Source organism: Fluviicola sp. (genome assembly GCF_039596355.1).
GTDB lineage: Bacteria > Bacteroidota > Bacteroidia > Flavobacteriales_D > Crocinitomicaceae > Fluviicola.
This window is the reverse complement of record NZ_JBCNJW010000003.1, coordinates 57,672-115,342: the sequence shown is the minus strand read 5'-3', so window position 1 is coordinate 115,342 and position 57,671 is coordinate 57,672. Positions and strand designations below refer to the sequence as shown.

At 45.3% G+C, this 57,671-nt stretch carries 53 protein-coding genes, 1 tRNA gene and 1 riboswitch (2 of these 55 cut by a window edge); of the genes, 24 read left to right on the top strand and 30 right to left on the bottom strand.

The features are described 5' to 3' along the window. The 18 genes from ABDV94_RS08455 to ABDV94_RS08370 form a co-directional block, all read right to left on the bottom strand. Positions 1-473, bottom strand: the 5' end (the start) of a protein-coding gene (locus ABDV94_RS08455; RefSeq protein ID WP_343606468.1) for an AMP-binding protein. The gene continues 874 nt to the left of window position 1, outside the view; 473 of the gene's 1,347 nt are visible here — the first part of the coding sequence; it begins with the start codon at positions 471-473; its stop codon lies off the left edge, out of view. A 92-nt stretch (positions 474-565) separates the two neighbouring features. After that, positions 566-2,074, bottom strand: coding sequence for a GMC family oxidoreductase N-terminal domain-containing protein (locus ABDV94_RS08450; RefSeq protein WP_343606466.1), 1,509 nt, complete (start codon positions 2,072-2,074; stop codon positions 566-568). A gap of 119 nt (positions 2,075-2,193) precedes the next feature. After that, entirely contained in the window at positions 2,194-3,606 is a 1,413-nt protein-coding gene (locus tag ABDV94_RS08445) for an aldehyde dehydrogenase family protein (RefSeq protein ID WP_343606464.1), read from the bottom strand. A gap of 77 nt (positions 3,607-3,683) precedes the next feature. Next, complete coding sequence (locus ABDV94_RS08440) at positions 3,684-3,899, bottom strand: hypothetical protein (protein WP_343606462.1); 216 nt, start codon at positions 3,897-3,899, stop codon at positions 3,684-3,686. 239 nt (positions 3,900-4,138) lie between these two features. After that, positions 4,139-4,903, bottom strand: coding sequence for a glucose 1-dehydrogenase (locus tag ABDV94_RS08435; protein ID WP_343606460.1), 765 nt, complete (start codon positions 4,901-4,903; stop codon positions 4,139-4,141). A 25-nt stretch (positions 4,904-4,928) separates the two neighbouring features. Beyond that, positions 4,929-5,483 carry a VOC family protein gene (locus ABDV94_RS08430; protein ID WP_343606458.1) on the bottom strand — a complete coding sequence of 185 codons (555 nt, stop codon included), beginning with the start codon at positions 5,481-5,483 and terminating at the stop codon, positions 4,929-4,931. Between the two features lie 90 nt (positions 5,484-5,573). Next, positions 5,574-6,089, bottom strand: a complete 516-nt coding sequence (locus ABDV94_RS08425; protein ID WP_343606456.1) for a 2,4'-dihydroxyacetophenone dioxygenase family protein — start codon at positions 6,087-6,089, stop codon at positions 5,574-5,576. Positions 6,090-6,419: 330 nt separating this feature from the next. Then, a complete protein-coding gene (locus ABDV94_RS08420) occupies positions 6,420-7,010 on the bottom strand; it encodes a Crp/Fnr family transcriptional regulator (protein ID WP_343606454.1) in 591 nt (196 codons plus the stop codon). 13 nt (positions 7,011-7,023) lie between these two features. Further along, complete coding sequence (locus tag ABDV94_RS08415; protein WP_343606452.1) at positions 7,024-8,718, bottom strand: AMP-binding protein; 1,695 nt, start codon at positions 8,716-8,718, stop codon at positions 7,024-7,026. A gap of 147 nt (positions 8,719-8,865) precedes the next feature. Further along, positions 8,866-9,765, bottom strand: coding sequence for an AraC family transcriptional regulator (locus tag ABDV94_RS08410; RefSeq protein ID WP_343606450.1), 900 nt, complete (start codon positions 9,763-9,765; stop codon positions 8,866-8,868). 297 nt (positions 9,766-10,062) lie between these two features. Further along, on the bottom strand, positions 10,063-11,268 hold the full coding sequence (gene pcaF, locus ABDV94_RS08405; RefSeq protein WP_343606448.1) for a 3-oxoadipyl-CoA thiolase: 1,206 nt from the start codon (positions 11,266-11,268) through the stop codon (positions 10,063-10,065). 5 nt (positions 11,269-11,273) lie between these two features. Continuing rightward, positions 11,274-11,771, bottom strand: coding sequence for a 1,2-phenylacetyl-CoA epoxidase subunit PaaD (paaD, locus tag ABDV94_RS08400; RefSeq protein WP_343606986.1), 498 nt, complete (start codon positions 11,769-11,771; stop codon positions 11,274-11,276). Positions 11,772-11,778: 7 nt separating this feature from the next. Continuing rightward, positions 11,779-12,555, bottom strand: a complete 777-nt coding sequence (paaC, locus tag ABDV94_RS08395; RefSeq protein ID WP_343606446.1) for a 1,2-phenylacetyl-CoA epoxidase subunit PaaC — start codon at positions 12,553-12,555, stop codon at positions 11,779-11,781. 5 nt (positions 12,556-12,560) lie between these two features. Next, on the bottom strand, positions 12,561-12,854 hold the full coding sequence (gene paaB, locus ABDV94_RS08390) for a 1,2-phenylacetyl-CoA epoxidase subunit PaaB (protein WP_343606444.1): 294 nt from the start codon (positions 12,852-12,854) through the stop codon (positions 12,561-12,563). An 80-nt stretch (positions 12,855-12,934) separates the two neighbouring features. Next, positions 12,935-13,894, bottom strand: coding sequence for a 1,2-phenylacetyl-CoA epoxidase subunit PaaA (gene paaA / locus ABDV94_RS08385; protein WP_343606442.1), 960 nt, complete (start codon positions 13,892-13,894; stop codon positions 12,935-12,937). A 161-nt stretch (positions 13,895-14,055) separates the two neighbouring features. Beyond that, positions 14,056-15,135 (bottom strand): 1,2-phenylacetyl-CoA epoxidase subunit PaaE, encoded by a 1,080-nt coding sequence (paaE, locus tag ABDV94_RS08380; RefSeq protein WP_343606440.1) that lies wholly within the window; start codon positions 15,133-15,135, stop codon positions 14,056-14,058. A 2-nt stretch (positions 15,136-15,137) separates the two neighbouring features. Continuing rightward, the gene (locus ABDV94_RS08375) at positions 15,138-15,725 is read right to left on the bottom strand and encodes a TetR/AcrR family transcriptional regulator (protein WP_343606438.1); all 588 of its coding nucleotides are present in this window, start codon (positions 15,723-15,725) and stop codon (positions 15,138-15,140) included. A 592-nt stretch (positions 15,726-16,317) separates the two neighbouring features. Beyond that, positions 16,318-18,726, bottom strand: a complete 2,409-nt coding sequence (locus ABDV94_RS08370) for a CAP domain-containing protein (RefSeq protein WP_343606436.1) — start codon at positions 18,724-18,726, stop codon at positions 16,318-16,320. A 121-nt stretch (positions 18,727-18,847) separates the two neighbouring features. Here ABDV94_RS08370 and ABDV94_RS08365 point away from each other — a divergent pair, with 121 nt between their 5' ends. Further along, complete coding sequence (locus ABDV94_RS08365; protein ID WP_343606434.1) at positions 18,848-19,216, top strand: BlaI/MecI/CopY family transcriptional regulator; 369 nt, start codon at positions 18,848-18,850, stop codon at positions 19,214-19,216. Further along, entirely contained in the window at positions 19,209-20,399 is a 1,191-nt protein-coding gene (locus ABDV94_RS08360; RefSeq protein ID WP_343606432.1) for a M56 family metallopeptidase, read from the top strand. The genes ABDV94_RS08365 and ABDV94_RS08360 overlap by 8 nt, the downstream gene beginning before the upstream one ends. A 262-nt stretch (positions 20,400-20,661) precedes the next feature. Here ABDV94_RS08360 and ABDV94_RS08355 read toward each other — a convergent pair whose 3' ends face one another. Next, the gene (locus ABDV94_RS08355; protein WP_343606430.1) at positions 20,662-21,861 is read right to left on the bottom strand and encodes a retropepsin-like aspartic protease; all 1,200 of its coding nucleotides are present in this window, start codon (positions 21,859-21,861) and stop codon (positions 20,662-20,664) included. Between the two features lie 124 nt (positions 21,862-21,985). Here ABDV94_RS08355 and ABDV94_RS08350 point away from each other — a divergent pair, with 124 nt between their 5' ends. Next, positions 21,986-22,363, top strand: a complete 378-nt coding sequence (locus tag ABDV94_RS08350) for a hypothetical protein (protein ID WP_343606428.1) — start codon at positions 21,986-21,988, stop codon at positions 22,361-22,363. Between the two features lie 29 nt (positions 22,364-22,392). Here ABDV94_RS08350 and ABDV94_RS08345 read toward each other — a convergent pair whose 3' ends face one another. The 4 genes from ABDV94_RS08345 to ABDV94_RS08330 form a co-directional block, all read right to left on the bottom strand. Beyond that, the gene (locus ABDV94_RS08345; RefSeq protein WP_343606426.1) at positions 22,393-22,878 is read right to left on the bottom strand and encodes a hypothetical protein; all 486 of its coding nucleotides are present in this window, start codon (positions 22,876-22,878) and stop codon (positions 22,393-22,395) included. Next, on the bottom strand, positions 22,878-23,510 hold the full coding sequence (locus ABDV94_RS08340; protein ID WP_343606424.1) for a hypothetical protein: 633 nt from the start codon (positions 23,508-23,510) through the stop codon (positions 22,878-22,880). The genes ABDV94_RS08345 and ABDV94_RS08340 overlap by 1 nt, the downstream gene beginning before the upstream one ends. 48 nt (positions 23,511-23,558) lie before the next feature. Then, positions 23,559-24,041, bottom strand: coding sequence for a hypothetical protein (locus ABDV94_RS08335; protein WP_343606422.1), 483 nt, complete (start codon positions 24,039-24,041; stop codon positions 23,559-23,561). A 166-nt stretch (positions 24,042-24,207) separates the two neighbouring features. Next, positions 24,208-24,855 (bottom strand): hypothetical protein, encoded by a 648-nt coding sequence (locus tag ABDV94_RS08330; RefSeq protein WP_343606420.1) that lies wholly within the window; start codon positions 24,853-24,855, stop codon positions 24,208-24,210. Between the two features lie 199 nt (positions 24,856-25,054). Between ABDV94_RS08330 and ABDV94_RS08325 the strand changes: the two genes are divergently transcribed. Further along, positions 25,055-25,417 carry a hypothetical protein gene (locus tag ABDV94_RS08325; RefSeq protein WP_343606418.1) on the top strand — a complete coding sequence of 121 codons (363 nt, stop codon included), beginning with the start codon at positions 25,055-25,057 and terminating at the stop codon, positions 25,415-25,417. Between the two features lie 222 nt (positions 25,418-25,639). Here ABDV94_RS08325 and ABDV94_RS08320 read toward each other — a convergent pair whose 3' ends face one another. Both ABDV94_RS08320 and ABDV94_RS08315 read right to left on the bottom strand, forming a co-directional pair. Further along, positions 25,640-26,350, bottom strand: coding sequence for a hypothetical protein (locus ABDV94_RS08320; protein ID WP_343606416.1), 711 nt, complete (start codon positions 26,348-26,350; stop codon positions 25,640-25,642). Positions 26,351-26,647: 297 nt separating this feature from the next. Beyond that, positions 26,648-26,720 (bottom strand) — tRNA-Phe (locus ABDV94_RS08315). Between the two features lie 92 nt (positions 26,721-26,812). On the opposite strand from ABDV94_RS08315, the gene ABDV94_RS08310 reads away from it, so the two are divergent. From ABDV94_RS08310 to ABDV94_RS08290, 5 genes are all read left to right on the top strand, one after another. Beyond that, positions 26,813-27,562, top strand: a complete 750-nt coding sequence (locus ABDV94_RS08310) for a type III pantothenate kinase (protein WP_343606414.1) — start codon at positions 26,813-26,815, stop codon at positions 27,560-27,562. 7 nt (positions 27,563-27,569) lie between these two features. Beyond that, the gene (locus ABDV94_RS08305) at positions 27,570-28,892 is read left to right on the top strand and encodes a hypothetical protein (protein WP_343606412.1); all 1,323 of its coding nucleotides are present in this window, start codon (positions 27,570-27,572) and stop codon (positions 28,890-28,892) included. Next, positions 28,892-29,440 carry an LPS export ABC transporter periplasmic protein LptC gene (gene lptC, locus ABDV94_RS08300; RefSeq protein WP_343606410.1) on the top strand — a complete coding sequence of 183 codons (549 nt, stop codon included), beginning with the start codon at positions 28,892-28,894 and terminating at the stop codon, positions 29,438-29,440. The genes ABDV94_RS08305 and lptC overlap by 1 nt, the downstream gene beginning before the upstream one ends. Positions 29,441-29,629: 189 nt before the next feature. Beyond that, a complete protein-coding gene (locus ABDV94_RS08295; protein ID WP_343606409.1) occupies positions 29,630-29,848 on the top strand; it encodes a hypothetical protein in 219 nt (72 codons plus the stop codon). 97 nt (positions 29,849-29,945) lie between these two features. Then, positions 29,946-32,420 (top strand): DUF5686 family protein, encoded by a 2,475-nt coding sequence (locus ABDV94_RS08290; protein ID WP_343606408.1) that lies wholly within the window; start codon positions 29,946-29,948, stop codon positions 32,418-32,420. Here ABDV94_RS08290 and ABDV94_RS08285 read toward each other — a convergent pair. Next, positions 32,417-32,779 (bottom strand): helix-turn-helix domain-containing protein, encoded by a 363-nt coding sequence (locus ABDV94_RS08285; RefSeq protein WP_343606407.1) that lies wholly within the window; start codon positions 32,777-32,779, stop codon positions 32,417-32,419. The genes ABDV94_RS08290 and ABDV94_RS08285 overlap by 4 nt on opposite strands. A gap of 97 nt (positions 32,780-32,876) precedes the next feature. Between ABDV94_RS08285 and ABDV94_RS08280 the strand changes: the two genes are divergently transcribed. The 6 genes from ABDV94_RS08280 (at position 32,877) to rnhA (ending at position 43,929) form a co-directional block, all read left to right on the top strand. Continuing rightward, complete coding sequence (locus tag ABDV94_RS08280; protein ID WP_343606406.1) at positions 32,877-33,797, top strand: alpha/beta hydrolase; 921 nt, start codon at positions 32,877-32,879, stop codon at positions 33,795-33,797. Continuing rightward, on the top strand, positions 33,794-34,939 hold the full coding sequence (locus ABDV94_RS08275; protein WP_343606404.1) for an MFS transporter: 1,146 nt from the start codon (positions 33,794-33,796) through the stop codon (positions 34,937-34,939). The genes ABDV94_RS08280 and ABDV94_RS08275 overlap by 4 nt, the downstream gene beginning before the upstream one ends. 317 nt (positions 34,940-35,256) lie before the next feature. Further along, positions 35,257-35,371, top strand: a riboswitch (SAM riboswitch). Positions 35,372-35,430: 59 nt separating this feature from the next. Beyond that, the gene (locus ABDV94_RS08270) at positions 35,431-36,438 is read left to right on the top strand and encodes a homocysteine S-methyltransferase family protein (RefSeq protein WP_343606402.1); all 1,008 of its coding nucleotides are present in this window, start codon (positions 35,431-35,433) and stop codon (positions 36,436-36,438) included. After that, a complete protein-coding gene (gene metH, locus ABDV94_RS08265; protein WP_343606401.1) occupies positions 36,435-39,101 on the top strand; it encodes a methionine synthase in 2,667 nt (888 codons plus the stop codon). The genes ABDV94_RS08270 and metH overlap by 4 nt, the downstream gene beginning before the upstream one ends. Positions 39,102-39,210: 109 nt before the next feature. Next, positions 39,211-42,927 (top strand): PKD domain-containing protein, encoded by a 3,717-nt coding sequence (locus ABDV94_RS08260; protein ID WP_343606399.1) that lies wholly within the window; start codon positions 39,211-39,213, stop codon positions 42,925-42,927. Between the two features lie 528 nt (positions 42,928-43,455). After that, the gene (gene rnhA, locus ABDV94_RS08255; protein ID WP_343606397.1) at positions 43,456-43,929 is read left to right on the top strand and encodes a ribonuclease HI; all 474 of its coding nucleotides are present in this window, start codon (positions 43,456-43,458) and stop codon (positions 43,927-43,929) included. Here the strand turns inward: rnhA and ABDV94_RS08250 are convergent. The 3 genes from ABDV94_RS08250 to ABDV94_RS08240 all read right to left on the bottom strand — a co-directional run bounded on the left by ABDV94_RS08250 (position 43,926) and on the right by ABDV94_RS08240 (position 45,709). Continuing rightward, positions 43,926-44,597, bottom strand: coding sequence for a hypothetical protein (locus ABDV94_RS08250; protein ID WP_343606395.1), 672 nt, complete (start codon positions 44,595-44,597; stop codon positions 43,926-43,928). The genes rnhA and ABDV94_RS08250 overlap by 4 nt on opposite strands. Before the next feature lie 47 nt (positions 44,598-44,644). Then, positions 44,645-45,289, bottom strand: a complete 645-nt coding sequence (locus ABDV94_RS08245) for a hypothetical protein (protein WP_343606393.1) — start codon at positions 45,287-45,289, stop codon at positions 44,645-44,647. A 99-nt stretch (positions 45,290-45,388) separates the two neighbouring features. Further along, positions 45,389-45,709 (bottom strand): hypothetical protein, encoded by a 321-nt coding sequence (locus tag ABDV94_RS08240; RefSeq protein ID WP_343606391.1) that lies wholly within the window; start codon positions 45,707-45,709, stop codon positions 45,389-45,391. A 190-nt stretch (positions 45,710-45,899) separates the two neighbouring features. Here ABDV94_RS08240 and ABDV94_RS08235 point away from each other — a divergent pair, with 190 nt between their 5' ends. The 5 genes from ABDV94_RS08235 (at position 45,900) to ABDV94_RS08215 (ending at position 52,391) form a co-directional block, all read left to right on the top strand. Continuing rightward, positions 45,900-47,195 carry an aminopeptidase P N-terminal domain-containing protein gene (locus ABDV94_RS08235; RefSeq protein WP_343606389.1) on the top strand — a complete coding sequence of 432 codons (1,296 nt, stop codon included), beginning with the start codon at positions 45,900-45,902 and terminating at the stop codon, positions 47,193-47,195. Positions 47,196-47,366: 171 nt separating this feature from the next. Then, entirely contained in the window at positions 47,367-48,116 is a 750-nt protein-coding gene (locus ABDV94_RS08230) for an alpha/beta hydrolase (RefSeq protein WP_343606387.1), read from the top strand. A gap of 254 nt (positions 48,117-48,370) precedes the next feature. Continuing rightward, the gene (locus ABDV94_RS08225; RefSeq protein ID WP_343606385.1) at positions 48,371-49,156 is read left to right on the top strand and encodes a LytTR family DNA-binding domain-containing protein; all 786 of its coding nucleotides are present in this window, start codon (positions 48,371-48,373) and stop codon (positions 49,154-49,156) included. Continuing rightward, complete coding sequence (locus tag ABDV94_RS08220) at positions 49,153-52,071, top strand: two-component regulator propeller domain-containing protein (RefSeq protein WP_343606383.1); 2,919 nt, start codon at positions 49,153-49,155, stop codon at positions 52,069-52,071. The genes ABDV94_RS08225 and ABDV94_RS08220 overlap by 4 nt, the downstream gene beginning before the upstream one ends. Before the next feature lie 35 nt (positions 52,072-52,106). After that, positions 52,107-52,391, top strand: coding sequence for a hypothetical protein (locus tag ABDV94_RS08215; RefSeq protein ID WP_343606381.1), 285 nt, complete (start codon positions 52,107-52,109; stop codon positions 52,389-52,391). A gap of 177 nt (positions 52,392-52,568) precedes the next feature. On the opposite strand, the gene thiL is transcribed toward ABDV94_RS08215, so the two are convergent. Then, complete coding sequence (gene thiL / locus ABDV94_RS08210; protein WP_343606379.1) at positions 52,569-53,618, bottom strand: thiamine-phosphate kinase; 1,050 nt, start codon at positions 53,616-53,618, stop codon at positions 52,569-52,571. A 118-nt stretch (positions 53,619-53,736) separates the two neighbouring features. Between thiL and ABDV94_RS08205 the strand changes: the two genes are divergently transcribed. The 4 genes from ABDV94_RS08205 to ABDV94_RS08190 all read left to right on the top strand — a co-directional run. Further along, positions 53,737-54,135 (top strand): DUF3592 domain-containing protein, encoded by a 399-nt coding sequence (locus tag ABDV94_RS08205; protein WP_343606377.1) that lies wholly within the window; start codon positions 53,737-53,739, stop codon positions 54,133-54,135. A 9-nt stretch (positions 54,136-54,144) separates the two neighbouring features. Continuing rightward, positions 54,145-55,710: a PQQ-dependent sugar dehydrogenase gene (locus ABDV94_RS08200; RefSeq protein ID WP_343606375.1), complete on the top strand. Its 1,566-nt coding sequence runs from the start codon at positions 54,145-54,147 to the stop codon at positions 55,708-55,710. Between the two features lie 75 nt (positions 55,711-55,785). Continuing rightward, positions 55,786-56,889 carry an FUSC family protein gene (locus tag ABDV94_RS08195; RefSeq protein ID WP_343606373.1) on the top strand — a complete coding sequence of 368 codons (1,104 nt, stop codon included), beginning with the start codon at positions 55,786-55,788 and terminating at the stop codon, positions 56,887-56,889. A gap of 261 nt (positions 56,890-57,150) precedes the next feature. Continuing rightward, positions 57,151-57,671, top strand: the 5' portion of a protein-coding gene (locus ABDV94_RS08190) for a matrixin family metalloprotease (RefSeq protein ID WP_343606371.1). Its footprint extends 253 nt past the window's final position; 521 of the gene's 774 nt are visible here — the first part of the coding sequence; the start codon lies at positions 57,151-57,153; its stop codon lies off the right edge, out of view.

Here is a 57,671-nt window from a genome sequence, read left to right as displayed (position 1 = left end):
GGGATCACGGTCATTCCCAGTTTTTCTGCACCGTAATGCAAGCCCAGACCTCCGGTAAACAACCCGTAACCGTATGCATTCTGCAACTTCATACCTTTCTCACAACCTGCAGCCGTGAGCGAACGCGCAATCACTTCGGAGAAAATGTCGAGGTCGTTTTTGGTATACCCCACCACGATCGGCTTCCCGGTTGTTCCACTGGAGCAATGCAGTCGGGCAGTTTCCTCAACAGGAACCGTGAACAATCCGAACGGGTAATTGTCCCTCAGGGCACTTTTTTTCGTAAACGGAAGCTTGTACAAATCCTGCACACCTTTGATGTCTGCGGGTGTTAATCCCTGCTCGTCAAAGAGTTGTTTGTAGAATGGAACTTTCGCATATACGTTTTTCAGCTGGTGCTGCAGGCGCTCGTTTTGGAGCTTTCGTAGTTTATCGAGAGGGATGGTTTCAATGTCTTTGTTAAAGTAACTCATGATAACTAATTTCTGTATTGCAAGTAATGAATAATTACGCAAAAAAACTGCCCAAATCAATGGACAGTTCTTACGATTCCTGTTATTTTTTCTTAATAAGCCGCTTTGATCATGTCTGCTGCTTTTTCTCCGATCATAATTGCCGGAGCATTGGTATTTCCGGAAGTAACCGCCGGCATGATGGAAGCATCGGCAACACGCAGTCCCTGTACTCCGCGAACTCTAAGTTGCGGGTCAACTACTGCCATGTCATCGATTCCCATTTTACAGGTTCCGACCATGTGATGGTATGTTCCACACGACTGGCGGATGTAGTCGATCACTTCTTCTTTCGATTTGCCTTTCCCCGGATAAACTTCTTCTTTCATCCAGTCTTTCATCGCGTCGGTATAGCCTAATTTACGACACAACTCCACTGCTTCATACAAAGCATCGAGGTCTGCATCGTCTCCAAGGTAATTCGGATCGAGGTATGGCGCATCTGCCGCATCGGTTGTTTTGAGCTTCATTTCTCCGCGGCTTACCGGACGGATTAATCCCGCACACAAGGTAAACGCATTTTCAGGTCCGGAGAAACCAGGTGAATAATATGGCAAGCCCATGAACAACGGCTGCAAATCCGGAACGATCATTTCCGGACGGCTTTTCCAGAACAATTGAGCTTCCAGTAAATTGGCCTGAGGCGCAGGAATTTGTTGTTTTGCTTCAAAAATGACACTCACCAGCAAATGGTCGTGCAGATTTTTTCCTACTCCCGGCAGATGAGCGACTGTTTTTATACCAAGCTCTGTCAAATCTGCTTCATCCCCGATTCCGGAAAGCAATAACAATTGTGCGGAACCGATTGTCCCGGCGGAAAGGATCACTTCTTTCGAAGCGTTTACCGTTACTTCCTGACCGTCTTTTTTGTAAATAATACCTGTGCAGCGCGTTCCGTCAAAGATCAGTCTCTGAGCCGGCGCACCGGTAATTACTGTCAGGTTCTTGCGTGATAATGCCGGCACCAGGAAAGCTTTTGCAGTTGAACAACGCTCTCCTTCCGGTGTGACGGTTAATTCGCACAGACCTGCGCCCCAAATATCCGTGTTGCAGTCTACGGAAAGTGGTAATCCTACTTCCTCGCATGCTGCCAGTGCCACTGTTGAGATCGGATTGGGGTGCTTGATTGTTGTGACGTGCAGAGGACCTCCCACGCCGTGTGTTTCGCTTTCGCCTTTCTCATAATTTTCAGACTTTTTGAAGTACGGAAGGACACTTTTGTAGTCCCAGCCGTCGCAGCCTAAATAAGCCCAATGATCGTAGTCCGTATGATGTCCGCGAACATAGATCATTCCATTGATGGAGCTACTTCCTCCCAGGGTTTTCCCGCGCGGCCAGTAGCGCGGTGTATTTCCTGCTTTCGTCTGAGGTTCGGTCATATAGACCCAGTCGCGCTCGCTTTGCCAGATAGCAGGCCAGCCTGCCGGAGCGTGAATATTCGGATCGTTGTCCGGGCTTCCTGCTTCCAGGAGTAATACCTGGATATCCGGATTTTCCGTTAATCTGCCTGCGATTACGCTTCCCGCGGAACCGGAGCCAACAATAATATAATCGTAATTCATAATGCCAGTTTTTACTTTTTTCAGTTCAAAGAGTCAAAAGAGTTCAAAAGGTTCAATGTTTTAATGCCAGTTTTTGAACTTTTGATTCCGATAACTATCGGTTTTTGAACTTTTTCAACTTATTTCTTAATGCTGATGATTTGAGGTTGTGTGACTGCTTTCAATCCTTCCACGCCGAATTCTACTCCGTAGCCGGAATCTTTTGCTCCGCCAAACGGAACCATCGGGTGGATTGCTCCGTGCTGGTTAATCCAAACTGTTCCTGAAACAATTTGTTTTGCTACCCGCGCAGCTTCATTGAGATCAGTTCCCCAAACCGAAGCTCCCAAACCGGATTCACTGTCATTTGCTTTTTCAATCGCTTCTTCGATTGTTTTGTATTTGATAATTGGTAATACCGGACCGAATTGTTCTTCGTCAACCAAACGGGTACCGTTATCGATATCTGCCACCAGGGTGATCGGGTAGAAATATCCATCTCCGCCCAAAGGTTCACCACCGCGTACAATTCTTGCTCCGTTTGCTTTTGCGTCATCTACCAGGCCTTTTACAATGTCGAACTGCATTTTATTCTGAACAGGGCCAAGTACAATTCCTTCGCTCAATCCGTTCCCCATCGGCATTTGTGCTGCAACGGCATCCAACGCTCCGATCACGGCTTCGTAATCGTTCTCATGCACGTACAAGCGCTTTGCACAGGCACACGTTTGTCCCATGTTGATGAATGCTCCCCAGAACAAATCTCCTGCGATTTTAGCCGCATCCGTTCCCGGAAGTACGATTGCCGGATCGTTTCCACCACATTCCAATGTCAGGCGCGCCATGTTTCCTTTCGATGCATCGATGATTTTACGTCCGGTTTTTGTAGATCCGGTAAACATGATTTTGTTCACGTCTTTGTTTTCGATCAGCAACGCCCCAATGCTTCCGTCTCCGGAAACCACATTCAAGACTCCCGCAGGAAGAACCGTGTTCATCAAACGCACCATTTCCAGCGTTCCGATGGTGGTGTACTCGGAAGGTTTCAAAACCACGGTATTTCCGGCTCTTAATGAAGGTGCAATCTGCCAGATCGCGATCATCAACGGCCAGTTCCACGGTGAGATTGCTCCGACTACGCCAAGCGGTTTACGGTGCAATTCGTCTCTGCGCGTATCGTCTTCAAACACCACTTCTACCGGTAAATCCAGTGAAGCGGGAACTTGAGTCCAGCCTACACATGCCTGCATTTCGAACAGCGATCCCGGGCCAGCCAATGGTTTTCCCTGTTCTTTGGTAATCCATTCTGCCAGGTAAGCTGCATTGTCATTCAATACCTGTGCTACATCCAGGAGGATTTTTTTGCGGTCTTCATCGCTTTTTGCCGCCCAAGATTTCTGAGCTGCTTTTGCCGATTGAACTGCCCTTTCTACATCTGCCGGTGTGGAAACAGCTGCCGATCCGATCACCTCACCGGTAGCGGGATTCCGAACTTCAAAGGACTGCTCCGAATCCATCAGTTTCCCGTCAATCATAAACTTGTAGGTTGCCATATTTTTTCTTTTTATAGTTAGCATAAAAGCAAATGTAGGCGAGAACATTTCCGGGATTGTAACACGATTGTAGTAGATTATATCAGGATAATATCTAAAAGACAGACCTTTACGATTTGATGGTATTCCAGCTCAAAAAAAACAGCAGGTGCAAGGCCATTCAAATACCCCGCTTTGAATTGCCCCGACCCCACACCTGCCTGGTTTTTCGTCAGAATGTTTTTAATGACAAAATCTCCTACTTTTTCCAGGGCAAAAAAAGTAGGCAAAAATGCCCCTGTACCAATTCCCATCAAACAGTCTCCTGTTCCTGACCGATTCCCGGAAAGACGGGATCAGGATCCCAAATGACAAGCATTTTCCCGAATCGGGAGCAGAAACAGAAGACTTCCGCTTCTCATTCACATCTTGAGTAGCACAAATGATTTCGGATCAGAATCTGGAAATCTGAAAAAGCAATTGGAACTTTATGCGGATCTAAAGACTTATGAAGAAGACAGACAGCTCATACTTTTTATCGGATTATACTGAATTACGAAACGGTAAATCCGCCGTCGAGTGCGATGGATTGTCCGTGGAGCAGGGATGCTCTGTCTGACAAAGCCCAGGCAACGTATTCCCCGATTTCTTCCGGTGTTCCCATCCGACCGATCGGCTGTAATCCGTTCCAGTCTGCCTCAGTTCCCATGTTTCCGCTATTGATCATGTAATCGACCATGGCGGTGCGAATCACTCCCGGACAAACTGCATTGATGCGGATTCCCTGCGAACCGTATTCCAACGCGGCGGTTTTTGTGAGTCCGACCACTCCATGCTTTGCAGCGATGTAGGCACTGATTCCCGGTTTCCCGACAATTCCACCCACGCTGGCAGTATTAACGATCGCTCCGCCACCTGCCTGCTTCAGCATCACGTTGATTTGTGCTTTCATACACAACCACACTGATTTCAGGTTCGTGGCGATCACTTTGTCGAAGTCTTCATCTGCATATTCTCCCATCGGAGTTGTAGGCCCGGGAATTCCGGCATTGTTGAATGCTCCGTCCAGTCGGCCGTATTTATCAATGGCAAGCTGAATCAACGCTTCGACTTCTGTTTTGTCTGAGACGTCTGTTTTCACTGCAATGGCAGTTCCGCCTTTTGCGGTAATTCGTTGTACGGTTTCTTCTGCACTTGCCAGGTTGATGTCACTCACGATCACTGTTGCACCTTCTCTTGCGAGCACTTCGGCGCTTCCCTGACCGATCCCTGCTCCGGCACCTGTCACGATGATAATTTTGTTTTCTAATAAAGCCATGTTTCTTTGTTTTTAGTTGTTTCGTCTACAATTTCCGGATCGGATCTTTGCCGTTCCAGTTCACAGACGCTTCTTTCATCATGTGGAAGAAGTTTTCCACGGCTTCGTTGGTTTCAATCAATTCGATCATCCCGAAGTTCGCAGAGGTAGTATCCACATAAGCTGCCGCTGTTCCGAAACTGACTTCCGAATAAAGAACTGTTTCAAATCCAGCTTTGTTGTAGCGCTCCAATTCAGCTTCGAAGTCGAGGCACGCAATGGCTTTGTGATGAAATCCCCAACCGCGCTGCTCTTTGGTTTCAAGCCACGGTGAAGGTGAGGTATTGTTTTGCTGAATTAACTCGTAGCTCATATTTCCGGAAAACCCGATTGCCAGGGTCACGTCAGCATCACAGGGATTCCCACGGTACTTGGCATTGATTAACGGAAAGTGTTCTACGACGAAGAACGGCCCGATGTTTAGGGTTCGGTGAAAGTCGTGAATGGCTTTTTCGATATCCGGAACAATGTATGCTTCCTGGATAATACTTCCGTATGGCTGCCCGATTTTCAGCATGGGTGTTTGATTTATTTCGCTCATTGTTTTTCGTTTTTAAGGTGTTCAAAATTGCCTTGCCCTTTTAAACGCAAAGAAGCAGAGGGCGCAAGGAGACATGCTCCCTGCTTGGTTTTACCATTCCGGTTCATGGACATACCCAACAACCGTAGTCAATTTTACAGCATCGTTTTGTTTCGCCATTTCGTAGTGCAGTTTTGCATCTGCAATCACGACCATGTTTCCTTCGTGGTAACCTGCAATCGGCCCGTGCATGATTCCCAACATAATGCATCCCTGCGGAGAAAACGGCTGGTGAATACTTCCTCCCGTTTCACAGGTAAAGCAATTGTTCGTATCACCTTTATCGTCTTCGTGATAATGGAAACCTCCTTCCAGGATATATGCCATCGCCGTTCCCAAATGCCAGTGCATGGATGCTTCTGTTCCCGGGTCGACCTGCAGCAGGATGTTGAAAAAACCGGAAGACAAATCACAATAAAGGAGTTTGTAGCGTGTTCCCGGCATCAGCCAGTCTGTCCAGGGAATGTTGTCCGGATTGACAAATTCTCTTACGTGTTCTTTTCTTTCTGTTACCTCCGGCTGAGTCATCCAGTAGAAGGGGGTAAATTGTTTGTTTTCGTTTTGCATGAAATTTAGTTTTTCGTTGAAGCAAAAATTGAGAAAAGCCTTGCAAAAGAAAAGGGCATAAATCATGAAATAAAACCGGTAAAAATCAATGGAATGAGTTGATAAAGATCAAGGGATTTGTTGATATAAATCAAGAGTCTCTCCCGCGAATGGCGCAGATGGCACGGATTACGCAGATAGATTGTATTAAATAAGGAACTTTTGAGTGTTTTGGTTTGTTTCACGCAGACTTCGGCGTGAGCTCAGTCGAACGATGGCACAGATTTACGTGGATAAACAATATCGTACTTAGTAATTTATTCAGCTATGTGTTCTATCTACCTATGTGGTTTATTGATTGTTGTGAAGCATGTTTTTGCGGATGCGGCTGAGGGTCTCGGTGGCGATTCCAAGATAGGATGCGATGTAGGTATTGGGGATACGAAAGGCAATGTCTCCGTGAAATTTGAGGAATTCCTGGTAGCGCTCTTCGGCGGAATAATTGGAGTGGTTGATTTTTTTCAGGCGGTCGAGCAATTGAATGTATTTGTCTTCGGCGTTGATGCGCCCCACGCGTTCCAAACCGGGAACAGTTGCGTATAATTGCTTCAGATCTTCGTGCGCAATGACCAGTAGCTGACTGTCTTCAATCGCTTCAATATTGGTGTCGGTGGGTTGTTTGAACCGGAAGGACTTGATATCTCCGAACCAGGTTCCTTCCGATCCGAAATCAAACGTGTGTTCATTCATATTCTTGTCCGTGGTATACATGCGGATCAATCCTGAATGAACGAAAATGAGAAAATTGGGAATATTTCCTTCGCTCAATACCTGCTTTTTCCGTTTCACGTTCACGACTTTGCAAACCGCAGTGAAGCGATCAAGGTCTTCGGGGGCAATCGGCCCATGAGCAGACAGGTTTTGGCGAAGGATATCAAACATAGCTGTTAGTGTTTCATTTCATATAGAGGAATTCAAAAACTCCTTTTTCATTTTTCAGTTTTGCTTCTGCCTCCATCGCCCGCAATTCCACCCGGCGGATTTTCCCGCTGATCGTTTTCGGCAATTCGCTCACAAACTCAATGATGCGTGGCATTTTATAAGGAGACAGTTTCTCCCGCGAAAATCCAAAAATAGCGTCTGCCAGCTGCTGTGATGGTTCGTGTTCCGTACCCAGAATGATAAAGGCTTTGATTTCAAATCCCTTGATCGGGTGTGGACTTCCTACTACGGCGGATTCAATCACGGCGTCGTGTTCCAGCAGGATGCTTTCCACTTCAAAAGGTCCCACACGGTAATCGGAGGATTTGATCACATCGTCATCACGGCCTACAAACCAGTAATAACCGTCTTCGTCTTTGTAGGCTTTGTCGCCGGTGTAGTACAATCCGTGTTTGAAAACGGCTTTCTTCTTTTCCGGATCTCCGAGGTATTCGGCAAAAATCCCGGTCAGCGTATCGGAATCGGTTTTCACCGTAATATTTCCTTCTTCGTGCAGCGGAACTTCTTCTCCGGCTTCGTTTGCAATGACCACATCGTAAAGGAAGGTCGGCTTTCCCATACTTCCGAATTTCACTTTTGTTCCGGGTAGATTCCCAATAATGCAGGTACTTTCCGTTTGTCCATACCCATCGCGGATCAGTAAACCGGTTCCTTTCTGCCACACATCGATGATTTCCGGATTGAGCGGTTCGCCGGCAGCTACGCATTCTTTCAAACTGAGTTTGTATGCTTTCAGGTCTTCCTGGATCAGCATGCGCAAAACCGTTGGCGGTGCACAAAAGGTTGTGATTTTAAATTTCTCGAGTTGTTCGAGCTGTTGTCCGGCATGAAATCTTCCCGGCTGATTGAAGGCAAAGATCGTTGCTCCCATATTCCAGGGTGCAAAAATGCTGCTCCAGGCAAATTTTGCCCAACCCGGTTGTGATACGTTGTAATGAATATCTCCCGGTTGCAGCCCGATCCAGGATGCGGTTGTCAAATGACCGAGCGGATAGCTGATATGTGTATGTGTGACCACTTTCGGCATTCCGGTGGTTCCCGAGGTGAAAAACAGGAACAAAGCGTCTGTTGCTTTCGTTTCAGCTGCCTCCGCCTCGTCGTTTTCCAGATCCATTTCGTTGTACGAAACCCAGCCTTCCTTCTGACCTTCCGCCAGGATTTTCAGGACTACTTTCTTCCCCGAAATGCGTTCTGCCTCGTCAATCTTTTCGGCATTTTCCGGATCAGCAATAACGACCTTCGGCATCAGTGTTTCAAAGCGGTAAACCATGTCGTTGACACTCAAAATCGTTGCTGCCGGAATAAGGCGGTATCCTCCTTTGATTGCGGCCAGAACGGTGAACCAAATCGGTGGAAGCTGCGGCATTTGGGAGAGCAACACATCTCCGGGTTCTACTCCGTGTTTCCGTAAGAAATGAAGCAGTTGATTGGTTTTTCTGCGCAGGTCGTCATACGAATACCTCTTCACGTCGGAGCCATCTGTCCAGATGAGTGCTTCCCGGTCCGGGAATTCGACGCAGTTGATTTCTTCCAAAATTTCCTTCACCCAATTGAAATGGGTAGGAACGGGAAAAGAAAAGCGTTCCAGTTCTGCAAACTGCCGGTTGGTGATGTACCCTCGGATGGTCTTAAATTGTTCTTGTAACATGTGTTCATTTGTTGTTTCCCGGAAAACAGGCTACTGAGTCATTTCCCGGATATTAAACATCCCGAAAAAAATGGTACCCATCAACTTGTTTTACAGTGTCTTGTTAGTTAAACTAGCTGCCGATGACCGGGGCAATCATCAGGGGATTTATATTCTGTTTCTGTATGCTAAAGGTGTTGTTCCGACATGCCTTTTGAAAATCTGGTTGAAGTAGCTTTCGCTGTTGAATCCACAGTTCATGGAAATGTGCTTGATACTGTAAAATTCTTCCGCATCCAGCAATTCTTTGGCAACGTCTATTTTCTTTTTCAGGATGAATTCGACCGGGGTCAGGCCGAAAGCTGTTTTGAATTTCCGGAATAAGACTGCTTTACTCATGCAGGCAATAGAGCACAGTTTGTCAATACTGATCGGAACGGTATAGTTGGCATGAATGTAGTTGACCGCTTTGGAAAAACTATCCGAAACTTTGGGCACTTTCGCACTTTTCAGGAGCAGTTCGCAGGAATTGGTCTGGCTCAGCCGGATAATCAATTCACTGGTTGCAATCTGCATAATGCTTTCGTAATCCGGATTTTTTTCCTGTGCCAAACCGGCAATGCGTTGTGCCAGGCTATACAGGCCGTTTTCTCCGAACAGCAGGAAATGCTTGTGTTCCTGTAAATAATCAATTTGCTTGCCGATCGGTTTCGATCCGTTGTTCTTTAGTAATACATCGATCTGTTTCAGGATGACATTCCGGTTAATCGTCAGCGTGAGACAACGTGTGGGCTGGCTCATGGACGCTCCGGGAAGGTCAATTGTCATCGGGACATCCGGGGAAACGATGAATACTGCTCCGGGCAGGAACTCAAAACTTCTTCCTTCGATGTGCATCACCTTCCTTCCGCTCAGCATAATGGCAACGGTTGGGTAATCGAATTGAAATCCGATGTTTTCTGCTTCTTCGAGCGTTTCGTATAGGGTCAGTTCACAATTGTCAAAAGTAAATACTGTAGGAATCTCCACCAGCGGACTGCGTCGTTGATGAGGAACCATTCTGACCATATTTTCTTTCGTTTTTTCAACCATACCAAAAAAAGACAATTAGTAATCGTTGTTGTGTTTTCGTAAAATTAGTGAATCTGGATCTGGCAACCGGTTTTTAGTGTGCCGGACGTAATTCCGCAATATTACGTCCACGTGTTGTTTCTTTAAAAAATTCTCCAAAAAGAAAGCAGCCATTTTTCATTAAATGACTGCTTCTAATATACTTGTTTTCTTTGAAAGAACGATGATCAAATCCTTCAAAAAAACGTAAAATCCAAAATTATTTTCACCCGGGTAGGTAATTCGTGTGTTATTTCACGCACGTTCAATCACCACTGCAAATCCCTGGCCTACACCGATGCACATTGTCACCAAAGCATAGCGTTTTTGCTGCAGTTGCAATTCCATTGCCGCCGTGGTCAGAATACGTGCTCCTGACATTCCCAGCGGGTGTCCAAGTGCAATTGCTCCACCGTTTGGATTGATGCGTGAATCATCATCTTTCAATCCCCAGGCACGAATCACTGCCAAACTTTGTGCAGCGAATGCCTCGTTCAATTCGATGATATCCATGTCTTCGATCGTCAAACCGGCTTTCTTCAACGCGATCTCCGATGCAGGAACCGGCCCGATTCCCATGATACGCGGTTCTACTCCTGCCGCTCCACTCGACACAATACGCGCCAACGGTTTCAGGTTGTAGTCTTTCACCGCTTTTTCGGATGCCAGCAACAAAGCCGCAGCTCCGTCATTCAATCCTGCAGCATTTCCTGCCGTAACCGTTCCGTCTTTAATAAACGCCGGACGCAGTTTTGACAGCACCTCCAGGTTCGTATTCGGTTTGATGAATTCATCCTGGGAAAACAGGATTGGTTCACCTTTTCGCTGTGGAATGGAAACCGGAACGATTTCTTGTTCAAAACGACCTGCTTCCTGTGCTTTTGCCGCTTTCTGGTGCGAACGCATTCCGAATGCATCCTGGTCGGCACGGTTGATTTTGTATTGTTCGGCAACATTCTCAGCCGTTTCACCCATTGAGTCAACACCGTATTGTTCTTTCAACTTCGGGTTGATGAAACGCCAGCCGAAACTGCTGTCATACATCTGTGCATCACGACCGAATGCGGTGCTTGTCTTGGAGATTACCCACGGCCCGCGGGTCATGTTTTCTACTCCCCCGGCAATCATCAAATCCGCATCTCCAACCTGGATCGCTCTTGCCGCGCTGATTGCAGCAGACAAACCGGAAGCACACAAACGGTTCACGGTTTCTCCGGGAACGGTCAACGGAAGACCTGCCATCAATGCCGCCATGCGCGCCACGTTGCGGTTATCTTCACCTGCCTGATTGGCACAACCGATCACTACGTCGTAGATTTTTTCCGGGTCGATTGTTGGGTTTCGTTTGATTAATTCCTGGATCACCAAAGTTGCCAGGTCGTCGGGGCGGACTGCCGACAATGTTCCGCCAAAATTCCCGATGGGCGTTCTCACCCCATCAATGATGTATGCGTTTTCCATGAGTTTTATCTGTGACATTTGAAATAGTCGAACGGTTCTTTGCAATCCTGGCACTGATACAAAGCTTTGCAGGATGTGGAGCCGAACTGACTGAGTAATTGGGTATGTGTGGAACCACATTGCGGACATTCGATGCCTGTTTCCTGTCCGAACAACTGCCGCACGTGCGGTGAAGCATCAACCGGCGGTGCGATTCCATATTGTTTCAATTTCTTTTTTCCTTCTTCGGAGAACCAGTCGGTAGTCCAGGCCGGACTCAATTGCGTGGTGATTTTCACCTTTTCAATTCCTTCGGCTTTCAGCGCCAAACGGATTTCGACCGCAATCATGTTCATGGCCGGACAACCGGAATAGGTTGGTGTAATAATGACTTCGACTTCTCCGTCTTCGTGGATGCGTACATCCCGCAACACGCCCAGATCGGCGATGGTAATCACGGGAATCTCCGGATCGCAAACACGTTCCAGGATTTCCCATACTGCGGATTTATCGCGTGTTGTCATCATCACATTACCATTTTAATCCCGGGTAAGCTCTTTGCACACTTTGCATTTCAGCCAGCAGGTAGCTTAAATATTCGCTATGACGTCCGGTTTTACCGCCGGTTTGAGCCGTATTTTTGCCTGTCGGAACTTCGAGTGTTGCACGCGTTAGAATAGTTGTCACCTGTTCCAACCAAACGGTTTTCAAGGTTTCAAAATCCGGAAGAATTCCAACTGCAATCAGGATCTTTTCATCTTCTGTTGCTTCGAGCAATTCACCACTGAAGGGCCACAATGCTTTCAGCGCAGTTTCCATTTTCTGCTTGCTTTTTTCGGTTCCATCCCCCAAACGAATCACCCATTCCGAACTCCACTTGATGTGGTAGCTCACTTCCATGTAGGATTTTTCTGCAATCGCTGCCAGGTTTTCATCCGGACTGTTTCGCAAGGCATCCAGGAAATGAATATGCCAGCAGTCAAAAAAGAACTGACGCACTACCGTATGGGCAAAGTCGCCGTTCAACTGTTCGCACAGCAACGCATTTTTATATTCTTTGCTTTCGCGGAAATACGCGTAATCATCTTCTGTTTTTCCTGCTCCTTCGAGTTTCGTTGCGTAATCGTAGAAATTCCGCGCTTCCCCGATCAAATCCAGCGCAATGTTGCTCATCGCAATATCCTGTTCGATGATCGGTCCGTGGCCACACCACTCGGAAAGGCGGTGACTCAGGATCAGCGTAGAATCTGCCAGCGACAAAACCGTGTTGAACAAGGCCTGATCTGTTTTATTTTTTGCTGTTTCCATCACCATTACATGTGTCCGACACTCTCGGGAATATTATAAAATGTAGGATGCCTGTAAATCTTGCTTTTTGCAGATTCGTACAATGTTCCTTCTTCATCCGGGTTGGATGCGTGCAGGTGTTTGGATTCTACCACCCAGATACTCACTCCTTCCATGCGGCGGGTGTATACATCCCGGGCATTTTCCATGGCCATTTCAGCATCTGAAGCATGCAGGCTTCCAACGTGTTTGTGATCCAGACCTTGTTTGCTTCGGATGAATACTTCCCACAAAGGCCAATCTCTTTTATTCTTTTCCATTTTCTTCTTTTTTAGTTGATGAACAGAGTCATGAAATAAGACTTTAAGACTTCTTATTTTGTTCTGACCCGTCTATCCTTTTATGCCACGTGCTGGCTGTTTTCTTTTAATTCCTGTTGTTTGTCGGCATAAGCCATGGCAGCTTCACGCACCCATTCTCCTTCTTCGTATGCTTTTTTGCGTGTTTCCAGGCGCTGGTGATTGCACGGTCCGTTTCCTTTAACGACTTCCCAGAATTCGTCCCAGTTGATTTCACCGAAGTCGTAATGACCGCGTTCTTCATTCCATTTCAAATCCGGATCCGGAACGGTCAATCCCAGGTAGTCAACCTGCGGCATGCTCATATCTACGAAGCGCTGACGCAGTTCGTCGTTGGAGAAGCGTTTGATTTTCCATTTCATGGATAGTTCGCTGTTGGATGACACATCGTCTTTTGGCCCGAACATCATCAACGTCGGCCACCACCAGCGGTTCAACGCATCCTGTGCCATTTGTTTCTGATCTTCACTTCCTTCACACAGGGCCATCATGATTTCATACCCCTGGCGCTGGTGAAACGATTCTTCTTTACACACACGCACCATTGCGCGGGCATATGGCCCGTAGGATGTACGACACAACGGAACCTGGTTCAGGATTGCCGCACCGTCGACCAACCAACCGATTGCTCCCATATCTGCCCAGGTCAGCGTAGGGTAATTGAAAATGGACGAGTATTTCGCTTTCCCGGAATGCAGGTCGTCCAATAAATCTTCGCGCGCTGCACCCAATGTTTCAGCGGCACTGTAGAGGTACAATCCGTGCCCGGCCTCGTCCTGGATTTTCGCCAGCAATACTGCTTTGCGGTTCAGGGAAGGAGCACGCGTGAGCCAGTTTCGCTCCGGCAGCATTCCAACGATTTCGGAATGCGCGTGTTGTGAAATCTGGCGGATCAGGGTTTTGCGGTATGCATCCGGCATCCACTCTTTCGGTTCGATACGCTGTTCTGCATCGACCCGATCCTGAAAGCGTTTTTCTAAGTCAACAATGTTGTTTTCCATGTTTCTTTTATTTCATATTTTATTCTTCCGGCGGTTTCATTCAACAGCCTTTCCGACTATCTGAAACAACACGTAAAAGCCTTATTAAAAGGGGGCTGTTCGCAATATCGCGAACATGCAACCAAAGCTTACTTTTACGCTTTCACCATCACCGGAACGAACTATTTTTCATCAAAATTGATCACCACTTCTTCTGTTTCCGGGTGTGCCTGACAGGTCAGGATAAATCCTACTTCCAACTCGTCCGGTTCCAAACCGTAGTTCACATCCATTTTTACTTTTCCTTTTTCCAGTTTTGCCTTACATGCACAGCAAACGCCGCCTTTACATGCATACGGAAGATCGGAACCATTTTTAATGGCGATATCCAGAACGGTTTCACCTTCAAACGGCACGTCCATTTCGGTCGATACGCCATCCAGTTTGATCGTTACTTTGCTCACAGGACCGTCGGAAGTTTTTGCTTTCGCCGTATTTTCTTTTTTCGCCAGTTGAGCACCTGCCGTTGTGAATAGTTCGAAGTGGATGTTTTTCGCATCTACTCCGGCATGCAATAACGCATCCTTCCCCCCCATGATCATCTCTTCCGGACCACATAGGAAACAGTCGTCCAGGATTTCCGGATCGATGATTTTCTCCAGGAAATAATCCAGTTTCGCGCGGTCGATTCTTCCGCTCAGGATCTCCGCATCGGCAGTTTCCTTGCTCAGGATGTAATACACGCTCATGCGGTTCATGTATTTGTTCTTCAACCCTTCAAACTGATCTTTGAAGATGATCGATCCTTTCGTCCGGTTTCCATAAAGCAAGGTAACAGTACTTTCCGGCTCGGTCTGCAGGATCGTTTTCACGATTGACATGACCGGTGTAATTCCACTTCCGGCTGCGATAAAGAGGTAATTTTTCTTGTTTGCAGGAAGCAGTTCCGTGGTGAATTTCCCCAGCGGAGGCATTACTTCCAACGTATCTCCTACCTGCAACTGGTTGTAGGCAAAATGGGAGAATTTCCCGTCCGAAATGGTTTTAATCGCCACTCCCAGCTGGTTATCGAGCGGACTCGTGCAGATGGAATACGAACGGCGCACTTCTTCCCCGTCGATGATTGTTTTCAACGTGAGGTACTGTCCGTGCTTGAATTCGAACAGTTGTTTTTTGTCTTCCGGAACTTCAAAATGTACCGAGATACATTCTGCCGTTTCCTTTTTCAATGCTTTTACTTTTAAGGGATGAAAGTGTAACATGTTTATTTTTTAAGTCCTTTTAATAAGAGGTTCGTGATGTCTTTTTCCAATTCTTTTTCGGTAATGTTCCGATCCGGGTTGTACCACAATTCGACCCAGCGGATGGAGGATAGAATCGTGAACATGGCAACGGAAACATTCATCGGGGCAAATTCCTTTTTCGCAATTCCTTCTTCGATCAGTTTAGCGAAACGTGCTTCATACCCTTTGCGAAGTGTTTTGAAAATGGACAATTTGGGTTCCGGCAAGGATTTCCAGTCGTTATTGGTCACAGCAACCGAAGCGGCATCTTCTACCATCAGGCGGATGTGCAGGTTGATGATTGCTTTTACTTTGTCGGTGTAGGAGGATTTTTCGTCTTCGATCTTCGAGATGTGGGAAACATATTCTCCTGCGATGCGGAAACAAATTTCTTCCAAAATCTCATCTTTTGACTTGATGTGGCTGTAAATACTGGCTGCTTCAACTCCTACACGTTCTGCAAGATCACGCATGGATGCACTTCCGTAGCCTTTTTCCTTGAACAGGAGCGCGGCTTCTTTGATAATCACATCTCTTTTACTAACCTTCTTCTTCGAGTTTGAGGCCATTGCAGCAAGTTGTTTTCGTTTCCTCAGGCTAAATTAGAAAAGAAAAATCACAAAAGCTAACGAACGTTAGTTTTTTAGTAAAAATTGAGAGATTGGGATGTTTTTGTTTAACCACATAGGGACATAGAAAACATAGTGAATGGAAGAGAATGAACCACCAAGGCGCAAGGGCACAAAGATGTATTCTGAAAGAGTATGATTTAGTGATTGCCTGGGCATCTGCGGAATTTGCTGGCAGCCTGAAGATAATTCCCCAACTCCACGCCGTAACAGGAGTCAGGGAATTTGTTTTATAAAGATAGTAGCGTGTTTTATCGGAAGCTCACGTAAATGATCAGCGAACCTACTGCCAGCCAGCCCCAAAATGTCCGGTCAACAAAGGTCATAAATCGCAATCTGTACTCTTTCATCATTGTTCTGTTTGATCCGAATTCCGGATTTGTTTCTGCAAAGGTAGAACGCCAGCTTTTCAGCAGAATTAAACGCTTGTGAACGTTACGTTAAATCAGCTCTCCGATACCATTTCCGACCTCATCAAGAACAATTTCAGATTAAATGCATTCTTGTTGTATTCGTTAGGAACAACCTCATTTTACTTTCCGGGTTCCAACGTTCCCGTACTTAAAACTCCGGCGCATTCCTTACAATAAATTTTCTTGATGTCCGGATCGTCCAAAATCTGGAAATTCAGATTCGGTGTGTTGAAGAAGCTACAAAACTGACCTCCGGAATACCGGCGGATTTTCTCGAAATAACTCAGGTATTTCTCGTGTGAAATGGACACATCGTTCAGCTGAATCAATTTCAGGAAATAGACCAGGTCATTCGGGTCTTTCGTTTCATCGATCTTATTCCGAACCAGGTTGTAGGCAAATTCATTCTGATCAAAGTAGGAATAATAAGAGGCCAGCTCGAATGTTTTATCAACGTCCAAGCGCGCATTGGGAATGTATGATTTGACTTTACCGTAGTATTTCTTTTTTCTGTGCCGGTGCATCCAGTCGGTTGAAGAAGCAAAGTTGAGCAGGATTCGCGCCTGGATTTTCTTGTCAATATCTTTCAACCCTTTGACTTTCCGGAAATACTGTTTTTCACTTAAATCAAGCATGTCAGCGCAATAACGGTAATATTCCAGGATTGCCACGCTCGTTGCCGCAGATTTGTATGTTTTATCCAGTTTCAAAACTTGCTTCAATGCTTCTTCCAGGTTATCGTATCGCTTCGGGTTTAGCGTATCGGTCAGAAAACGGATCACTGCCAGGTTGTGCAGGAGTTGTTTGTTTGGCTCAATCACCGGGATGGAAATGGAATCCAGGTCGCTCAAATGCAATTCTCCCTTTTGAATACAGGCATATTGTGCTTTTTGAAGATCAGCGGCTGCACGTTTGTTTTTGGTTGCGAGTGCCTGTTTGAAGAGTTGCTGAATCACTTCTTTCGTAACCAGCAAATGAATCGTGTCTTTACTCGTAATCCGTACATGAACGTAACGGTGTTTTGCCAGGATGGGTTCCAGCTTCTTCACCAATTCCGGATCTTTCAATGCAGTTTTCAATTCCGCATCGGTCTTTTTCGCCAAATCCGCGAATTCCGTCCCGGCAACATCTTCCCGGAAATCTGCAAAATTTTCATTTACCTTCAGTGAAATCTGCTTTTCATCAATCCCGTTTGCAACCAAGATACGCGACAGGTATTCCGCCCGCTGTTTGTATAAACGCGCGTTGGTTTCCGTTGATCCTTCAATGCTGGCATATCCTTCCAGGCTGATCTGGTTAATTTTTGCCTTGTTCGCCTGTAAAAAAACGGAAAGTGTCTGCAGCATGACTGTGTCGACCGGCTCAACAGCTCCTTTATTGAAAAAGAAGGATGCCGTTAAGGTGTCCGGAATGTAATCGGTGGTGGTGAGTTCTTTTGCTTCGATGTCAAAATTCAACGGAATAGCCACATAATAAGACGACGGAATGATGTTATAAATGATGTTTGAACAGGTACGTTTGTTTTTCACGACCGTCACATTGACCTCGAAGTCTTCTTTGATATAGTTTGGAACTTTCCCCAAATACACCAGCGTTCGAAAAACCCCGATGTGAAAATCTTTCCTGTAAACCGGAGGCAGCGGAACTCCCCTTACACCTCTTCTTCCGTTGAAATAGTTCGCGCTGTCGCACGGATATTGTGATTTCAATACAATGTCTGCCGCCAAACCATCGTTCCACGGATTGAACAAACGCATCCGCGAATCCGGAAATGATGGCCAGCGCAAAGGAGTTTCATACACAAAAAAGATACTGCTGTCGCTTCCTAATTCGATGTGTCCGAGCGGAACCCGGCTCTTGCAAAAACTGCATCTCCGGTCGCTTTCGGGTTTGTAGTTCAGACTGTCGACCTGTTCTTCGTAGGCTGTTTGGAAAACGGAACCACCAAATAACTGGCAGGCATAAACTTCTCCGTTTTCAGTGATACTGATGGTTGTATAAGTCGATTTAAACTCCGGATCAATCATATTCCGGAAATGGGGCGGTGAATTTTTCCAGCTGGTTACCAGCTCCTGCGCCAACTTCTCGTAAGTTGTAACGGGCGGATTCTTCTTGTCGTTCGGAGGCGCGTTCAATCGCAGGTTGTTCAACTGCACATTTTCCCCGACCACCGCAAACTGCCTTCCGTAAAAGTCGACTCTGTTTTTGGGCGTTTTCTTGTACTTGTTGAAGCGCTGGAAGTGGGTCAATTTTTCTTTCCGGCGCATGTAATCTGCCTGATCCTGTGCTGCAGGAAGCAATTCGCTTTTGTTTTCGAGCGGTTCTGCTTTTTCCTTTTTCCGAATTTTGTTCACTTCTGCCAGGATAAACTTGTTCAGAAGCTCTTTATCCAGGTGTGCCGCATCTCCGAGCGGAGTTTGCGCCAAAGAACAAACAGGCAGCAAAAGTAGCAGGAAACATACACAGTTTTGAGGGATCGATCGGAAAGATGGGAACAAGTTCAAATTGAATTTTCTGGTGATTTTCACGAAGATAGAAAAATATCAAAAAGCCCGGAACGACAGGCAGTTGTTTTATATACAGAATTTTTTTTGATTTATATTTATAAATATAATTGTATAGTTATAAAAATAGTTATATCATTGCCGTATGAAAAAGGAATTGACACGCGCGGAAGAACAAATCATGCAGGCCATCTGGTCTGTCGAAAAAGGGTTTGCAAAAGACATTCATGAACAGCTGGAGGAACCGAAACCTGCTTACAACACGGTATTGACAGTGATCCGGGTTTTGGTTCAAAAGGGATTTGTGAAGTACAAAACGTATGGAAAGTCGAATGAATACTACCCGACCATCAGCAAGGAAACGTATTCAGCGCAACGCATGCAGGCTTTAAAGGAAAATTACTTCGGGAACTCCAATGCGAAGCTGCTCTCCTTTTTCATGAAGGAAAACAAGCTCGATCTCCAGGACTTAAACGAATTGTTGGAAATCATCAAAAACGAAGGGCATGACTAATTATCTCTGGTATCTTCTCGAAGCAAACCTGGTACTTGTATTACTGTTCGGCGTTTTCAAACTCATACAGTCTTCTCTTTCTTTTTCCTGGCAGCGTTTTTCCCTGCTTTCGATCCCGCTGTTATCGGGTTTGGCTGTCTGGCTGAAACACGGAGTTTCATGCGGTGCAGCGTGGACATATCACATCCCGGTGATTGAACTGGAAACGGTTTCGGTTCACCGGCAAAATCAACCGCATATCAGTTCCGGTTTATCCTGGATTGAAACCGGGTATTGGATCGGTGTTGCACTTCTCAGCGTATGGGTTCTTTTCAGTCTGTATCAAATTCTCCGTGCATTTTTCAGTACCAAACATCGCAAAGAAGCCGGTTTTTCGGTCATGGAAGTACCGGATCGGGATGCTTCTTCTTTCTTCCGCTTCATTCAACTCCCGGCGGGTCTTCCGGAACAGGATCGCCGGATCATTTTTGAGCACGAGCAAATCCATGCACAAAAGCTTCATTCTGCCGACCGGTTGTATGTTGAAGCGCTACATTGCTTTTCCTGGTTCAACCCCTTGTTTTTGCTCCTCAAAAAAGAATTGATCCAAATCCACGAATTCGAAGTGGATCAGATCATGTATCAACAATACCGCGCCGGCTATATGGAATTCCTGCTGGCTTATTCTCTCGGAACTAGTTCATCATTCTATTTATTAACCAATCAGTTTATGACAAAACTCACACTGATTAAACGTATCAAAATCATGAAGAACACCTCAAAAAAACGGTGGATTACGGCACTTGCCCTTCCGCTCATTGCAGGAACGCTGACACTGGTTTCTTTTACCAAAGAACCCGCAGCTCCATTACCCAACCCGCAGCAACCATCTCAAGTGGAGACCGAAGTGGACAAACAACCTGAATTTGCAGGCGGAACGGAAGCTTTAATGGCTTACCTCTCCAACAACATCCATTACCCGGAATCTGCTGTAAAAGCAAAAACAACCGGAAAAGTGATGGTATCGTTTGTGGTATCGAAAAGCGGAAAAGTGACCCAGGCGAAAATCAAAAAAGGAGTCAGCAAAGAGCTTGACGCGGAAGCTTTGCGCGTGGTTTCCGGCATGCCCGACTGGACTCCCGGTGAAAAAGACGGAAAAAAGGTAGACGCCGAAATGTTTTTACCGATTGCATTCCAATTGTAAAATCGAATTCACCCGTTGCTTGTGCGGCGGGTGTTTTTTTGTTTAACACTTTACGTTCTAAAAAATCAGGTCTAAATGCTAAGACCACATAGAATTAGGCGATGACCACCCCGATTCTCTCAAAAAAAACGGCTTAAATCCCGATAGTTATTGCATCCCTCACCCCCGCGGAAAGACATCCATCTTAAGCCCATCTTAGGCTATCTACCGATATCAACACGTTTCAAAACTACCTGCGCAATTTGCGGTATGAACTGAAGAATCACTCTGCTTTGGGCGGAAGTTTTTTGTCGATGCTGAGTTCAAATTCCTCCCCCGTTTCTGTTTTGATTTTTAATACGACTGTATTCTGATCCGGGAAATCGAGCTTCCCAACAACCAAATCACACAGGGAAGATTCATTGATGACCACGTGATTCATTTCTGTGATTTCATCTCCGTATTTCAACCGACTTTTCAGTTGTTCATCCCACACAAATCCAACAATGAGTTTATTGCCATTCAATGTTTGAGAAAATCCGTAATCGGGCTTCGCCGCCGGAACGGTTTTCGAGTAAGCTTTGAAATAGAATCGTTTGTTTTTGTAGTCAATAATCATCACCCCGTATTCCAGCAACCGTGCCCCAATCCGGGACTCGTTGTCGTCCATCGTATTCGTAACCACCCGGGTGAGCTGTATATCGTTTATTTCAAGCACCGGCAAAACGAGTTTGTACTGCTTGTTTTTGGAACCACCGCCAAAAATACCAAACGTAGACGCTCCTTCACTCTCTCCTGAAACGGAAAAAATGTCTTGCTTTTGAAAGATTTCATAGTGTTTCTTCGCAAGATCATACAACCCATCTGCTCCCGTGTCGATCAACACCTGTTCCCGCGCGTGGTCTTTCCCCCGTAATCTCAACCACAGGTAGGGGCTACTCTGATTTTTACTCAGATCAATCTTTTCCGCTTCCTTCTTTTTCAGCGACAGCTTCGCTTCCTGGTCTGTGATAATGAGTTTTTTGTTTTTCGCGTCGATGCTGATGATGGAATTCCGAAGCACATTACTCCCGATAAGTCCGTCGATTCCGAAACAACCGAAAACCGGGCTGGTACTCAGATCAAAAACCAATGCAGCCGTGTGTTCAAAGGTTAAGTTTCCCAACTGAAAGGAGTCGAGCGACACCGTATTCAACATCCCTTTATTTCCATTCGCATCACGAATCGAAATGGAATCCAGGAGCGCCGGCTGTATAACATCCGCCAGTTCTTTCGACAACACATTCGGAGCACCTGTGTCCAATACAAAACGGTATGTTTTTCCCTTGATCTGAACCGGAATGACGATTTTATTTCTAATAAACTCAAAATCAATTTCCTCGTAGTAATTTACAGACATGATTCCTCCCCGATTCAGATGACTGACCTGGGAATAGCTTTTGTTCAAGGTAAGGATTAAAAGCAGGTATATGATGTTTTTCATTCTTGTTTGGCGTCATTAATTTTCCCTGAATTTACTATTTTGAACCATTGGTTTTGAAAAACAGTCGATGGATCCTGTCAAAATGCTGTTATCTTTAACATCCTAAACCAAATCATTTTTCATTATGCGTGTAACAGTTGACCATCCCTACACTCTGGCGGAGTTGAAGACCAAGCTGGAAACTGCTTTCCCCGAATACAAAATTGCTTTTCGCGGGCCAAAGGCTTTGATCATTTCTCATGGAAATATTGCCGGAACCATAATCGTGGGAGAAAAAAAGCATTTTGTACGAATCCAGGAAACATTCCCAACTCTTGGCGGGTTGTTAATCTTTGCCGTTTTGCTGTTGCTTTTCGCGGTCATCATCCCAATGGTCATCTTTTTATACACGATTAAACCGAAACAGGTACAGTTACGTGATACCATTGCGGATTTCATTCGCCGGGAATACGGTTCCGGCCCCATAAATGCCTCAACAGATTTATTGGACGATCAAGTTTAAGCAGCGATTCTCAATCATCAATCAAACGATCAATAAAATTCATTGACGATCTGCACGGATAATCCCTGTCCGCTTGCAGCTTTCAGAATACCGATCAAAATACTCAGAGAGCTTTCAAAGTCAAAATAATCGCCTGTTTTCAGATATCGTTTCTTTGTTTTTTCGTCATCCGGAATTTCCTGCTGATCTATTTCAAGCAAGTCGTTATTTAAAGCTTCCCGTGTTCGTCTGTATAATTTTCGATGCATTTTATCGATCACCGGCAACAGGCTTTCTGCCGGAATGATCCCGGAGCAAACCAGCATTTCCTCTTCGTCTCGTTCTGACAGGTTTAACAACTCGTTTTCTTCCGCCGATAGCTCCTCATCTCTATCGAAACGCACACTGGTATAAAACACTTCATCCCCGAAAAACAAACTTGCCAGGGAATTATCCTGATCCGACACCGCGATTTCATGGTAATCGCTTTGTCCGTTTTGAAAAATCCGGACTTTTAATACTGAATCAACTCCCATTATGCTTGTTTTATAAATTCCAATCCCCCGGCCTGATTGATGTATAGTGTGATTCCGGCAAGCAGCAACATCAAAACCCACATGCTTATTTCCAGGTAATGAAACCAATCTTTGCCGTTGATTTCTTTTACCAGGTCCGGATCGTAGATCGCATCGAAAAACCGTTCCCAATCTTTCGGCACATGCTCCGTATGCACGTCATGGACCGGCACCGAATCCAATTGGACCAGTTTTCGGGGAAGTTTGACAAAAATATCTTTATACAGTAATGCTTTGGCTGAACCAGTAGTCCCGGTCGAATAATCAATTCGCTGCTGTGCAAGAAGCTCCAGCTCTTCTTTTGAAACGGGTAAATCGTATTTCGTTCCAATGAGGTTGAACATCTTCCCGTAGACTGTTAACTGCTCTTTTTTTCGATGATAAACGGCTTTTCGCTTACTGATTCCCAACGACAACACCCCCCAGATAAACAAGAGGGGAATAAGCCAGTTTTCCCAACTCATCCAGCGGTTGGCAAATGCGTAACAAACGATTCCGAATAAAACGAGCAAAATCAACCGGAGCACGACTCCGATAAACGTGTATGGATAACGGATTCCGATCAAATCTCCGCGTTGGTATAGTATATTCATTGAAGGCGGGAAGATAGCAGAAAATCTGCTTTTGTTGTTCTCGTTTGGTTAAATTCCGAATGCAACATCCATCCCTCCTACTTCAGATGCTTTCCACTGATTGAAAGACACGCCGAGCCCATGTTCTATGTCCCATTCACACTCTAAACCGAACCCGAACCTACCAGGTTCATAGTTTTCTTCTTCGGCAATGAATAGTTCTGACGGCGTTATCAGTTTCAGCAATTTCTCCCGATCGATTTCTTTGGGAAGATATTGTTCAATCGTTACATCATCACTTCCATTGAGCTCCCAGCCCATTCTGTAATCCGGGTAAACTTCTTTGTAATACTCCAAAATGGCACGAATGGATTCTTCGATCCAGCGGTCTTCGTATTCAATCATCTCAGTGACCAACGCCTCTTGATTGGGCTGGACTTTATCGGCAGTTCCAATGAACCTGATTGGGATTTCGACATTGAAAAATGTGCTGAAATAGCTTGTTACCAGTTCATCATCGTCCGATTTCAGGTTGTTTTTCCAGTCTTTCATGCTCTAAAATATCGATTTTATGATCCTGTAGAACCGAAACCAACAACTTATTTTGTTGAAAGGGGATGAAGTCAAATTGAACACATTTCCAAAATTCATGCAGAACTTCTTTTCATACATCCGTTCAGAGAGGGAAATGGAAGAACAGCCCGGATATTAGCAAAGCTTATGATCGATTTTCCAGTCGTATCTGTTTATTACCCGAAGGGGTTTCGATATAAAAAACCGAAGGAACGTCCAATTGAATACCTGGAACATCCATGTCAAACCGGAGCTGAATTGAAACAATAGCCTTACATGGATCGTGTTCACTCAAATCTACCAGGTTAAAATGATATTCAGGCGGAGAGCTTTTAGAAATATTGCCATCCCATTCCAAAGAAAACAAATGAGGAAAACAACCTCCTCCATATTCTAAATCTAGAATCAGATGTTTTGTGGTTTGATCAAAAGCAGCACCTTTTAATCTGATCATATTTTTCTGCACAGTTGTAAATTGACTCACCTTTTTCCCCTTAAGCTGTATGATTTCAAAATCCGGTTCTTGAGGATTCAATGCCGGTTGTGTCAGCCTCAGTCCGTTCGCCTGATTATTTCCAGTCCAGTTTGCTTTCACTGAAAATGGAACCAGAACATCAGCTCCGATTGCCGACGTAGGGAGCAATTCCAACATATATCCCCAAATTCCGTCAGCCGGAGGTTTCACATAAATGAGTTCACTCAAAACAACCTTTAGATTCGTTCTCGAAAGTTGCCCGGATACAATCACTTCCCCATTTGAAGCAATATCAATTTGTTCGATATAAGCACGCATAACCTTATTTATTAAAAATTTATGTAAACCTACAGTGCTATCAAGCCAAAATCAACGGTACTTTTCCCGATTCGGGAGGGGATTTTTCTCATCCTCGTTCCAATCCTACACTCTGGAAATAATATTCATCAAATAATTCCAGATTATTCGTTACTTTAAAATCTTTAAGCATTGTATTCTGAAAATCGAAACGATGCAAATGAACCTCCTGACAATCTTTTTCCTGGCTGTTTGCTGCAATCCATTCATTGCACAAACCAACATTCATCCAACCAACTTATTCCTCGATTCTGCTTCAACCGGAGGGGTTTGTAAAAAGTCTTGCAAAGAATTGCACATCTACGGTCCCAATAAAGAAGTCACTGATTTCACCATTGTGCAAACGGATTTGTTTATACATTCCACCTCCAAATTCTATTCAGTCTATTCTTCAAAAATATCTGATGAGATGACAAAAGCCCTGGAAAAATTACCTTCCGGAACTCAAGTCACCTTTAAAGCGATAGCCGTAAACTCTAAAAAGAAGACAATTGCTGTTGTAGGGGTGTTTTTTGTGGAGTAAATAAAATCGATAGCTGCGGGAGATCATTTTTACTTCTCTCCGAAGAGGGAGACTTCAATCGTGCTTCGAACCGGGATTTTTCCTCATTCTCGTTCTCATTTTCGCTCTGAAAAAGAAAGAGCCAGAAAGAATGAGAATGAAGAACAAAAAGAAAGAGCGAACGGAAATGGAACCGGGAATAATGTTTAAATCATTTATCCCATCATTTTGCAAAACCACTGATTAGCGGTAATATTGATCTTCCCATTTTTTTTGAAAAGCTATTTTCTCGTTCAACCAATCCATTGTATTATTTAATTCTTCGGTTGAAATGTATTCACTAAACTCAGTTATTTTACTGAATAAATCCTCATATTCTTCAACCTCACACCATTTTCCGGGATCTTCGTCATTTGCTGCCAAATCTTCAAGAAATAATTTCAATTCAATTACCTGATCCATATAATAATCAGCAATTATTTGTGGTGAATCGCTGTAATTGGAGAGGATGTATTTATCAAACGCGTAATCCCATTTATCGAAACCATATGTTACTTCCAGATTTAATTTTCCGTTTGAAATCTCAAAACGACTGATTCGATCATCATAAATTACGAAAAAGAGAGCGTCATTCAGGAAAGGTGCGGCGTTTTCAACCCCCTCAACGAATGCATCGTTAAATCCCCATTTACCGTCTGATTGAATGGAAAGATACATTCCGGTTTCTTTAAAATCGATTATTCTTTCCGGTGAATAAATAGCAAGTCTTTCAACCTTTCCTTCATCTGCTATATATAAAAACGTATCGGAAAAAATTCCTTTTTCTTTAGCAACCGTATTTGTTAAGTCAAAGCTTTTCAAAAAAGAATCTTCGCAGTTCTTCTTAACTTTTAAAATTGCGGAGGCAGATAATACGATAGGTTTAAGTTGATATACTTCATTTAAAGTTCCCATTGATTGTGATAATTATAGCATCAATACTATCAAAAAAAACTGAATGAAATTGGAACTTGTGGAAGATTTTGGCTTTGCCATCCTCCTCGATCCTCTCTGACGGAGTCTGACACTCATCAGAGTCGTTAAGACCTCCAAAGGAGGAAGCTGGATCTCAGCTTCGAACCGTGATCCCACACTCAGTTCTCACACTCACACTGAAAAGAAAAAAGCCCAGAAAGTGTGAGTTAGAGAGTGAGTATTGAGGGACAAAAAGAAAAAAGCATCCAACTACCGCTGAATGCTTTTTTCTTTTTGTGGTGATGGACGGAATCGAACCGCCGACACAAGGATTTTCAGTCCTTTGCTCTACCGACTGAGCTACATCACCTCCTCAATTGTGGGTGCAAAGATAGTAATAGAATTCATTCCTCCTAATGAAAAAGTGATTTTTTTTATAAAATCAATTCTATCTTTGTCCCAATGGAACAGGAATTCAAAGCAGTTGTCGTCGATGCCGGAAATACGCGCATCAAAGTCGGCCTGTTTCAAAATCATGATTTACAAGAGGTTCGCAGGTTCTCCAATGACGAACTCGACAAGCTGAAATCCTACCTGATCAAATACAAAAACTGGCCCGGAATTATTAGCTCCGTACGCTCGGATAAAAACACCAAATGGATCAAAGGACTGCTTCCGAACGCCATGTTGTTCAGTCACGAACTTCCTGTTCCGCTCACGAATCACTATGAATCTCCAAAAACGCTTGGAATCGACCGCTTGGCAAATGCCATTGCCGCAGCCAATATTTCCGAAAAAAATGCGTTAATCATCGATGTTGGAACCTGCATCAAATATGATTTCGTCCGTTACCCGCAGATTTATGAGGGAGGTAGCATTTCTCCCGGAATGGAATTGCGCTACCGGGCTATGCATGATTTTACAGGCAAATTACCGCTTGTCGAAGACCATTTGCAAGGGCCTTTCATCGGGAAAAACACCCTGGAAGCTATGAGAAGCGGAGTGATGAACGGAATGCATTTGGAAATGGTCGGTTTCATTGAAGAATACCGGCGGCTTTACCCCGAATTAACAATTTTTCTCACGGGGGGCGACAGCCAATATTTTGAATTAGGTAATAAATATGGCATATTTGCCGACGAGAATTTGACCCTCAAAGGATTATTAATAGCACTCTTACATGCTCAAACAACTTTTTCTTCTGGTATCTAGTACAGTTATGTGCTATACAGCGTGGAGCCAAACCACTTCTTCATCTGCTTACAGTGCCGCAGGCCTCGGTGAAGAGGGCGCTTTACCCGAAGCTCAATACGGAGGTCTTGGAAATATTTCAAGCATCGTTTTTGACTCCACATTGATCAATACCTATAATCCTGCGAGTTATTCGTTTCTCTCTTTCGGTCAACCGTTGTTTTCCGTAGGAGTTGCATCCAAATTCTCAACTTATTCGGACGACCAGGGTAGTTACAAAGGAAAAACAACCGGCATTTCAAATTTCACGCTGGCGATTCCCTTCGGAAAAAGATTAGGAATCGGTTTGGGATTGAAACCGTTTACACGTAAAGGATATAACCTGAGCCAACGGGCTTATGCTTACGATGATTCTGTGACGTATTCCTACCTGGGTTCCGGATCGACCAACCTCTTGTTTGTAGGTGTTGCTTATTCCATTATCAAATCGGAAAGAACAAACCTGGGAATCGGGGCAAATTTCGGTTACCTCTTCGGCTCTGTGACCAACCAGCGACGCAGTGTTTTTGACGCCAACAGTCCGGCGGGAGGAGTTGATTTCTCCACGTTCCGTCTTCGCGCGCTTTACTATTCCTTCGGAGCAAACTTCCAGCATTTCCTGGATTTTGATAAACGCAAACAACTATTCGTTTCTGCGGTTTACACGCCGCAGCTTTCCCTGAATTCATACCTGGATTACTCGCTGTACTACGCAACGGATGTGACAACACTCACTTCTACTTCATTGACAGACACGATCAGTTATGTGGACAACAACAAGGGCAAGATTATTTTTCCGAGTAAACAAACGTTCGGAGCTGGTTATGCATTCAGTCCGAATATTTCCCGCAACCCGGACAAACTCAATTACCAGCTGGGAATTTTCGGAGAAGTAACCCTTACACAATGGAAAGCGTATGAAGAGCAATTCAGCGAGCACAGCAGCTCCAGCTTTTCAAACACCTTTACATCTAAAATCGCCTTGCAGTTTATTCCGAACATCAGTATCGATAAAAAAACCAAAGGAATGGCGTATTTCTCCAAAATCAAGTACCGCATCGGGGGACAATACGGACTTCTGCCGAATACCATCAATGGCAGACAGCTGAAAACTACTGCTGTGACTGCAGGTTTCGGATTCCCGTTCCTGGCTCAGAAAACAAATTCTTCTTTGAACCTCAGTGTTCAGTACGGATCAAACGGAACCGGAAATTCAACAGATTTGAAAGAACGTTTCTTCTCGGTTAGCTTCGGAATCATCATTGCACCGTCTTCTTACGAACGTTGGTTCAGAAAGTACAAACTCGACTAATGCGCGCAAACCGGACTCTTGCATACCTGTGTCTGGCATGCTTGCCCGTATTTGGGTCCTGTGTGAATGACCTGGACGAGATCAAGCAGATCACGTTCAAATCCACGGATCCGGAACAGAAAACGGAAGAATTATTTGTCCTTCAGACCGAAGCCGGTTTTCCCCAGTTTAAACTGTATGCTCCTTTGGCGGAAGCATATTCCAAACCGGAGAACATCACTAAATTCCGAGAAGGAATCAAAGTGGACTTTTTCGGGGCCGAAGGAGAACTCCAATCCATTCTGACCGGACAATACGGTGAAATCAACGAAACGAAAGGAACCATGCGGGTTCTGGACTCCGTGCAGTTGTATAATCCGGCACGCCAGCAAACCATGTACACCGAAGCGCTTTACTGGGATCAAAAAGATAGTCTTATCTTTACAGACAAAATGGTCATGATCAAAAGTCCGAAGGAACTGATCTACGGAAAAGGCATCCGCGCCAAGCAGGATTTTTCGTATTATGAATTCCTCGAACCGCAAGGCCGTATTTCGATCAATAAATAAGATCGCTGTATTGAATACTAAAAACTCAAAGTTTGTTCAAACAGTTGAAAAGGTTCAAAGTATTTAAAACACTCATTTTGAACTTTTGAACTTTTGAACTTTTGAACTAATACATACTGAGCTTGTCGAAGTATGAACTAAATTTCAACTTACAGAAAGATAGTAGAACAAGAATAAATAAACGAGAAAATGAAAACATACAATCGCATCATGGAATTGTTTTGGTTATCCATGGGAATCCTCATCATTATCATGGTTACCGTGATGTGCCTGAAAGAAAGTTTCAGCAGCTGGGCCGTTTATTACATCTTCGCTCTCATGGCTCTCGGAACGTATCTCATGAGACGTTTTATGCGCAAACGCATGGAAAAACACCAGGCTTTCCTCAACAGTCAAAAACAGAAATAACCGCTTAACCGGAAGATCTGCGCTTTCACATGATTTTCAATCGATTGGACCTGACATTTTCGTATTTTCGCTTTTAACCAATATGCTACCGGTTAAAATGAAGTTTTCGAAGGGTTTCTGCCTGCTGTTTTTGATCTTTCTGCCAATCCTCTCCTACGCTCAATGGAATCTGAGCGGGACTGTATTGGATGAAAAGAAACTGCCCATTCCCTTTGCCAATGTGTATATCAAAAACAACCCGGAACTCCGTACGCAGACGGACGAAAACGGAAAATTCTCACTCCAGCTCTTCGACGGGGAATACTTTGTTATTGTTACCGCTACCGGTTACATCGAGCGGGAAGTGTATGTGATTATTGCGAACAAAGGAGCCACCCGCGACATCCAGCTTTTCCCGATCAAAATCAACGAACTCGAAGAAGCGGAAATTGCTGTTAAACGCACCAATCCCGGACGGGAAATCATGCTGGAAGTGGTCAAAAAACGGGATCAGATCAGCCCATGGTCGTATCCGCACAGCACAGATGTGTACATCAAAGCAACCGAAACAATCTCCCGGAAGGAAAAAGAATCAGAAGCGAAGAATGACAAGCAGCAGCTGGCCGATCCCTTTGAAGAAGAACAGCGCAAAATGGCAAAGCTGGCCGGGAATATGAACATTGCTGAAATCCAGCTCACCCGGAATTATGCGCCGCCCAACAAAGTGAAAGAAGTGCGCAACGCCTACGAATTGAGAGGAAACGACAAAACGCTCTACTACACCACGACGGTCAAATCGAACTTCAATTTCTTCCAGAATCTTCTGTATTTGGAGGACCTTCACAGCACCCCTGTCATGAGCCCGATCTCCACGCCGGGAATCTTGTCTTACCGGTACCGGTTGGAAGCGCAATACGAGGAAAACGGAAGAAAGATCCACAAGATCAAAATCCTTCCCCGGATGAGTTCTACTTCCACGCTCACCGGCTACATCTATGTTATTGATTCGCTCTGGCTGATCCAGAAACTCGACCTGACGATGGAAAAAGGAAACCTGTTTCTATACGATTATTTTTCCATCCACCAGGAATTTGACCTTCCGGGCGATTCGATGTGCGTACTCCGCGAACAGGTACTGGATTACGGTGTCAAATACAAAAACCAGACTTCAACTTGTAAAACACTTGCCCAGTTTTCGAATTACAATTTCAACCCCGGCTTCACTCCGAAATTCTTCAACAACGAGCTGGCTGTGACAACGGAAGAAGCCTATGAACGTGATTCCTCTTTCTGGAAAGAACAACGCGCCGTTTCGCTCACCCCGGAAGAACAGCGTTTCATCCTTGTCCGCGACAGCATCCATGATGTCCTGAACCGCAAGGAATATTTGGATTCGGTCGATCATGTTTTCAATAAAGTCACCTTCCTGAAAGTGATTTGGTTTGGAGTGGAACACCGGAACCGTCCGAAAAAAGTGCAGTGGAGCATCAACTCGATTGCAGCAACCGCGCGTCCGCTCTACCCCGCCGGGCCGCGTGTAGCTCCCGGGTTCAATTACTTCAAGAAATGGGAAGATCAGCGTACGCTGGACGTGTATACCGAAGTGTCGTACGGTTTCCTCAACCACGATGTCAAGGGAAGTACGAACTGGAACTACCTCTACAATCCCTTCAAACAAGCACATTTCAGGACCGAATTTTCACACCAATTCGATGCCATTGTGAGTTATGATGCCATTACGCAGATCTACAAACGAAGTAATTTCATCGAAGCCACCAAACTGAAACTCGGGCAAACGCAGGAATACCTCAACGGATTGTACGTCGACATTACGGTTGAGTTTTGCGAACGCCGGTCGATTAACGGCTACAAGAAGATGGGATTCCTGGACAACGTGATCCCCAATGACGATTTCAAACCGTTCGTCGGTTATCAGGCCCTGCTCGGAGATATTACGATCACTTATACTCCAGGCCAGAAATACATGCGCGAACCTCATAGAAAAGTGGTTCTGGGCTCCAAATGGCCTTCTGTTTATGCCTATTATCAACGCGGGATTCCGAAACTCTTCGGAAGTGATGTAGACCACGAATACGGCTTGGTGGGAATTTATCAGAATTTTCAGCTCGGAACACTGGGAACTTCTTCTTACCACATTCGTTCGGGGAAGTTTCTGAGCGCAAAAAGTCTGAAAGATGCCGATTTCAAGTACCAGCGACGCAGTGATCCGCTCTGGTTCTCCAACCCGCTCTACTCGTTCCAGGATCAGGACTCATCGCTTCCATCGCGGGATTACTACATCGAAGCCCATTTCATTCACCACGACAACGGGTCGATCATGAACAAAATTCCGTTTATGAAGAAAACCGGAATCGGACTGGTATTTGGTTGCGGAGCGCTGTATGTAGCGCAATACAACTGGAAACATTACGAGGTACTGGGAGGAATCGAACGGAATTTCAAGTTTTCGAAAAGACGGCTCCGCATCGGGATTTATGGTGTATTCTCCGATGGAAATCACATCACGCCGCGCTGGACCGGGAAAATCTCCTTTGCCGTGCTGGACGACCGCAACATGAAGTTTAACTTCTAATCAGCCTGAGAAAGGCTTTTATGCTTCTTTCCCCAATGTTCCAGCATCCGCCAAATCGGAATGAGTTCTTTGGAGATTTCCGTCAATTCATATTCCACCCGCGGGGGAACTTCAGCATAAACCGTACGCTTTACCAGGCCTTCCTTTTCCAATTCCCGCAATTGAAGCGTGAGCATGCGTTCGGTGATTCCGTCAATTTGATTTCGCAATTCGCTGAAGCGTAATTTCCCCGTTTCCAGCTTCCCCATAATCAGGATTTTCCAACGACCTCCAATCTTGCAAACAGCATACGCCAATTCACATTCCATAATTTGCTTTTCATTGAAACTATTCGTCGAGTTCTCCTTTCTTTTTCCCATTACTTACAAATTTGTTAGTACCTGACATTTGGTTGTATACACTACAAATTTAGCTCTTTGAAAATACTTTTGCGGACAATCTTAAAAGAGAATCGACATGAAATTATCAGAACAGGTACAAAAAACACTGACGTATATCCAACAGATTGAAGTACCGTCAAACCTCAGCCAACTAGAAACAGGCAGAGCTTTTTACGAACAATTTATCCCTCTGGCAGGAACCAAAGAAGCTGTTCATCTCATTGAAGAGCAAACCATCACAACAGGCAAGCACGCGATTCGTCTTCGGATCTACCGTCCAAATGACCGGGACAAGCAACCTGCCATCGTTTATTTCCACGGAGGCTGGTTCAATGCCGGAAGTCTTGAAACCCACGACACTCCCCTGCGTCAACTTGCCAATGCATCACAGACAACTGTCATCGCTGTATCCTACCGGCTTGCACCGGAACACCCGTTTCCCGCAGGGTTGAATGATGGTGAGTTTGCTACGCAATGGATACTTGACAACGCAGCGCGATTCCGCATAAACCCAAGCCAACTAATGATTGCAGGCGATAGTGCGGGCGGCGCTTTGGCGGCAACCATTGCGCGGAAATTCAAAGAAAAAGTGGTCGCTCAAATCCTTATTTATCCTGTTACAGATAATTCGTTAAAAACAGCCTCCTGGCTCGAATTTCAGAATGGACCCATACTCAATCTACAAGGCGGAATCCAGGCCTGGGATTGGTATTTACCACAAACAGAAGACCAAACAAATCCCGATGCCGTTCCACTGCTGGCAGACGATTTGGAAGCGTTGCCACCAACTTTTATCGCCGTTGCCGAATACGATCCATTGAAAGACGAAGCGGTTCAATATGCAGAAAAACTCCGTGCAAAAGGTGTCCATGTAAACCTGAAACGCTACGAAGGAATGATTCACGGCTTCTTTCAAATGGGAGGAATGATCGATGACGCGGCAGGGCTGATACAGGATTTGGGGCAATTCATAAAAGAAAATCAAACTCAACAATGAAAAAACATGCTTACATCGGGTGTCTTGGTTTTATAGGCGTAATCACCACTGAGTTTGGAATCATCGGCATCTTACCGCAAATTGCAGAACATTACCGTATTTCGATTGACAAAGCAGGGATTCTACTGAGTGCTTTTGCACTGGTGATTGCCTTGACAGGACCATTTATGACTTTGCTGGTCTCCGGATTCGACCGGAAAAAAATCATGGCTGTTTCCTTGCTCATCTTCCTGATCACGGGGATTGTTTCGTCATGCTCGCCTCCTTTCTGGCTCTTGATTCTCGTCCGGATTCTACCCGCTTTTTTACAACCCGTCTACATTGCGGCAGCTTTATCCGCAGCGGTCGCCAAAGGAAACAAATCCAATGAAAACGAACTGATGAGCATTGTTTTCAGCGGAATAGCCATTGCAATGGTAACGACCGTTCCCTTTGCTACGTATCTTGCCAGTAGAGTGACGTGGGAACTGTCATTTGTAATCCAGGCTTTTGTCAGCTTGACGGCTCTTGCGTTTATCTGGTTTGGTCTTCCGGATATGCCTGTAAAAACGAGGAAATCCTACGGCAGTCAAATTCAGATCCTGAAAAAACCGGTTTTCATTATCAGCACAGCAATGAACTTCTTCATGATTACAGCCTGGTTTTCTACCTACAGCTATTTTGCCGAATACTTAAACAAAGCCAAAGACATGGACAACACCCTGGTGAGTTATATGCTTTTTGTCTTCGGCATCATGGGCGTTTTAGCCAATTTTTTAGCAGGAAAAATGATGAACAAAAGCGTCACGGGAACCACCTTGTTTTTCCTGACCGGCACGGTAATCACTCCCGTTCTCTTGTATTTCTCAGGAGGAAATACCTGGACAACCACCGCTGTGATCGGATTGTGGGGATTTCTGTATTCTCCCTGCTTTTTGAGCGCGTCAACCTACATGATTTCAGCCGCTCCGGAAGCACTGGAATTTGCAAATAGCCTGGCAACATCATTCGGGAATCTGGGAGTAACCCTGGGAACGACTCTCGGTGGGTTCGTGATTGCAAAATACGACGTGACATATACACCCTGGCTCACATTATTATTCGGAATCCTGGCGATCGGAATGATTGGAATCAGGTACAAACTGGAGAATTCCAAAAAATAGCAGATCACAGGAAAATTGTCAAAAAACAGGCAGTGTTCATTTGAAAATGAAAAAAGTTCAAAGAGCTCAAAAATATGCTCTTGAACTATTCAACAAAGCATACTGAGCACTTGTCGTGAACTTGTTACACGAAGTCGAACGATGAACTGGCGTAAATACATCGTTCAAATCATCGGAATTCTCATACAAAACAGGATCATAAAGGGTCGGTGTCATCTGCGGAATCAATGGGAGACCTGGAAGTCTTCAACTAAATTTCAGGTCATTTCTTTTCAAAATCAACTATCCTGTATATCTTTGCACCAGATCTTTGATATAACTTATGAAGAAAGGTGGAGGGACAGGCCCTGTGAAACCTTGGCAACCTCCGTTCCGGCGGGAAGGTGCCAAATCCGATTCTGATTTGCTGCGGCGAACAGGAAGAGATAAGTTACTGGTAGTTTTGAACTACTTCCCCTACTTCATAGTTTAGCAAAGCACATATACAAGCTATGAAAGACATCAGGCAATTACTCAACGAACGAATTCTCATCCTGGACGGAGCGATGGGAACCATGATCCAGCGTTACAACCTGGAAGAAGACGATTTCCGTAAAGGATGGTTTGAAGATCATCCCCACAAACTGAAAGGCGATAACGATATCCTTGTCCTGACCCGACCGGATGTGATCAAAGAAATCCATGCCCAGTACCTCGAAGCAGGATCCGATATCATCGAAACCAATACCTTCGGTGCAACATCGGTGGCACAAGCAGATTACCACCTGGAAAAAGCCGTTTACGATATCAATTACCACGGAGCGAAAATTGCCCGTGAGGTCTGTGATGAATTCACCGCAAAAAATCCGGATAAACCGCGATTCGTAGCTGGTTCGATGGGGCCGACTACCAAATTGGCATCCATGTCACCGGATGTCAACGACCCGGGATTCCGTGCCATTACATTTGAAGAACTCGTGGTTGCATTCAAAGAACAGGCAACCGGTTTGATCGACGGCGGAGCAGATTTCCTGCTGGTAGAAACCATTACCGACACGCTGAACGCCAAAGCAGCGATGTTTGCAATCGACGAACTGAGCGAAGAACGCGGCATTCAGATTCCGATCATGATTTCCGGAACCATTACCGACCAAAGTGGAAGAACCCTGACGGGACAAACCACCGAAGCATTCCTGGTTTCCGTTTCACACATGCCCTTGTTAAGCATCGGGCTGAACTGCGCATTGGGAGCAGATGCGATGCGTCCGTACCTGCAGGTATTGGCAAACCAGGCTCCGTTTGCCGTGAGCGCACACCCGAACGCGGGACTCCCGAACGAATTCGGACAGTACGACGAAACGGCTGAAATGATGGGAACACAGATCGAAGAATTCCTCCAGCAGGGATTGATCAACATCATCGGCGGGTGCTGCGGTACCACTCCGGAACACATCAAAAAAATGGCAGAAATTGCCTCCAAATACTCACCCCGAAAATTGAGCGAAACGACCAACGCATGAAATTCTTACGTTTATCAGGCTTAGAAGCCATCACGGTTACACCGGAAAGTAATTTTATCAATATCGGTGAACGTACCAACGTGACCGGATCGCGCGCATTCCTTCGGATGATCAAGGAAAATGATTACGAAGCGGCACTTTCCGTTGCCCGCGAACAGGTAGAAGGCGGAGCGCAGGTCATCGACATCAACATGGATGAAGGGATGATCGACGGAAAAGAAGCGATGGTAAAATTCCTCAACCTGATTGCTTCCGAACCGGATATTTCCAGCGTTCCGATCATGGTTGACAGCTCCAAATGGGAAATCATTGAAGCCGGATTGCAGTGCATCCAGGGAAAAGGAATCGTAAACTCCATTTCACTCAAAGAGGGGGAAGAAAATTTCATCCGCCAGGCAAAACTCATTAAACGTTACGGAGCGGCTTCAGTTGTGATGGCATTTGACGAAAAAGGCCAGGCAGACAGCTACGAACGCCGAATCGAAATCTGCGAACGCTCCTACCGCATTTTGGTAGACGTGGTCAAATTCGCACCCGAAGACATCATTTTCGACCCGAATATCTTCCCGGTTGCAACCGGAATGGAAGAACACAATAACAATGCATTGGATTTCTTCCGTGCAACCAAATGGATCCGTGAAAACCTTCCCGGAGCACACGTCTCAGGAGGGGTTTCGAACGTTTCATTCTCCTTCCGGGGAAACAACCCGGTGCGCGAAGCCATGCACTCGGCTTTCCTCTATCACGGAATTCAGCACGGTATGGATATGGGGATTGTCAACCCGTCCATGCTTGAAGTCTATGACGACATCGACAAAAAACTCCTCGAATACGTAGAAGATGTCTTGCTGAATCGCAGACCGGATGCTACTGAAAGGCTCCTCGAATTTGCCGAAAGCTTCAAAGGCGATGACAAGAAGAAAGAAGTTTCCCTTGAATGGCGGAATGCACCGGTAAACGAACGACTGGCTCATGCTCTGGTAAAAGGAATCGTAGATTACATCGACGAAGATGTGGAAGAATGCCGCCACCAGTTCGAACGCCCGATCCAGGTCATTGAAGGCCCGCTGATGGATGGAATGAACATCGTGGGAGACTTGTTCGGAAGTGGTAAAATGTTCCTCCCGCAAGTTGTGAAATCTGCCCGTGTGATGAAAAAAGCCGTGGCTTACCTGCTGCCTTTCATTGATGCCGAAAAAGACGGTGTCTCCAGTTCAGCCGGAAAAGTGATCATGGCAACCGTCAAAGGAGACGTGCACGACATCGGGAAAAACATTGTTTCCGTTGTATTGAGCTGTAACAACTACGAAATTGTAGACCTTGGAGTGATGGTTCCTGCGGAAAAAATCATCCAGGCAGCTATTGAAGAGAACGCACACGTCATTGGTTTGAGCGGTTTGATCACACCTTCTCTCGATGAAATGGTGTACGTGGCGAAAGAAATGGAACGCGCCAATTTGTCGATTCCACTGCTCATTGGCGGGGCAACAACATCCAAAGTGCATACTGCCGTAAAAATCGAACAGAACTACCGGAAAGGACAAACCGTTCACGTGCTGGATGCTTCCCGTTCGGTAACGGTTGTGGAGCAGTTACTGGGACAAAAGAAAGAGCAGTTCGTAAAAGACATCCAGGCAGATTATGCCCGGGTACGCGAACACCACGAAAAACACCGCGGGGCAAAACAGCTTCTTTCCTACTCCGATGCGCTGAAAAACAAACTCGTGCTTGAGTTCAACGACGAAACCATCAGGAAACCCAACCAGTTGGGAGTTCAGATCATCGAACAACAAGACCTTTCGGTATTGGTTCCCTACATCGACTGGACACCGTTTTTCCAAACCTGGGAACTGCACGGAAAATTTCCGCGCATCCTGAAAGACGAAGTGGTCGGAAAAGAAGCCACCAAATTATACGACGACGCGCAAAATATGCTGCAGCAGCTGGTGGATGAAAAATGGCTGACCGCCAAAGCGGTTTACGGTATTTTTCCTGCCAACAGTATCAACGATGATATTGAGATTTATTCGGACGAACAGCGTACTTCCGTACTGGGAATCCAGCATTCGCTCAGACAACAAACCAAGAAAGCGGCCGGGCAGCCAAACCTTTCCCTGGCAGATTTCATTGCTCCGAAGGATAGCGGAGTGATAGATTACATCGGGGCATTTGTGGTAACGGCCGGTCACGGAATCGACGAACACGTGAAGCGTTTTGAAGCAGATCACGACGACTACAATTCCATCATGATCAAAGCATTGGCAGATCGTTTTGCAGAGGCTTTTGCCGAATTCCTGCACGAAAAAGTGCGAAAGGAAACCTGGGGTTACGCCAACGATGAAACACTTGATAATGACGCATTGATCGCAGAACAATACAAGGGAATTCGCCCGGCACCGGGCTACCCTGCCTGCCCGGATCACACGGAGAAACCAAACTTGTTCAACCTGTTGAATGCAGAGGCTTTGAGCGGCGTTTCACTCACGGAAACACTAGCCATGTGGCCGGCAGCGTCCGTATCGGGATGGTACTTTGCGCACCCGGACTCCAAATATTTTGGTCTGGGAAAAGTGACCATTGATCAGGTAGAAAACTTAGCTGATAGAAAAAAGTATGATTTAGAGCAAATGAAGCGATGGCTTTCAAGCAACTTAATGGAATAATTTCGCATCTTTGATTGTAGAGATTAATTAATAGATTAGTTTGATGGGATTAATATACCATCGCTAGTTTTGTAGTCTCAAAAACAATACGAACCTTGAAACTTAGCTTATGCGTTTACTACTTCTGTCCCTGTTGGTGTCCACTTTTGGATTTACCCAAACGCCGCCGAACGCACAATTCACTGCATCACCATTAGTTGTTTGCCTGGAAGAAGGTATTCATTTCACCAACCAGTCTACCGCAGGTTCATCACCCATTACATCCTATGCCTGGGATTTCGGTGACGGAAATGCCGCGACAACCCAAAATGCGACACACGTCTACAGTGCTCCGGGAACGTATACCGTTACGCTGACGGTTCAGGCTTCTAACGGACAGGCGGATTTTGAGTTAAAATCTGCGTATGTGACCGTTCGTCCGAAACCTACACCGAATTTCACCGTGTCGGCAAACGGCTGTAGTCTTCCGGTGAGTGTGAGTTTCAACAACACCAGTACAGGAGCCACTTCCTATTCCTGGAATTTCGGGAACGGCCAAACTTCCACGCAGCAAACGCCAAACCCGGTCAACTATACCTCTGCCGGAACATACAACGTGACGCTCATTGCCACAAACAGCTTCGGATGTAAAGACACCCTCTTGAAACCAATTGTCGTTTCGAACTTCCAGGCAGGAATCACGGCACCGGCAACAGCCTGCCAGAATACTCCGGTAACCATTTCCGATAACTCAACCGTAGGGGCCAATTCCTGGAACTGGTCTTTCGGAGGCGGGTCTCCTGCAAGTTCATCGGCTCAGAATAACAGCATTGTTTTTTCCACTCCGGGAACATACACCATCAGTCTCAGCTCTCAGAACACCAGTTTGGGCTGTTCCGGATCTACCACCAAACAGATCACTATTCTACCGACTCCGATTCCTGCTTTTACAGCGAATCCGGCTACAGGTTGTGCTCCGCAATCCGTGACTTTCACCAACACCAGTCCTAGTGGAACGAATTTCCAGTGGACTTTCGGTGACGGAACAACGTTTAACGGGCAAAACCCGCCGGCACACACGTATCAAAGCAACGGAACGTATACCGTTACACTGACAATGACGGGTGCAAACGGCTGTCCGGGAACAACCAGTCTGACCGCCGTAACACTGAGTCCACCGGTTGCGGGATTCACCAGCACCGATACGAGTGGTTGCGAACCGCTCACCATTACGTTTATCGATACGTCATCAGCAAGTATTCCGATTACGAGCTGGTTGTGGAATTTCGGCGATGGAACGACTTACAACGGGCAGAACCCGCCGCCTCACACCTACAACCTCGGAGTTTATAACGTTTCACTTACGATTACAACACAAACAGGTTGTCAGGGAACGGTGAACATTCCTGCCTATATTGAGGTCGGGAAAGTAGATTTAGTTAACTTCTCGATTAACCAGAGCCCGGAATGTGCCAAACGTTCCATCCAGTTCACCAACCAATCGGTGATTTTGGCGCCGCACACCTCTGATGAAGTGACTTATTTCTGGAATTTCGGCGATGGTGGAACATCTACCGAAGAAAATCCGAATTATTCGTATTCGCAAGACACCGGCTATTTCGATGTCACATTAATCGTCGATTTCCGCGGTTGTAAAGACACCCTGACCATTCCGGACGCGGTGTATATCAAAGCTCCGATCAGCTTGTTCAACCCGGCGCAAACGCTTTACTGTAATCCTGCAAGCTTCCCGGTGAACGTAGTGGTGAACGATCACTCCAAAATCGGGAAACTCTCCGACGACTGCCTGATGATCTGGCGCTGGGGAGACGGAAGCACAACAACATTCGATGATCCAGATTTCGACGATGCCGACCTGGGAACGACTTCGCACAATTACACTGCTTACGGAACGTATACGATCAAACAGGTGATTTACAATTATACCACCGGGTGTTCGGACAGTACCACACAGACCATTTACATTTCGACCACCAATGCCGTCATTTCCGGTATTTCGAATGACAGTGTGTGTGTGAATTCACCGATTACACTCCAGGACAATTCCACGTCTTCGCACCCGTTCGGAACGTATTTGTGGAACATGGGGAACGGACAGTCTGTTACCGGCCCGAATCCAACCTATGCTTATCCCGGCTTCGGAACGTTTACCATTACTCTGACAGCGACAAACAGCGTAGGATGTTCCGATAACGCTACATTCAGCCCGATGACGGCTTTAGCACTCCCTTTGGCACAGCTCGTCCCGGATGACAATGCCGGTTGTGCGCCATTCCTGGTGACCTTCGACAACAACTCGATACCGCAAAACAACGGCGTGCCGCTTTCTTCGTTCCTATTTACGTTTAACGACAATAACACCACGCAGACAACGACGAACGTGAACACCAACGTGACGCATACTTACAACACCGAAGGAACATTCTCCGTAACGCTCGTTGCAACCGATCAGTTCGGCTGTATTTCTGCTCCTGCAAGCACGTCTGTTACTATTACCAAGCCGACCGCTGTCTTTAGTATTGATTCGGTTGTTTGTAACCTGGAAAATGTAAGCACAGTCAATACTTCCAGCGGACTGGCTCCTTTGACCTACCAATGGTTCGTAGACGGATCATCGGTGAGCACCGGAACAGATTATGCGCATGCGTACAGTGAAAGTTTGAATAATTCCACTTCGAGCTTTACGCACGGTTATGTATTGATCGTGACGGATGCAAACGGTTGTAAAGACACGCTGTCCAAATTATTGACGATTTCGACCCCGGTTGCCATCCCGGATTACACTTTTAGCGGAGCTGCAACCAATGCCAACGGGGATTACTTATGTCCGCCGGTATTCGCATCGCTGACCGACCAATCGCTTTCCTACGGAACCATTGCAAATTACAGTTGGATTTTCGGCGACGGAAAAACATCTGTGCTGCAAAATCCGAATAACACGTATGTTTTCCCGGGAACTTACAGCCTGACCTTGTCGATTACCGATGAGTTCGGATGTACTTCCGATACTACGTACGTTGATTACCTCACGATTTTCGGGCCGGTTGCCAACCCAACCTGGACACAGGATCCGAACGCCTGCGGACAAAATGTGACCTTTGACATCGGAAATACAAGTTTCCTGGAGACCATTGTGTGGAATACCGGAGACGGAATGTTCGTGAATGACTCGCTGAACTTCAACCACACCTACCACGATGTGACGACTTACAACCCGACATTGACTGTTACCGACAGCAATAACTGTGAAGTGATTTACCCGATGAACCCGATTACGATTCCGGATGTGGGATTGAATGCCTATTTCGTCGTGAACCCCACTTCCATTGACCTCGGAACGATTGTTGAATTTGATGATCAGTCTTCCGGAGTAGCGGGAATCGTTCAATGGGTTTGGGACAATAATCCTTATCCGCAGGTGGTGAACAGCACGGGTGCTTCGATTTACAATCACTATTACACTGCGGGCTCATACGTTATCACGCTGACAATCCAGGACGCAAACGGGTGTTTCGATACCTATTCGACCGTGATCCAGGTAACCGGAGATTTCCAGATGCCGAACATCATTACTCCGAACGGCGACGGGAACAACGAGGTATTCTCTTTCCAATACGATATTTTTAAGTCTTTTGACATCCTGATTGCAAACAGATGGGGGAATGTGATTCACGAAGCGAAAAATGTCACAGGAACCGTTTTCTGGGACGGAAAAACGCAAAGTGGGGATCCGTGCAGCGAAGGAGTTTACTTCTACAAGCTGAATGGGATTCTGAAAGACAATAATCCGATTGAAAAAACCGGGTTCCTGGAAGTGATCAAGTAATTCATACAACTGATATCCGAAAGGAATTTCTTCAAATTTACGACGAAACTAAAACTATAAAGGCAGGTAGCACAACTACCTGCTTTTGTTTTTCTGTGCGTTGCATCCAGGCATACGAGACGTTACAAGAATCTGAAAATAGCATGAAGTTGGGGTAAAAACAAAAAGCGGTCATTGCTGACCGCTTTTCGTTAACCTAACCTAACCACTATTCACTGAATCAGAAACTGAAGATATCAGCTCCTTTTCGACTACAAAATTGGTCAAATATTTACGTAAAACAAAGCCCTCTTCCCAATATTTTGAACATTTATTGTAAGTTAACCTAAAATTACCAATTTAAAAACGAACTGTTTATCGGCAAAAAACCAGCATTTAGGAGAGCATAGATGCAGTTTATCAGTTTGAATCATTGGAATCCTAAATTAGTAACCCTGGTTAATTTTTAACAACTATTTACGATTAACCGTTTTTTTTTCGCCTTTCAGAATAAAAAATCAAAACAACATATTTTTATAACTTTGCGGGGTGCAGGAATACATCAACATATACACAGACGGCTCTGCGCGCGGGAATCCGGGGCCTGGAGGCTATGGAATCATCCTCCGGTACAAGCAGTCGGTAAAAGAACTTTCACAAGGTTTCAGGCTCACCACCAACAACCGGATGGAACTACTGGCCGTGGTCGTAGCGCTGGAAAACCTGAAAACCAATCAGATTCCTGTCCGGATTTTTTCGGATTCAAAATATGTGATTGACGCCATTCAGAAGCGCTGGGTGTATGGCTGGCAGGCAAAAGGATTCAACAAGAAAAAAAATAAGGATCTCTGGCAGCGCTACTTGTCACTTGCCCGCTCATTCAACATTGAGTTTGTGTGGGTAAAAGGCCACAACGGGCATCCGGAAAACGAACGCTGCGACGTGCTGGCAGTTGAAGCTGCTTTAGGAAAAAACCTCCTGATCGACCATTACTTCGAAGAGGTACAGCAGCACGAGGATTAGTTCGACAAAAAACAGGATTTTACGAAGGTATACACCAAAGGGTGCGGAAGCTCACGCGTGGAACTCACCTGCGGGCAGAATCCGCATGCCAGGAAGAATCTCCGGTTCTTCAAACTCACAATCTCCGGTTCTTCAAACTGGTTGTAAGCTTCGATATCGAGATCGGTAGCCGTTAAACTTCCGATCAATTGCGGGTACAAACTGTAGCGCGTAGAAGTCAATTCTTCCGGATTCCGGGTTTCATACAAATGAATGAGTGCCGCTGAATGCGGAATTACATAAACACGTTCGAACTGGTTTCCTTCCACCAGGTTGTCTGAAATCAGTTTTTCCCCGTTTGCACTGAGGTTATTGCGGTGGATCAGCACATCGATGAGTGCTTTATAGCCTTCTCCGGTAATGAAAACGGGAGCTTCCTGCTGCAAAAGCAGATCCACTACCCCATTGAGGTAAAACAAATTGAGATACGGGCCGGGAGCAAACCAGAAACCGTCAAAATTGGATAATTGTTGCGGTTTCATGTTGATGACCTCGTTGATCTTGATCCAGTAGTATGACAATTCCACCTCCAGGAAACGGCCGGCATGATCCAGGGCCATGTTCGTGGCATGGTGCGTATTGAAGGTAAAATTGAAATCCCCTATAATACCAATCTTCAGTTGCTGCATAATATAAAACTAAAAAGCCACCCGCATACCGGATGGCTTTTCTAAAATTATCGTTTGAACCAACCTTTCAGAATAGCGTTTTGGATCGGCAATGAAAGCGTTATAAAATCATTCGGATCGGGCGTCGTCGTATCTGGAATTTGTCGATACACCATACAGTTAAACGTACATGTAAATTTCGAGTAATCTCCTGTCCCGTCAGATTCCTGAACAATATTTGTAAAGACCACATCCTGAGCCGTCTGAGTCGGATCAGAAGTCCAGACAGCACCTGAACCGTCTCTGTACACCACTTCAAATCCGCCATCTGCAGAAGCAGCGTAGGCCGGTGTGGTGTTGGATGTAAAGAAGTTGTTGAATACGGACAGGCTCGGATCTCCTCCTGAAGCACTTGCATCAAATGTAGCAGACCCCAGACCAACTCTGATGGAAACCAGATTTTGGGACGATTTCATATCCGCAAAATAATTTGCTTTTGAAGGCGTAGGTGAAGGAAGGATGACTTTCACTTTAGTGGCATCCAGGTAATACCCGTCTACATTCTGAGTCAACTCTACCTGAGTTCCATTGATCGTACCAATGAAATGAGACTCCAGTTGCACCTTTGGTGTCGGTGCAGGAATGATTTCATGTTTCGGGCAACCAGCCAAAAATAGCGAGCCAAATACAAAAAGTGTAATAACTTTTTTCATAGATAATGTTTTTCAAACCAATGCGTTCTGGTCAGAACACAATTCGAAAATACAACTTTTTTTTATATGCTCAAGATATTTGTAAAATTCTGCTCTTTCTTAGGCTCTTAACAACTTGTTTTGTTGCGGAAAACAGTAATAAGGCAGAAAAACAGGCTTTTCTTCATCTTTTGCCAGATCCATCGAATAGATAATTTCGTCATCCGACAAAACGATCGTATCCAATCCTCCGTCCATATCCAGATCAATACCACGCACGCTCAACTCACACAGTAACTGATTGAAAGCACTCATACTTACAAAGATCTGGCTGTCATAAGAACTTCCGTTTTCATATACACAACAATCCAGTTGAACTTCTGTGGATGAACTTTCAAATTGGATGCGGTTTACCAGGATGCTGTCGAATATTGTTTTCATATTGTTTGACTTTGATGATACAAATTTTCACCCCGTAGTTCGTAAAGTACTTACGATCTTCTTTTTTTAAGTAAAAAGTTGTCTTCAACTTCCGCTCAGTCACCTTTTCAATTATGAATTATCGATTAACAATTGACAATTCTCTCTTCCTTTTTAGTAATTTCACCATCCTAAACTATTTTGAATAAACATGAAATATCTTCCAATAAACAAATCGCTTTTTACGGAGAACAGAAAGAAGTTCACCGCGAAGATGCATGGTGGTACACTTGCTGTTTTCAATTCCAATGATATTTACCCGGTAAGTGCCGACGGAACGATGCCTTTTGCTCAACACCGGGATATTTTTTACCTCTCCGGAGTGGATCAGGAAGAAAGCATCCTGGTACTTTTCCCGGATTCAAAGAATGAAGCACACCGGGAAGTCTTGTTTCTTCGCGAAACCAATGAGCACATTGCCGTTTGGGAAGGAGCAAAACTCAACAAGGAGCAGGCATTCGAAACATCCGGGATCAAAACGGTTTACTGGTTGCAGCAATTCCAGACCATTTTCAAGCAGATGATGGCGGAAGCAGAAGGAATTTACCTGAATACGAACGAACACCTGCGTGCAGACACCACCGTGCAAACGCGTGAAGACCGTTTTATTATCCAGGTGAAACAGGATTATCCGGCACACCAGGTACACAAAAGCGCACCGATCATGCACCAGATCCGTTCCGTGAAAGAGCAGATCGAACTGGATTTGATGCAGCAGGCTTGTGATATCACAGAGAAAGGATTCCGCCGGATTCTTGGTTTTGTGAAACCGGGCGTTTGGGAATACGAAATCGAAGCGGAATTTGCACACGAGTTTTTGCGCAACCGTTCCAAAGGCTGGGCCTACACTCCGATTGTAGCTTCCGGGAAAAATGCCTGCGTGCTTCACTACATTGAGAACAACATGCAATGTCAGGACGGTGAAGTAATCCTGTTGGATGTAGGTGCGGAATACGCAAACTATTCTTCCGACATGTCGCGAAGCATCCCGGTAAACGGGCGTTTTTCACCAAGACAACGCGAAGTATATGATGCGGTTCTCCGTGTAAAAAACCAGGCACAGCAACTATTGGTTCCCGGAACGATGATGGCGGAATACCACAAGGAAGTGGGTAAAATGATGGAAGCAGAATTGATCGGGTTGAAACTACTGGATCAGACAGACATCAAAAACCAGGATCCGAGCTGGCCTGCCTATAAAAAATACTTCATGCACGGAACATCCCACTTCCTGGGTCTTGACACACACGATGTGGGACTGTGGAATGTGCCGATCGAAGCAAATATGGTCTTTACCTGCGAGCCGGGAATCTACATTCCGGAAGAAGGTCTTGGAATCCGTATCGAGGACAACCTGGTGATCCAGCCAAGCGGAGAACCTTTCAACCTGATGCGCAACATCCCGATCGAAGCAGATGAAATCGAAACATTGATGAACCAGAAATAAGAAATCTGCTCTGTAAAAACAGAGATAATGGTTTTTGGAGTCACATGCGTCTTGAAAAGTTCAAAGGATGGAAAGAGTTGAAAAGGTTCAATGATCGTTTGAACTTTTCAACCTCGAAACCTTTTCAACTACCTGGATGACTGGTACTTTGAGGACGAAACAGACTAGTTTATGAATGAACAACTCTTGAATTACAGGATTTCCGGAAATGGAAGTCCTGTCATTTTTTTACATGGATTTATGGAAGACCTGAGCATGTGGGAAGATCTCATTCCACACCTGCCGGTCAGAGCTTGTTGCATCGACCTTCCGGGACACGGAAAAAGTGCATTTGAGCCGCAGCAAACTCCTTCCATCCGGTACATGGCTGAAGAAGTCCGTAAAATTATCGAACGCGAACAGCTCCACCACCCGATTGTGGTCGGACACTCAATGGGAGGTTACGTAGCCCTGGAATTATTCCGACTGGTTCCGGATCTCGAGCACATTGTACTGTTCCACTCGCATCCGTGGGCCGATCCGGAAAGTAAGAAAAACGACCGCCAACGTGTCGCCGAACTGGTTCGTACCAAGGCTTCCGTTTTCATCCGCGAGGCCATCCCGAACCTGTTTTATGATCCTTCGGAAATGGGAGCTGTCATTTCTCATTACGTACAGATTGCAGAACACATGAATCCCGAAGCAATCGGCTGGGCTGCCCTGGCAATGAAAGACCGGGAAGACCTTTCCCGCTTGATGGAACAGCATCCGGAAAAGTTTTCTGTGATCAGCGGCGAGAAAGATAAACTCATCCAGGTAAAGGCTTTGGCAGACTTCTGCAAACAGCACCACATCTCGTCTGTAGTGCTTCCGAACGTAGGTCACATGGCACATGAAGAGAATCGCGACGAAGCCGTTCATTTGCTGAATACCGTTTTTTGACTTTCGTAAAAAGCGCTGAAAAAATTCAAAAATTCAAACGGTTCAATGGGGTCTTATCATTCAAAATCCCATATTTTCAGACAATACCTAACAAGTATTCGCTGAAAAATAAATAATTTTAACGGTATAAACTTTTGATTATAACCCTTGCCAGGATTTTTGAACGGTCAGATCTGAAGTGTATTCTGCGGTAAAAAGAATACACAGTTTATTAAATCTTGTAAATTCGATTCAGAACAAGAAAGGACTACATTATGGAACCGAAAAAACTTCGCGCATTGATCATCGACGATGAAGAGTACGCACGTAAAAATTTAATGATGATGCTGGACGATTTCTGTCCGGAAATTGAAGTCATCGGTGAAGCCTCCGGAAAAGAACAAGCAAAAGCCTTGATTACTGCAAGCAAACCGGATGTGGTTTTTCTGGATATCCGGATGCCAAGCGGCGCAGAAGGATTTGAACTCCTGGAAGAGGTAGAAGAAAAAAATTTCCTTGTGATCTTCGTAACGGCATTTAAAGATTACGCGATTCGTGCATTCAACGCCAGCGCAGTATACTACCTGCTGAAACCGATCGATATTGATGATTTAAGAGTCGCCGTTGAAAAACTGGTGGAAGCAAATAACGTATTCGGCCAGGATCCGGAGAATTATGTGACTTACTTCCGAAGTTTGCGCAATTTATCTGACCAGTTATTGCGAAATAAGCCGAACAACCGCATTGCAATCAGCCACACCAAAGGCTTGAAAATTGTGGAAGACAATACCATTTCGCACCTGGAGGCAAGCGGAAACTGTACGACTATTTATTTCAACGACGGAACGCGCTACCTCGATACGCGGACTTTAAAGATTTACGAGAATATCCTCAACCCGGCGAAATTTTTCAGAATCCATAAATCACACATTATCAATCTGAACAATTTGGCAGAATACATTAACGAAGACGGCCACTATGCCGTTCTGAAAAACGGACTCCGCATCCCGGTTGCCCGAAACAGAGTAGCTGATTTTGTAAAAATGCTGAAAGAAGGATGAAATTATTCACACTGATAGTCTTTGCAGCCATTTCATTGACGGGAATGGCTCAGGACTATTCTTTTATCTCCTACTCGAACAGCCAGGGGCTCCCGCAGTCGCAGGTTCAATGCATTACCCAGGACGACAACGGCTATTTGTGGGTCGGAACGCTGGGAGGTCTGGCCAAATTCAACGGAAAAACATTTACGACATTTCCGCTGGAAAACGGCTTGTTCAACAACCGGATTTCCTGCCTGCAGCACATCAAAAAAACCATTTGGGTGGGCCACGAAGGCGGGATTACCGAAATTACAGACAACAAGGCCCAAACCTATTCGCTGGGCGACAATGACCGTACGGTAAGCGTAACGGATTTTATTCTCTACCAGGGAAAAATCGTGGTTTCGACCGAGGGAAGCGGGCTTTACATCATTTCAAACAACCGTATTACCAAGATCAAACTCCGGAATGAAGATGCTTCGACCTGCCGCGACCTGGAAATCATCAACAACAAATTGTATATCGGAACCCGCGACGGACTTTACTACACGCAGGATCTGACCAATTTCATCCGGGTGGAAGCTTTCGGAGACCGAAGTATTTCCGGGATTGCACTCACGAACAACAAGGTATTCATTTCAACGTTTTTCAAGGGACTTTTCAGATCCGACTTCCACTTCAGTAAGTTTGATTCCATTGCTGTCAAAGCGACGGATTTGTATATCGGAGCAATCAACAGCGATGCCTCCGGCCAATTGTGGCTGGTTTCACCGGAAGGAGTAATCCGCATGTCGCCGGAGCTCAAGCAACTGAACCTGGACGAGTCAAAAGGACTTCCTGCGAATGCGATCAACTGTTCGTTCCAGGACAACGAAGGAAATATGTGGTTTGGTAGCGACGGGAAAGGATTGGTGCGTTTTGCCAACCAGAACCTGCAGATTTATTCCACCAAAACCGGCATGCCTTCCGACCTGATCCTGAGCGGAAAAAAACTCAATTCGAAAACCTATTTCTTCGGATCATACGACAAAGGGGCTTTCAAAATGAACCTGAACGGGGACTGTGAAAAGATTCCGATTCCTGCTACCACGGTCTGGGACATTGAGTATTTCAACGGATTGACCTGGTTCGCAACCGATGTGGGAATTTTCAGCTGGGACATGAAAAGCGCTCCCAAAAGCTATCATTTCGAGAATGCTTCGGGGCCTTACCGGGTGTTGAAAATATTCCGCAACAAACTGATCGCAGGCGGGGAAGAGAAAATCGGGTACATCGAAAACGGTACGCTGCATGAATATTCCAAATTCAAGTTCGACCTTAATAAAAACGGGAATATCCGCGACATCGCATTTTATTTTTCCAGCATCCTGGTTGCTACCTCCAAGGGCTTATATGAAATCAATCCTTCCAAGAACAAGCAAACATTACTGAAAAGCTTCAAGGCAAGTATTTCTTCCATTGAGATTGACAGTGAAAACCGCGTGTGGATCGGAACGGAAAACGGGCTGATCATCTTTGACGGAATCAACTACAAAACCATTTCATACAGTGCCAAAAGCGGTGCGCGTTTCATCAATTTCATTCACCGCGTAGACAAATACATTTTCGTGGGAACCAACGACGGACTGTATGTTTTTGAGAACATCGAAGGATCACAGGTTTTGGTGAAACACATCGGGACGAACAACGGTTTGATCAACCTGGAATCGAATATCAACTCGGCGATGTTCGAAGACGGGAATCTTTGGTTCGGTACCAGCGACGGTTTGGCAAAACTGTACATCGGGGATGAAAACACGAATTTCAGCGACTTTCCTCCGAAACTGAACATTGCGCGCGTACTGGTGAATTACAAGGAGTTAAGTCCGGCAGAATTTCTAAGCGGATTGAAACTGACGTATTCCAAAAACAACCTGATTATCGACCTGGACGGTATTTCGATGGAAGACCCGGAATCGGTGACTTTCCAATACTGGATTGAAGGGGAATCGGACAAATGGTCGCCACCGACGTTGAACCCGGCTATCATTCTCTCCAACCTCGACGCGGGGAATTACACCCTCCGGATTCGGGCAATTTCAGGAACCAAAAAGGTTTCCGAAATCATTTCCCTTCCGGTTACCATCACGCCTCCTTTCTGGCGAACCTGGTGGTTCTACATCCTTGTTTTCGTGGCAATTGCTTTCGGCATCCGTTATTATTTCAGGCTGCAAATCAAGCGCGAACGCGAGCGAAACTACAAGATCAACCTGGAGAACAAATCCCGCTTACTGGCACTGGAACAACAGTCGCTCAATGCAAGTATGAACCGGCATTTCATCTTCAACTCGCTGAATTCCATCCAGTATTTCATCAATACGCAAGACCGGATTTCCGCCAACCGCTATTTGACGAATTTCGCCAAGCTGATCCGCAAAAACCTCGACAGTGCCGCAGAAGGAGACAACATGGTGACACTTCAGCAGGAGCTGGAACGACTTGAATTGTATTTATCCCTTGAAGCCATGCGTTTCAAGGATCGGTTCAATTACGAAATCCGAAATCAAAATATTGACACCGAACAAGTTAATGTTCCGGCCATGTTACTGCAGCCTTTCGTAGAAAATAGTATTATTCACGGAATTCTTCCGGACGAAAGTAAAAAAGGAGAAATTCTCGTTACGATCAAAGTGATCGGTGATCAGTTGGAAATTTGTATCGACGACAACGGGATCGGCATTGATTTCAGTATGGACAAAAAGGCCAAGTTTAAAGGGGATCACAAATCTCAGGGAATGGAAATCACGTCGAAACGCATCGACCTGATCCGGCAGATGTGGAACAAGGATTACGAACTGATCGGACCTTTTCAAATGACCAATCCTGACCGTTCAATCAAGGGAACGCGGGTTTTAATCAAAATTCCTTATGAAAATTTGGAAATTAATGAATAAATAATTTATATTTGTTCAGTATGTATCTCAGTGATATGAAAAAGATTACAGTAATAGCATCCTTATTAATAGTGTTTACAGCTTGTCAAAAGGCAGACATTCGTCCGAATGCTACTTCAAGCTCAGAACCTGCGGCTGCTCTGAAAAGAGGAGGCTGCACCGATCCTGGTACAAATCCAAATACAGCAGGTGGTGATGATTCCGGAGCTTTAGGCACAGGAGGAAATCCTACTGTTGATCCGAACAGTCCAAATACTGATCCGAACGGAGGTGATATCACTGATCCATTGAGAAAGAAAGATCAAAAAGACAATAAATAAAAAAATCCCTCGGTAACCGAGGGATTTTTTTTGCTCTTATAATTTCGGGTTGTTTTGTGTTCGTTAATTGAAAGTCATTCGTAACAACTAGACTTACAAGCTTTTTGACTAAATGTTTCGACACATGATTATAAAACTTATAACCATGCGTCGAAACTCCGGATCACATGAATGCGCTTACGAATTATTCGCATTGAAATGATTCCATCCCTGAGCCCTTAACGGAACCAGTGAATCATTCGTATCAACCAGGTAAATTCCTTCACCGGCATCCGTCATATAACCGATTACTGACATGTGTGGATTTCCTTTGATCTTGTCATAATCGTTTTGGGAAATCGAAAACAACAACTCATAGTCTTCTCCCCCGTTCAAAACGCATGTTGCAGGATCGAGATTGAAATCAATCGCTGTAGTCGAAGTCAGTGAATCGATCGGCAATTTTCCATTGTAAACCATCGCACCTTTATTGCTCGATTTGCACAAATGCATGATTTCGGAAGCAAGTCCATCCGAAATATCAATCATCGACGTAGGAACCACTTCCAGTTCTCTCAGGTATTGCACAATATCCAAACGCGCTTCCGGCTTCAATTGCCGTTCAATGATATAGTCTTTTCCATCCAAATCAGGCTGAATATCCGGATTCGCTTCAAAAACGCTTTTCTCACGTTCCAAAACCTGCAGTCCGACATAAGCCGCACCCAAATCTCCGGAAACGACCAACAAATCATTTGCCATTGCGCCCGAACGGTAAACCACTTTGGATTTATCCACCACTCCGATCGCCGTTACTGAAATAACCAAACCGGAACGGGAAGATGTGGTATCTCCACCAACCAAATCTACTTTGTAGTTCTGACATGCCAGGCGGATTCCTTCATACAGCTCTTCCAATGCTTCCAAAGGAAAACGGTTTGAAACTGCAATAGAAACGGTAATTTGTTCCGGAGTTCCGTTCATCGCAGCGATATCAGACACATTTACCGCAACGGCTTTGTAACCCAAATGCTTAAAAGGTACATACATCAGGTTGAAGTGGATTCCCTCGATCAACATATCTGTTGAAACCAGGGTATACTGCTCCTCGTTACGTTCAAGAACCGCCGCATCGTCTCCGATCCCGAAAGCCGTGGACTCTCTGGTGATCAGGAAGTTTTTTGTCAATAAATCAATGGTTCCGAATTCTCCAAGAGATTCCAAATCTGTTCTTCTTTCTTCTGACATGTACTAAAAATATGTCACAAAGATAAGCAGATGAACTTAGATCACCCACATTTATGCTTTCCGGGATTTAATTCTTATCTTTCCCAGAACCAAAACCTTCAAATCATCCGTCAGGTTCATGAAAAAAACACATCACTGGCTATTTTGGGACTGGAAATCCATTTCACGAACGATCCTTCTATTTTCGGGGCTGCTGCTGCTATTTGCTTTCGTATTTATTTTTCCGGATTGGAACAGAGACAGGCAAGCGGTCAATTACGATGGAACGACTCAAGGAACGATCTCTTCCATTGAACCTAACGAAGAGATCAGCATGAGTGAAACCGGAAATAAAACAGCTATCTATTCATATACAATTTGTTATGATTACCGGATTGGTAAACAAACCTATCATGGCACCAGCAAACTTCCCGGAACTATCAAGATTCAAAAAGCTTTAAATCACCTTTCGAATACAGATCAAGTCACGGTGAAATACGACACTAAAAATCCCCGGAAAAGTATGATCATTTTTTAACCTCTCATGATGAAAAAACAGTTATTGCTTCTCTTCCTGATCTTTCATACTTCCGGAATGTTTGCTCAAACATTCACCCGGTCGGAATTGCCGACTTCCGTTTCCATTCCCTGGGAAATGGTTTATGGCCCGGACCACATGCTTTGGATCACCGAAAGTAACGGAGTTGTTTCCCGGGTTGATCCGGAAACCGGTAATAAAACGATTCTTTACACTGCAAACGATTACTTCGGGGGAAGCGCTCTGGAAACTTCTACGCTCTGTCCTTCGCTCCACATTGGAAGCGGGACCATGGGGCTTGCACTGCACCCTGATTTCGGCACGACCGGTTTTTCCTACCTGTATTTCATGTATTCCTACAATGCGGGAACAAGCTCTGCTCCGGACACGCGTTACAAAATCAGGCGGCTGGAATGGGATCCAAACACCGAACAAATCACCGGATTCCTGGATATTGTTTCGGGGATTTCGAACGGATACGACCATTTAGGCGGACGCCTGCTCAGCATCAAACAAAACAACATTCCTTACCTGTTTGTGTCTGTAGGCGATCACGGTGCTTCTGAAACGAACAGCCCGGGATGCTATAACCCGGAATCAGATAACCCGAATAATTTTGCCCAGGATCCGAATACCGACAACGGGAAAATTCACCGGTTCCATATGGACGGAAGCATTCCTGCTGACAACCCGATTCCCGGAAATTCATTTTACACACGTGGACACCGGAATCCGCAGGGGTTGGTATTCAATTCCGATCTAAATATTCTCTACGACATTGAACACGGCGACCGCACCGACGACGAGATCAACATCCTGGAAAAAGGCATGAATTACGGCTGGAAGAATGTCCGCGGCTATCATTCGGACGAGAATTTTCCGGGAGAATCGGGTTATTTTGCCAATTACATTCCGAATCCGCTGATTGCAAATGACCAGCTCGTAGACCCGATCTATTCGTTCTGCACCGAGCCTACCCCAAGTAATCCGAACGGGAATTCATGGTGCACCGTAGCTCCTTCCGACGGAATTTACTACAACAGCAATGCGATTCCCCAGTGGAAAAACAGCATTCTGCTTGTGACGTTAAAGGATGGTGATAATACCAATATGGAAGTCTACCGGTTCAAACTAACCCCGCAGGGAACCATTGATCCGGGAACAAGTACCCATCCGAATCCGCAACGATTTTTCGGAGAAGACCAACTTTTAAACGGACGACTCCGCGACATTGCCGTGTCTCCCGACGGAACGAAAATCTACCTGATCAATAACGGAGGCGGAACGGCCAACACCAGCAAAATAACGGTTTACACCTATACCGGAACTCCGGAAACCGCGAATACGGAGTTAAAAATCTATCCGAACCCGACATCCGGAAATCTCCAGGTAATGACTCCAGAAAACAATCCGTATACGATCCGGATTTTCGATTTAAAAGGTGCCAGGCTCCTGGAAGTGAGGAGTGACACCGAGCTAATCAACCTGGATCTTTCTGCTCTTTCCGCAGGTTTGTATTGGGTGCATTATCAATCGGAGACCTCGAAGCAGGTGCTGAAATTTGTGAAGCAGTAACCCGTCTTTTCTTGTATTAATCGCTACCTTTACGGGTAATATTCGACACCCCGGTTTTTAAAGAACATGTGTTTTATGTTTCCAGACAAAATCATACGTGAGGAATTTCGGTCGTTGTTTGCATTCAAGCAAACTACCAGGAAGTGGGAAATTCCGTTTCTGGCATCTATTTGTGTCGGAACTCCGCTTTTAGCAGGTCTTTATTTTGGAAATCTCCGTTACGGCGTCACCGCTTGTTTGAGCGGCATGGCGATTTTGTATCTTCCCAATTCCGGTTCACTGTCCGATAGAATGAAAACCATCTTAGGCTGTTCTTTTGGATTCATGCTTTCTTCGGCTTTCGGGTTGATTTTCAGTTTTCATCCGCTGGTTGCCGCATTTGCACTGGGTTTATTTGCATTTGGCGTACACTGGATTGTTCTGGCAGCGAATATTCCACCTCCCAAAAGTTTCTTCTTCATCCTGATTGCAGCCATGTCGATCTGCCAGCCTTTCGACCTGGATGAAATCCCCTTGAAAATCGGTTTGCTTGGTTTGGGAACACTCTTCACATGTTCACTGGCATTTTGCTATCTCCTGATTCCCTATTTCAAACGAAGTGAAACCACACATCACCAACCAACAACAGCCGGAATCTCCATTTCACCGGATATTTGGGAGGCAGTTGTAACAGGAATTTTCATGCTGCTCTCGTTGCTGATCGGTTATTTGTTTCACCTGAAAAATCCGTATTGGGTTCCGATCTCCTGTGCCGCAGTGATGCAGGGAGCTTCTCTTTACCACATCCGGCAGCGAACGTTTCACCGAATCCTGGGCACGTTTATCGGACTGGGATTTTGCTGGTTGATTCTGCTTGTGGCAAAAACTCCATTGAGTGTGTGCATCACCGTGATGGTTCTTCAATGCATCATTGAGATACTGGTTGTGCGGCAATATGCGTTGGCCGTGATTTTCATTACACCGTTGACCGTTTTACTTGCTGAAACCGCCAATCCGACTTCCGACCACATCAACACCCTGATCTTCCTGCGATTCTGGGATATCAGTATCGGAAGCATACTCGGCGCGATCGGCGGCTGGGTACTGTACCGGGAGAAAGTACGCCATGCGGGGATGCGCCGCCTGCGGATGATTCGTGCAGGAATCAGCAAAAAGAAGCATCAGAAACCGCGAAAGTGATGTATGCTCATTTTGTTTTCGCCGATTTCGCTGTTCTAGCAGAGAACAAAAAGCACACTCTTAGTCTTTGGTATATCAGGCCGGACGTAATTCCGCAATATTACGTCCGGGAAATAAACTCAATGATGCAATTCTGATCGTTCAAACCGCTGTCACTCATCACATTCTCCAAAAAGGGATTTTTCACACTACTCCCCCGTAAAAATACCCGTTGACAATGAATCGTTTACCACCTACTTTCGATTAAAAAACGATCGCGTCATGAAAACGAAAACAAAAGACTATTTAGACCAGAACTTTTTTCTGGATGCAGAAGGAAACAATCTATTTAGCATTGAATCTGCTGAGCCGATGCAGCATTTTTGCCAAACCGACCACTCTGAATCGCTCCTGGTAGTTGGTCATAGCAGCAACTCAACCCAGAAGAATGAATTAACAGAATTAGTCGTCGGACTTCAATCTAACATCCCGCTTTGGCAACAAAATGTGACATTAAAATGGAGGTTCAATCCGATGTTTAACAACTACAACAATTCAGAAGATGTAAAGGATTATATCCGAAACATCTTTGGCCAGGCAGTCAATAAATGGGGAGATGCTTCACCCATTGCCTTTATGGAATCCACGGATGAATGGGATTTTGAAATCATCATGCATCCGAATGATTGCAACCCGATTGGTGGCTGCACTCTCGCCAAGGCATTTTTCCCGGGCAGAAATCAAAATACCTTAACCCTATACCCCAAATTGTTTAACCAAAGTAGCACAGAACAGATTGAAAC

Excerpts from the sequence above, each read along its gene's own strand:
- ABDV94_RS08450 (WP_343606466.1), bottom strand. The coding sequence starts at position 2,074 with ATGAATTACGATTATATTATTGTTGGCTCCGGTTCCGCGGGAAGCGTA.
- ABDV94_RS08445 (WP_343606464.1), bottom strand. The coding sequence starts at position 3,606 with ATGGCAACCTACAAGTTTATGATTGACGGGAAACTGATGGATTCGGAG.
- ABDV94_RS08440 (WP_343606462.1), bottom strand. The coding sequence starts at position 3,899 with ATGGGAATTGGTACAGGGGCATTTTTGCCTACTTTTTTTGCCCTGGAA.
- ABDV94_RS08435 (WP_343606460.1), bottom strand. The coding sequence starts at position 4,903 with ATGGCTTTATTAGAAAACAAAATTATCATCGTGACAGGTGCCGGAGCA.
- ABDV94_RS08430 (WP_343606458.1), bottom strand. The coding sequence starts at position 5,483 with ATGAGCGAAATAAATCAAACACCCATGCTGAAAATCGGGCAGCCATAC.
- ABDV94_RS08425 (WP_343606456.1), bottom strand. The coding sequence starts at position 6,089 with ATGCAAAACGAAAACAAACAATTTACCCCCTTCTACTGGATGACTCAG.
- ABDV94_RS08420 (WP_343606454.1), bottom strand. The coding sequence starts at position 7,010 with ATGTTTGATATCCTTCGCCAAAACCTGTCTGCTCATGGGCCGATTGCC.
- ABDV94_RS08415 (WP_343606452.1), bottom strand. The coding sequence starts at position 8,718 with ATGTTACAAGAACAATTTAAGACCATCCGAGGGTACATCACCAACCGG.
- ABDV94_RS08410 (WP_343606450.1), bottom strand. The coding sequence starts at position 9,765 with ATGGTCAGAATGGTTCCTCATCAACGACGCAGTCCGCTGGTGGAGATT.
- pcaF (WP_343606448.1), bottom strand. The coding sequence starts at position 11,268 with ATGGAAAACGCATACATCATTGATGGGGTGAGAACGCCCATCGGGAAT.
- paaD (WP_343606986.1), bottom strand. The coding sequence starts at position 11,771 with ATGACAACACGCGATAAATCCGCAGTATGGGAAATCCTGGAACGTGTT.
- paaC (WP_343606446.1), bottom strand. The coding sequence starts at position 12,555 with ATGGAAACAGCAAAAAATAAAACAGATCAGGCCTTGTTCAACACGGTT.
- paaB (WP_343606444.1), bottom strand. The coding sequence starts at position 12,854 with ATGGAAAAGAATAAAAGAGATTGGCCTTTGTGGGAAGTATTCATCCGA.
- paaA (WP_343606442.1), bottom strand. The coding sequence starts at position 13,894 with ATGGAAAACAACATTGTTGACTTAGAAAAACGCTTTCAGGATCGGGTC.
- paaE (WP_343606440.1), bottom strand. The coding sequence starts at position 15,135 with ATGTTACACTTTCATCCCTTAAAAGTAAAAGCATTGAAAAAGGAAACG.
- ABDV94_RS08375 (WP_343606438.1), bottom strand. The coding sequence starts at position 15,725 with ATGGCCTCAAACTCGAAGAAGAAGGTTAGTAAAAGAGATGTGATTATC.
- ABDV94_RS08365 (WP_343606434.1), top strand. The coding sequence starts at position 18,848 with ATGAAAAAGGAATTGACACGCGCGGAAGAACAAATCATGCAGGCCATC.
- ABDV94_RS08360 (WP_343606432.1), top strand. The coding sequence starts at position 19,209 with ATGACTAATTATCTCTGGTATCTTCTCGAAGCAAACCTGGTACTTGTA.
- ABDV94_RS08355 (WP_343606430.1), bottom strand. The coding sequence starts at position 21,861 with ATGAAAAACATCATATACCTGCTTTTAATCCTTACCTTGAACAAAAGC.
- ABDV94_RS08350 (WP_343606428.1), top strand. The coding sequence starts at position 21,986 with ATGCGTGTAACAGTTGACCATCCCTACACTCTGGCGGAGTTGAAGACC.
- ABDV94_RS08345 (WP_343606426.1), bottom strand. The coding sequence starts at position 22,878 with ATGGGAGTTGATTCAGTATTAAAAGTCCGGATTTTTCAAAACGGACAA.
- ABDV94_RS08340 (WP_343606424.1), bottom strand. The coding sequence starts at position 23,510 with ATGAATATACTATACCAACGCGGAGATTTGATCGGAATCCGTTATCCA.
- ABDV94_RS08335 (WP_343606422.1), bottom strand. The coding sequence starts at position 24,041 with ATGAAAGACTGGAAAAACAACCTGAAATCGGACGATGATGAACTGGTA.
- ABDV94_RS08330 (WP_343606420.1), bottom strand. The coding sequence starts at position 24,855 with ATGCGTGCTTATATCGAACAAATTGATATTGCTTCAAATGGGGAAGTG.
- ABDV94_RS08325 (WP_343606418.1), top strand. The coding sequence starts at position 25,055 with ATGAACCTCCTGACAATCTTTTTCCTGGCTGTTTGCTGCAATCCATTC.
- ABDV94_RS08320 (WP_343606416.1), bottom strand. The coding sequence starts at position 26,350 with ATGGGAACTTTAAATGAAGTATATCAACTTAAACCTATCGTATTATCT.
- ABDV94_RS08310 (WP_343606414.1), top strand. The coding sequence starts at position 26,813 with ATGGAACAGGAATTCAAAGCAGTTGTCGTCGATGCCGGAAATACGCGC.
- ABDV94_RS08305 (WP_343606412.1), top strand. The coding sequence starts at position 27,570 with ATGTGCTATACAGCGTGGAGCCAAACCACTTCTTCATCTGCTTACAGT.
- lptC (WP_343606410.1), top strand. The coding sequence starts at position 28,892 with ATGCGCGCAAACCGGACTCTTGCATACCTGTGTCTGGCATGCTTGCCC.
- ABDV94_RS08295 (WP_343606409.1), top strand. The coding sequence starts at position 29,630 with ATGAAAACATACAATCGCATCATGGAATTGTTTTGGTTATCCATGGGA.
- ABDV94_RS08290 (WP_343606408.1), top strand. The coding sequence starts at position 29,946 with ATGAAGTTTTCGAAGGGTTTCTGCCTGCTGTTTTTGATCTTTCTGCCA.
- ABDV94_RS08285 (WP_343606407.1), bottom strand. The coding sequence starts at position 32,779 with ATGGGAAAAAGAAAGGAGAACTCGACGAATAGTTTCAATGAAAAGCAA.
- ABDV94_RS08280 (WP_343606406.1), top strand. The coding sequence starts at position 32,877 with ATGAAATTATCAGAACAGGTACAAAAAACACTGACGTATATCCAACAG.
- ABDV94_RS08275 (WP_343606404.1), top strand. The coding sequence starts at position 33,794 with ATGAAAAAACATGCTTACATCGGGTGTCTTGGTTTTATAGGCGTAATC.
- ABDV94_RS08270 (WP_343606402.1), top strand. The coding sequence starts at position 35,431 with ATGAAAGACATCAGGCAATTACTCAACGAACGAATTCTCATCCTGGAC.
- metH (WP_343606401.1), top strand. The coding sequence starts at position 36,435 with ATGAAATTCTTACGTTTATCAGGCTTAGAAGCCATCACGGTTACACCG.
- ABDV94_RS08260 (WP_343606399.1), top strand. The coding sequence starts at position 39,211 with ATGCGTTTACTACTTCTGTCCCTGTTGGTGTCCACTTTTGGATTTACC.
- ABDV94_RS08250 (WP_343606395.1), bottom strand. The coding sequence starts at position 44,597 with ATGCAGCAACTGAAGATTGGTATTATAGGGGATTTCAATTTTACCTTC.
- ABDV94_RS08245 (WP_343606393.1), bottom strand. The coding sequence starts at position 45,289 with ATGAAAAAAGTTATTACACTTTTTGTATTTGGCTCGCTATTTTTGGCT.
- ABDV94_RS08240 (WP_343606391.1), bottom strand. The coding sequence starts at position 45,709 with ATGAAAACAATATTCGACAGCATCCTGGTAAACCGCATCCAATTTGAA.
- ABDV94_RS08235 (WP_343606389.1), top strand. The coding sequence starts at position 45,900 with ATGAAATATCTTCCAATAAACAAATCGCTTTTTACGGAGAACAGAAAG.
- ABDV94_RS08230 (WP_343606387.1), top strand. The coding sequence starts at position 47,367 with ATGAATGAACAACTCTTGAATTACAGGATTTCCGGAAATGGAAGTCCT.
- ABDV94_RS08225 (WP_343606385.1), top strand. The coding sequence starts at position 48,371 with ATGGAACCGAAAAAACTTCGCGCATTGATCATCGACGATGAAGAGTAC.
- ABDV94_RS08220 (WP_343606383.1), top strand. The coding sequence starts at position 49,153 with ATGAAATTATTCACACTGATAGTCTTTGCAGCCATTTCATTGACGGGA.
- ABDV94_RS08215 (WP_343606381.1), top strand. The coding sequence starts at position 52,107 with ATGAAAAAGATTACAGTAATAGCATCCTTATTAATAGTGTTTACAGCT.
- thiL (WP_343606379.1), bottom strand. The coding sequence starts at position 53,618 with ATGTCAGAAGAAAGAAGAACAGATTTGGAATCTCTTGGAGAATTCGGA.
- ABDV94_RS08205 (WP_343606377.1), top strand. The coding sequence starts at position 53,737 with ATGAAAAAAACACATCACTGGCTATTTTGGGACTGGAAATCCATTTCA.
- ABDV94_RS08200 (WP_343606375.1), top strand. The coding sequence starts at position 54,145 with ATGAAAAAACAGTTATTGCTTCTCTTCCTGATCTTTCATACTTCCGGA.
- ABDV94_RS08195 (WP_343606373.1), top strand. The coding sequence starts at position 55,786 with ATGTTTCCAGACAAAATCATACGTGAGGAATTTCGGTCGTTGTTTGCA.